Genomic DNA, 56,031 nt, shown 5'->3' with positions numbered 1-56,031 from the left:
AGAAGTGGATGGCGTTGGCGGCGTCGCCCAGCAGGAAGCCGTACGTTCCCGGGGTCGTCGCGGTGGCGCGGCTGAGCTGCGCCGTGAACCTGGGGCGCTGCACCATGTCCAGCCGGAACGAGGTGATGGCGGTGAGGTCGTCCTCGGCCACGCCGAAGAGCTTGAGGCCTTCCCGGATCCGCTTCCACAGGGCCGAGCCGCGCAGCAGGGCGGGCAGGAAGAGGGTGCCGTGGGTGGGACACACGAACTCGTTGTCCTCGTGGCGGCTCATCACGCAGGGCCGTGCGGCGATGCACTCCTCGAAGACCTGCCGGACGGGATCGATGCCGATCACCGCCTTGGCCTCGTCACGGGTGAGCCGCATGTTGAGGAAGCCCTCGCCGCGCAGCGAGTTGAGCAGGAACCTGTTCTGCGACACCGTCAGCAGGACGCTCATCTCGTCGGTCAGCGGCGACTTGACCCGCAGTCCCAGCACCACGTCCTGGATGTGCTCGCCGTCCAGGGAGTAGATGGAGGCGTCAGCCGCGCCGAAGCGGTCCCCGTAGTACTCGCGGGTGCGGGACCGGCCGCCCTCGCCGATCACCAGGACGTGCTCCTGCGCGAGCCGGCCCTCGTGCTCCGCGATGTCGAAGCGTTTCGGTACGAGCCGGATGGCCGCCTTGGTGTTGGCCAGCGCGAGCAACTGGTCCTCGACGTAGGCGATCCGGATGTTGCGGGGCGGTTTGCCGTCGACGGAGTCCGGTCCGACGGGCCACATCTCCGAGAAGTTGGCCGGGTCGGCGAACAGCGCGGACTGCATCTCCCCGGTCAGCGCGAGGTACTGCCGGCTCTGGAGGGTCACGACCTGCTGACGGCGTACGTTCCCGTGCGTCTCGTCCTTCCAGTTCACCGTGGAGCCGGACCTGACCCAGCGGCCCTCGTGGACGGTGACGGCCACGCGCCCGGGCAGCGCGTCCTCCAACATCAGGGCGAAGGCGAGACCGACCGGGCCCCCGCCGGCGACCGTGACGCGGAGTGTGCCGGGATCCGAGGCCGGGGCGCGCGGCAGGTCCATCTGGGAGAGGTCCATGACCGTCTCCAGGGCTTCCTGCGTCTCGAACGCGAACGTCTCGTCACCGATCCGTATGACGTCGCCGTGCTCCAGCACGTGCCGTGTGACGCGCCGCTCGTTGACGTGCGTCCCGTTCCTGCTGTTGCGGTCGTGCAGGACGAACGCGCCGTCCTCCACGACGATCTCGGCGTGCAGCCGGGAGGCGCTGGTGCTGACGATGATCACATCGTTGTCGCTCTTGCGCCCGAACCGTAGGGAGCCCTCGGTGCCCAGCACCGCGCTCTGACCGCTGAAGGGACCCGTGCGTCCCACGATGACCGACGACACTTCGAACTCCTTGATGACATGCCCGGTGCCGGGGCGGCCGCGTCGAGCGGACGTCCCGGCACGAAGGCGGACCGGACCGGCACGAACAGGGGACCCGGGCGGGACGGCGCGAGGAACCACCGGCCGCCGCCCGGGCCGTCATTGGCACGTCATTGGCACGTCACCGTGAACGGCACCGTGTCGGAGATCGTCTGCTGCGACGACTTGATCTCCACGCCCATCGCGCTCGCCAGCGTGCCCTCCTGGGCGTACGTCGTCACGCGGATCGTCTGCTGGTGGGTGGTGGGGCCGCCCTCCGAGAACGACAGCGCCCGCCAGGTCTTGTCGACGACCGACCCCTCCGCCGAGACCCAGCGGTAGGTGAAGCGCACGGGCAGCTCCGTCACCTTGAAGGTGGCCGTGAACGCGGGTGCCTGGTCCTGCGGCGGCGGGCAGCTGCCCGCGTACGTCGTGTTCGTCCCCGTGACCGTCACCGTGACCGGGGACCCGCCCTCCGCGTCGGAACCGTCGCCGCCCGCGGAAGGGGCGCCGTTCTGTGCCTGCTGTGACGAGGAGCCCGTGGCGGCCGTGTTCGCCGGGTCCTTGGCGTCCGCCCCGCCGTCGTCCCCGTCGTCGAGCAGGGTGTAGCCCAGTCCGCCCAGCAGCAGGGCGGACACCGTCGCCAGCGCCACGAGCAGGTACCCCTTGCGCCGGTCGCGCGGCGGCCGGGCGGCGCCGGGGGCCTCCGTGGTGACCGGAGCGGTCGCCGTCGGCAGGGAGTGCGCCTGCGGCACCTGCTGGTGCGTGGGGCCCGTGGGATGCGCGGCGGCTGCCGCCGGGTGCGCCGGGGCCGCGGGCGTACCGGTGACGGGCAGGGCGTCACCGGTGGGAGCGTCGGAGGCGCCGGGCGTCGTGCGCACCTGGACGGTGGGCGTGTCGGTGACGCCCGACGCCGGGACGTCGGCCGCCGCCGTGTCCGCCGCCGTCACGTCGGTCGCCGTGACGTCCTGCGAGGTGGGCGCGGGTGCGGGCCGTGCCTGTCCCGTGGGCCCGTCGACGGCGGTCACCGCCGCGGTGTCCGCGGAGGTGGCGTCCGGCACCGGGCGTACGTCGTCGGTCGGTTCGAAGACGGTCGCCGCGGCGGTGCCCGTCTGCGCGGTGCCGGCGGTCGCCACCGGCTGGGGGCCCGTCGACGTGGAGTCGGCGTCGGGCGTGGCGCCGGCGGCTATGAGCCGCAGGTGGCGCGCCGTCTGTTCGGCGGAGGCCCGCTCCGCGGGGTCCTTGCGCAGGAGACCCTCGATGACGGGGGTCAGCGGGCCGGCGCGGTCCGCGACGGGCGGTTCGTCGTCGACGACGGCGCGCAGCGTACCCAGGGCGCTGTCCTGCCGGAAGGGCGAGCGGCCCTGGACGGCGGTGTGCAGCAGGACGCCGAGCGACCACAGGTCCGTCGCGGGACCCAGGGAGCGGCCCAACGCCTGTTCCGGCGCCAGGTATTCGGGGGACCCCACGACCTCGCCGGTCATGGTGAGCGCGGTGTCGCCCAGCACCATGGCGATGCCGAAGTCGCTGAGGATCACCCGGTCGTCGTCGGCGAGCAGGACATTGGCCGGTTTGACGTCGCGGTGCAGCACATCGGCCTCGTGCGCGGCGCGCAGCGCGTTCAGGACCTCGGCGCCGATCCGCGCGGTCTCCTGCGGGCTCAGCGTCCCCTGTGCCTCAAGCAGATCGGCGAGGGAGCGGCCGCGCACGAGTTCCATGACGATCCAGGGACGGTCGCCGTCGGTGACCACGTCGTGCACGGTGATCACGTTGCGGGCGGTGATCCGGGCCGCGGCCCACGCCTCCCGTTCCAGCCGGGTGTACATGCGCTGGATCTTGTCGGCGGCGAGTCCGGAGGGAGCGCGCACCTCCTTGATGGCGACCTCGCGGCGCAGCACCTCGTCACGGGCGCGCCACACGGTGCCCATGCCGCCCTCCCCGAGGGGGGACAGCAGTCGGTAGCGGTTCGCGACCAGCCGCTCGGGGCTCACATCCGGGGACGCCGTGTCCTGGTGGTGCATCGGGGCGATTCTCCCTTGTCCTACGAGCATGACCATGAGCGCCCGGACGTCGCCCATGCGGTCGGGACCGCCCGGCACGCCGTTGATCCCGTCGCGTGCAGTGGCGTTCCGACAGCGGTGGACCCACCGTGCCGGAGCCCCATCGTTCTCCACCACCGAGGCGATCGCCCGTCGCTGTCAACTACACGTAGGACGAGGGCCGTTCGGTTGCCGAAGTCTATCCTCGCGGTCAGCCCCTTTCAGACAGCAGCAGTCGTTTCAGGTCGGCATCCGTCAGGTTGTGACAGTCGGTGCACATTCATTGACGGATGCGCGAGAGAGTTGCCGCGCTCCCCGGCATCCCGCGTACGGGGGCGCCCCATCCGGCACACGGGCCCCCGCGTCCGGACACCGCCGTCCTCCCGTTCGCCGGAATCTCCGTTCGCCACGGTTTCGGCCGACATCACGTGCGGCGGAGCGACCCGCGCCCCGGCGCGCAGACCGTGTCAGGCGCCCGTTCATGCTTCGCGTCCGCGGGGGTACTCGGTCGGCCCTCCGCCACAGGCCACCGGCGGAGCGGAGCAACTGCCTGGTTTCGTGGAAGGTCGGGGTTCGGCATGGGAGAACGACTGGTCGGCGCCGTCGAGGCGGGATTTCGCCGCCTGGCCCGTCTGCGGCACGCCCCGGCACTGCACCCGACGGGGCTGACCTGCACGGCCGAACTGGAGGTGGTGGACGACGGAGGCGGGCGCTGGGGCGTTCCGTGGCTCGACACGCCCGGCCGGTACGCCGCCACGGTCCGCCTCTCCCGGGCGGCCGGTCTGCCCGGCCGGCTGCCCGACGGGCTGGGACTGGCCGTACGCGTCGAGGACGCGGCGGGTCCGGGCCGGCCCCTCGACCTGCTCCTCACCAGCAGCGGACGGGGCCGGGCCGTCCGGCGCCTGCCCCTGCCGCGCGCCGACGCGCTGGGCGGCCCGTACTCCACCCTGCTGAAGTACCGCGTCGGCGGTCACCACCGCCTCCTGGCCGCCTTTCCCCGCCAGGACCGGGCACCCGTGCACGGCGACCCGGCGAGTCTGCGCGACGCCCTCGCCGCCGGGCCGCTCGTCCTCGACCTGTGCGCCGGGAGCGCCGGCCGGACGTGGCGGGCGTTCGCGGTGCTGACGGTGGGCGCTCCGCTGCCCGTACCGCGGGAGGAGAGCGTGGACTTCGACGTCTACGCGCACAGCGTTCCCGGCTTCGGTCCGGGCAGCGCCCTGGCAGCGGTGCGCCGCGCCGCCTACCGGGGCTCGCGGGCGGGCCGCCACCGGACCCGTGGCCGTAACCATGACCGTGTGTGACCCGTACACCGTTCAGACGAACGGCATATTGGTTCATTGGGGTCGGCGCGCCTCCGCCGTCGGCTCGGCTTCCGGCCTACAGGCATGGATTGGGCTCAACTGGTTACGCACTGCCCGACACCACGACCGGTGGGCGAGGTACCCGTTGCGCTGCCCGGATTCCACGGTCACGTGGTGCTGCCGATTGAGGGATCTGATGACTACTGAGACAACACCGGTGACATTGGTGCCGGTCGAGGGGCGGCGTAGCAAGGGCCGGATCGTCGTGTCGTGGCTGACGACGACCGACCACAAGAAGATCGGCCACCTGTACCTGATCACGTCCTTCGGGTTCTTCCTGATCGGCGGCCTGCTGGCGATGGCGATCAGGGTGGAACTGGCCCGGCCGGGAATGCAGTTCCTGTCCACCGAGCAGTACAACCAGTCGTTCACGATGCACGGCACGATCATGCTGCTGCTGTTCGCGACCCCCACCTTCGCCGGGTTCGCCAACGCGATCATGCCGCTGCAGATCGGCTCCCCGGACGTCGCCTTCCCGCGGCTGAACATGCTGTCGTACTGGTTCTTCCTCTTCGGCGGCCTGATCGTCCTGTCCAGCTTCCTCACCCCCCAGGGCGCCGCCGACTTCGGCTGGACCGCCTACACCCCCCTCAGCGGTGGTGAGCGCACCGCCTACGTGGGCGGTGACCTGTGGATCATGGGGCTGGCGCTGGCCGGGTTCGGTACGATCTTCGGCGCGGTCAACTTCGTCACCACGATCATCTGCATGCGCGCGCCCGGCATGACGATGTTCCGCATGCCGATCTTCGTGTGGAACGTGCTGCTCACCTCGGTCCTGGTGCTGCTGGCCTTCCCCGTGCTGGCCGCCGCGCTGTTCGCGCTGGAGGTGGACCGCAAGTTCGGCGCCCACATCTTCGACCCGGCGAACGGCGGCCCGATCCTGTGGCAGCACCTCTTCTGGTTCTTCGGCCACCCCGAGGTCTACATCCTGGCGCTCCCGTTCTTCGGCGTGATCACCGAGATCCTCCCGGTGTTCTCCCGCAAACCGGTCTTCGGCTACATGGGGCTGGTCGGCGCCACCATCGCCATCACCGGCCTGTCCGTGACGGTGTGGGCCCACCACATGTTCGCCACCGGAGCGGTGCTGCTGCCGTTCTTCGCCTTCATGAGCTACCTCATCGCCGTCCCCACCGGGGTGAAGTTCTTCAACTGGATCGGCACCATGTGGAAGGGTTCGATCTCCTTCGAACCCCCCATGCTGTGGGCCGCCGGCTTCCTGGTCACCTTCCTCTTCGGCGGCCTCACCGGTGTTCTGCTCGCCTCACCCCCGCTGGACTTCCACGTCACCGACAGCTACTTCGTCGTCGCCCACTTCCACTACGTCCTCTTCGGCACGATCGTCTTCGCCATGTTCGGCGGATTCAGTTTCTGGTGGCCGAAGATGACCGGCACGATGCTCGACACGCGCCTGGAGAAGATCCACTTCTGGACGCTGTTCGTCGGCTTCCACACCACGTTCCTCGTCCAGCACTGGCTGGGTGCCGAGGGCATGCCGCGCCGGTACGCCGACTACCTGGCCGCCGACGGCTTCACCGCACTGAACACCGTCTCCTCCATCGGCGCCTTCCTGCTGGGCCTCTCCACCCTCCCCTTCCTCTACAACGTGTGGAAGACCGCCAAGTACGGCAAGAAGATCGAGGTCGACGACCCCTGGGGCTACGGCCGCTCCCTCGAATGGGCCACCTCCTGCCCACCGCCCCGCCACAACTTCGTGACCCTGCCCAAGATCCGCTCCGAGTCCCCCGCCTTCGACCTGCACCACCCGGAACAGGCGAAGCTCGACCAGCGGGAGCACACCGGCAAGCGCGACGTCGTGGACGCCGCGGGTCACGAGAGCGACCGGACGTAGGCACCGGCAGTACGTACAGATGAGGAACCGCGCCGCCGGCCGGGACGCAGCCCCGTCCCGGCCGGCGGCGTACGGGTCACCGGCCGTAGGCGTCCCTGCGCGGCAGGGGGCCCACGCCGGCGTGACGGCCCGGCCGGAGGGCGGCGTGGCGCTGTCCGGGACCGGGGCCGCCGCGGGCCGCCAGGGCGTCGGCGACGACCCCGGTGGCGAAGGCGTACACGGCCTTGTGCAGGACGTCCACGACCAGCTCCCGGCGGGGCCAGGTGGCGGGCGGGGCACCCACGCCGGTCGCGTTCTCGAGGATCTGGTCGTTGGTGAGGCGCACGACGGCGAACTTGGCGGACGCGACCGGTCCGCGCAGCCCGCTGTGCGCCATGACGGAGCGCAGTACGCCCAGGAGGGCGGCCTGGCCGTGGTGCATGGCCCAGTTCAGCGGCAGCGGCTGGGTCCCGGGGCGTTCCGGGAGCCCGGTCAGCCGCTGGAGCACCCGGGCGGGCACATGGGAGTCGGGCCGGCCGGTGACGGCCTGCTCGATCTTCTCGCCGAGGGTCATGACGACCCCTCCGGCCGCTCCGGCGACCAGCCCCTGCCACAGTGCTCGCTTCATCATGCCGCCGCGGGTACCCTCTCCCACCGCACTCACCCGGTGGTCCTGTCCACCAGCGCCGCGTACGTCAGCTGCAGTGCGTCCGCACCGGCCAGCGCGGTGAGCGCGCCCATGGCGGTACGGGTGGCGCGGGGCCAGAGCAGCTGGCCGGCGGTCAAGGTCGAGACCATCCACACGCCCGTGCAGAACGGGCAGGTCATCAGCTCCCCGACGGTGTCCCCGCCGTTCCCGGTCCGCGCCTCCTCGTGCAGCTCGGCCGGGCCCTGCGGGCCGACGTACCGCGTGAAGGGGGCGCGCAGCGGACTGGTCACCGCGGCCTTGCTCAGCAGCCGGCTGAGCCGGAAGGCGGCCACCGCGGTCAGTGCCAGGTCCGCGGGCTCCGGGCGCTCGGGCAGACGGCGCCCGCTGAGCCGTACCGCCGTCGCCCAGGCGGCCGTGTAGGCGCCGAAGCCGGCCATGGCCGTCAGATAACCCCCGAGGGGCCGCTCGTGCCCCGCCGAATACGCGTGCTTCGTGCCTCGGAGGAAGCCGTGCAGACGTCCCGCGAGGCCGTTCTCAGCTGCTGTGCCCATGGGCGGTACCCACTCCTGTCCCGCTGGTGGTGCTCATCGTCAGCCGGGTCCCCACCGGGGCGTACGGCAAACGAAGTGCGGGGCGTCACCACGGGCGCACACGGTCCGCGCTCATTCCCTCACTCCTGCGGTGACTGTTTTCCGTATCGAGGGGGACTGCGTACTCACCATCGACCGCCCTGGAGGCAACGGATGACCTTCAACCCCCTGGAGCAACGCGGCATTCCGCTGGACCGCCAGCTCAGGAACTGGCGTGAGCTGAACGTCGCCCCCATCGATCCCGACCACTGCGACCCGTACACCCGTTGCCGCATCATCACGATGAACGGCATCGAGGTCGAGGCGATCATGTTCAGCCACATGCTGGCCCGCAACACCGTCGACCCCGAGGTGAAGCGCCAGCTGGCCCGTACGCGCTACATCGAGGCGCAGCAGCAGAAGGTGGTGAACTGGCTGCTGCCCGGGGTGTCGTCCGTGCTGGAGACGACGATCGCCTACGAGCAGGTGGCCGTGGACCTCACCGCCTGGGTCGCCCGTATGGAGCCGGACCCGTACCTCACACAGGCGTACCAGTTCGGTGTGCTGGAGGACTTCGACCACCTGTACCGGTACGCGAACCTGTACGAGATGATCGAGCACCGCAAGGCGGACGCGATCGTCGACGGCCTCACCGAGGTCATGCCGGGCCGGCCCACGAAATTCCATCACCGCAACCCGGTGGACAACGTCCGTGACCCGTACGACAAGACTCGGACGGACCCGCTGTCGAAGCTGCACGCGCTGACGATCATGTCGACGGAGCAGCAGACCATGAACTTCTACATGAACACCGGCCCCACCTACATGGAGCCGATCGCCCGCCAGCTCTACCAGGAGATCGGGCTCATCGAGGAGGAGCACGTCACCCACTACGAGTCCCTCGTGGACCCGGGCGAGACGTGGTGGGAGCAGCTCGTCAACCACGAGTACAACGAGTGCTACCTCTACTACTCCTTCATGGAGCAGGAGAGCGACCCCCGGATCAAGGCGATCTGGGAGCTGCACCTGAACATGGAGCTGGAACACCTGCACCTCGCCTGCGACCTGATGCGCAGGCACGACGGACGCGACCCGCAGTCGGTCCTGGCGCCCGAGCTGCCGAACGTGCTGACATTCGAGCCGAACAAGCAGTATCTGCGCGAGCTGCTGGACACGCAGATGGACCTGACCACGCTGGGTGCCGGCTATGTGCGCGAGCAGCACGAGCGGTTCGAGAAGATGCAGGAGGACATCCACGGCGGTGAGGCGGCGCCCAGCGAGCGGGTGATGACGCAGCACGACGAGATGTTCGGGCGCGAGTACCGCATCGAGACCGAGGGCGAGCACCCCGACCCCGCCCTGCGCGGCAAGTGAGGAGACCGGTCATGACCGAGCTGCAGACCCCGCAGGCCGGCGACGACGCCGCTCCGGACACCGATGTGGTGGCCCTGCTCATGCGCCAGCACGGTGACATCCGCAACCTCTTCGACGAGGTCGAGGCCGCCGGGGGCGACGCCCGGCAGGATGCCTTCCGCCGCCTGGTGCGGCTCCTCGCCGTCCACGAGACGGCGGAGGAGGAGGTGGTGCACCCGTTCGTGCGCCGGAACGTCACCGGCGGTGAGCAGGTCGTGGACGACCGTCTCGCCGAGGAGCGGTCGGCGAAGGAGACGCTGAGCGCGCTGGACGACATGGACACGAACGACCCGAAGTTCATGGCGCAACTGCTGGCGCTGCGGGCCGACGTCCAGGAGCACGCCCGGGCGGAGGAGCGCTACGAGTTCACCCACATCCGGCGCAGCACCGACACCGCGGGGCTCGCCTCGCTGGCCAAGGGCGTCAAGGCGGCCGAGGCCATGGCGCCCACCCGCCCTCACCCCGGTGTGGAGTCCGCGGCGGCGAACATGGCGCTCGGACCGGTCGCGGCCCTGATGGACCGCACCCGCGACGCGGTCCGCAAGGCCATGGGTAACGGCTGATCACGCCCGTGCGGCACATCGGCGTCCGCAGCCCGCGAAGGGCTGCGGACGCCGATGGTGCGACCGGCGCCGGAGCAGCGGCAGTGGCAGTGGCAGTGGCAGCACGACAGGAAGGCACACGTCCATGAAGCCGTCGGACAGGTCGGTGGTCACCCCGCCCGCGCACTGCGAACCCCGCAGGTCAATGGCCGTGTGTGCCATGATCGGGATCGCCGTGATGGCCGCGGTCGATGTGATCGTCTTCCACCAGGTCCTGCACTGGCACCACTTCTACGACCGCTCGACCACCGGCGTGGGCCTGCTCTCCGACGGCCTGCTGCACACCGCCGAGCTGCTGATGCTCGTCGCCGGCTTCTTCCTGTACGCCGATCTGCGCCGCCGCCACGCCCTCTCGCCGGCGCATGCCCGGGCGGGTCTTTTCCTGGGCCTGGGGGCCTTCCAGCTGTTCGACGGGATCGTGGACCACAAGCTGCTGCGTCTGCACCGGATCCGCTACGGCGTGGACGTCACCCCGTACGACTGGGCGTGGAACATCGCCGCCGTGCTCCTGCTGCTGATCGGGGCGGGCCTGGCGGTCCGCGCGGCCCGGACCACCGCTGCCGGCCCGGCGGCATGACGCTCGCGCACGTCCACCCGGGCGGCGCCCCGGGTCCCACCGCGGTCGAGTGGTTCTCCGTCGCGGCGGCGCTGTCGGCGGCCGTCGCCTACCTGGTGGCCGCCGGGCGTCTGCGGCGCCGCGGGGACGTCTGGCCCCGGTGGCGGGACGGGGCGTTCACCGCCGGTGGGGCCGCGGTGGCCTGGGCGGCGGTGGGAGGACCGCCCGCGGAGCCGTTCACCGCGCACATGGTCCAGCATCTCGCCGTGGGCATGGTGGCCCCGCTGCTCCTCGTCCTGGCCCGTCCGCTCACCCTCACCCTGCGGGCCCTCGCACCGGGTGCCGCGCGCCGGGGCCTGCTGGTCCTCGCGCACTCCCGCCCGGTCGGCCTGCTGCTCTGCCCACCGGTCGCGGCCCTGCTCGATGCGGGCGGCATGTGGCTGCTCTACCGCACCGGGCTCTTCGCGTCCGCACGGCGGCAACCCGTGACGCACGCCCTGGTGCACGTGCACCTGCTGACGGCCGGGCTGCTGTTCACCTTCGCCGTGTGCCAGCTGGATCCCGTACGCCGGCGGTGGGGCCTCGCCGTGCGCGGCGCCGTCCTGCTGGCCGTCGGCGCCGCGCACGGCGTACTGGCCAGGACCCTGTACGCCGTACCCCCGCCCGGTACCGCGTTCAGCGCGGCCGACCTGCACGCGGGGGCCCAGTGGATGTACTACGGCGGCGACGTCGTGGAGGCGGCCCTGGCCATGGTCCTGGGAGCCGGCTGGTACGCCTCGCGAGGACGCGCCCGCCCCCGCCGGCGCGGCGGGGGCGGGCGGCCGGCGCCCGGCGGGCGTGCGGCCCGGGAGCCCCGGGCCGCGGGGGTCAGCCGCCCGGCCGGATGACGGCGCGGACGCAGCCGTCGGTCTTGTGCTTGAACATGTCGTAGGCCCGCGGTGCCTCGTCCAGGGACACGGTGTGGGTCGCCAGGTGCGAGGTGCTCAGCTCCCCCGCCGCCATCCGCTCCAGGAGCATCGGTATGTACCGCTGGCCGTGCATCTGGGCGCCGCGCACCGTCAGACCCTTGTTGATCACCGCGCCCAGCGGGAACTTGTCGACGGCACCGGCGAAGACGCCCAGGATGAAGACCGTGCCGGCCTTGCGGCAGGCGTGGATGGCCTGCCGGACGGCGGTGGGCCGGTCCGTCTGGAGTCGCAGCTGCTGTTTCACCTGGTCATAGGCGTGAACGAGGCTGTTGTCGCTGTGCGCCTCCATGCCGACGGCCTCGATGCAGACGTCCGGGCCCCGGCCACCGGTGCGCTCCCGCAGTTCCGCGCCGACGTCGGTCGCCGTGTAGTCGATGACCTCGCTGCCGATGTGCCGCTCGGTCATCGCCAGCCGCTCCGGGATCCGGTCGATGGAGATCACCCGTTCCGCGCCCATCAGCATCGCGGCGCGGGCCGCCATCTGGCCGACGGCCCCACAGCCCCAGACCGCGACCACGTCGCCCGGTTTCACGCCCGCCAGGTCGGCGCCCATCCATCCCGTCGGCACCGAGTCCGACACGAACAGGGCGCTCGTGTCGTCGATGCCCTCCGGCACCGGGAAGGCGCCGTAGTCGGCGAAGGGCACCCGCACGTACTCGGCGTGGCTGCCCCGCAGTCCGCCCATGGCGTGCGAGTAGCCGAAGATCCCGCCGGTGTCGGCCCCGAAGAGGGCCTGTCCGATGCCGGGGTTGGTGTTGGTGTTGTCGCACAGCGACCACAGGTCGTTGGCGCAGTACCAGCACCGGCCGCATCCGACGAAGGAGCAGACCACCACCCGGTCGCCCACGGTGTGCCGGCGGACCCCGGTACCGACCTCCACGACCTCACCGATGAACTCGTGCCCGATGACGTCCCCGGCCCGCATGAAGGGGATGTAACCGCCGATGAGGTGGAGATCGGAACCGCACGTGGTGCCCGCGATCATCCGTACGATGACGTCCTGGTCGTTCTGCAGGATCGGATCCGACACCTGTTCGACCCCGAGCTTGTTCACGCCTTCCCAGCACAGTGCTTTCACAGCACTCCCTCCCCGCTCGCACGCCGGCTCAGCAGCCCGACGAGTTTTCCACCGGGGGTGGGACGCGTGGTCGGCTCGTCGGGGCGCATGACCTCACCGGCCTCCAGCAGGGCCTTCGCCTCGCGCAGGGCGACGCGCAGGTCCTGGCGCGGGTCGTTGCCGGTGACGCGCGCGGTCGCCGACTGCGCGGCGGCCGACGGCGCCTCCTTGAACCGTACGGCGAGTTCGGTGCCGCGGTCGCCCGGCGCGGCGCCGGTCCGTGTCTCGATGCGGTCGCCGTACTCCTGCAGCGGTGCGGGCAGCTTGTCGGCCTGCACCTCACCGGGCGGGCGGTTGACCGTCACCGTCAGCCACCTGTCGGTGGTGGCCGGTGGGGACTGGTCCGTTCGCGCCCGGCGCGCGACGACCGCGGCTGCGGCGAGCCCCGCAGCCGTCAGCCACAGCTTCCTGGAAGCCATCCGCGGTCACCTCCCGACGCCGGTGCGGGAGCGGGAGCGGGTGAGGAGCGCGCCCAGGGCGATCATGCCGATGCCCAGGACGAAGTGCAGCCAGTCGTCGGCGGTGTTGAGCGGCACGAAGTTGGCTCCGCTGTGGTGGCCGACGAACAGGCCGTACAGCCACAGCACCAGGTACACGGCACCGCCCGCGAGCAGGTACGTACGGGCTCCGGAGGCGGTACGGGCCAGCGCGACGCCCGCCACGCCGAACGCCAGGTGCACGAGGTTGTGCAGGACGGATATCTGGAAGATCCCGAGCAGTTCGGCGCCCGATTCGTGCGAGGCGAACTTCATCGTGTCGTAGTCCGTGGTGATCCCCGGGATGAATCCCAGGACCCCCACCAGCAGGAACACCACCCCTACCAGCAACGCCGCCTGCTGCACGGGGGTTCGCGTCGTGTTCGCGTTGCGTGTGTGTGTCGTCATGCCCGTTCGGCCCTCCGTCGGGGGCGCCAGGGTGAGCGCCCGTGCGCGGCGAGTACCCGTACCCCGCCGGGCAATCCTGTCGGAGCGGAGAACCTCGTACGGCGCGTCACGGGGCCGTTCGTGTCCGACGCGCGGGAGGCCGCGTTTCCCGCCGGAGGCAGGCGGGCACTCGGCGCGCATGACCGACAGCGCGCGCCCTCCGCTCCTCGACAGTTCTCCCGCTCTCCTCACCAAGGGGTACACCTGGCTGCCCGACCGGTGGAGCCGCACCGACGGCCCGGTCGTGCGCGCCCGGCTGATGGGACGGCACGCCGTGGCCCTGCGGGGTCCGGACGCCGTGCGGTTCTTCTACGACGAACGGCATGTGGAGCGCCGGGCCGCGCTGCCGGAACCGGTGCTGAGCACGCTGTTCGGCCACGGAGCCGTGCACACCCTGGACGGGCGGGGCCATCGCGTACGCAAGGAGATGTTCCTGTCCCTGCTCACCGGGCCGAAGGCCGTGGCCGGCCTGGTGGAGCGCGTCACCGCGGCGTGGGACGAGACCGTGGCCTCCTGGCCGGGCCGGCCGGCGGTCGTCCTCTTCGACGAGGCGAGCCGGGTCCTGACCCGCGGCGTCTGCCGGTGGGTGGGAATCCCCCTCCTCGACGCCGACGAGGTGGCCGGGGACCTGGTCGCCATGGTCGACGGGTTCGCCACGGCCGGGCCGCGCCACTGGCGTGCCCGTCGTGCGCGGGGCCGCTGCGAGGCGTGGCTGGGACAGCTGGTCGAGGACGTCCGCGCGGGGATCGCCACCGCGCCGGCCGGTTCGGCGCTGGACGCGATCGTGCGGCACCGGGACGCCGACGGCGAGTTCCTCGACCCGCACACGGCCGCCGTCGAAATCCTCAACGTCATCCGTCCGACCGTCGCGGTGTGCTGGTTCGTCGCGTACGCGGGTCACGCCCTGCACCACCGCCCGGAGGTCCGGGAACGGCTGCGCGAGGACGACCCCGCATACGCCGTGGCGTTCGCCCACGAGCTGCGGCGCTTCTACCCCTTCGCGCCCTTCGTCGGCGGGCTCGCCGTCGCCGACCTGCGGTGGCGGGGCGAGCTGGTCCCGGCCGGCTCCCTGGTCCTGCTCGACCTGTTCGGGCAGAACCACGACCCCGGGCTCTGGGACGAGCCGTACACCTTCGACCCCCGCCGCTTCCTCGGCCGGCCGCCGCGGCGCGACGAACTCGTCCCGCAGGGCGGCGGCGACCCGGCGGCCGGTCACCGCTGCCCCGGTGAGGACGTGACGGTCGCACTGCTGTCGGCCCTCGGCCCACGGCTGGCGCGCCTGGAGTACGACGTGCCGGCACAGGACCTGCGGATCCCGCTGAACCGCATGCCGGCCCGCGTGCGCAGCGGATTCGTCATGGGGAAGGTCCACGTACCGGCGCCGGAGCGCAGCCTCCAGACGGTTTCGTCCTGAACCCGCAGGACGCCCGGGCCGCTCCGTGACGCGCCGGAAGCCGGTGGCCCGGATGGCGCGCGTGAGGCTCTGCGCGGTGTGGCGGCCGATGAGTTCGCCGGCGAACGGCATGCCGGTCCCTTTGCCGCACGAGGCCGTGCAGCGCGGTGGTGGGCGGCAGGCCGCGACGACCACCCGCTGAACGGCTCGGCAGGAACAGTCGGTCGTTCATCCGAAAGGCTGGTTTCGCCGCGGACTGGCAGCCGCAAACGTCAACTCCCTAAGATGTAGTCCCTGTTAAGCCTGCAGTTGGCGCCTTTCGAACTGGGGGAACCATGAACACCGACAGGCCGCTGTCCAAGAACATCGACGCCACCGTGCCGACAGCAGCGCGCATGTACGACCACTACCTGGGCGGCAAGGACAACTACGCGGCGGACCGCGCGGCCTGCGAAGAACTCGACAAGGTCGTACCGAGCACCCGCCGGCTGGCGCTCAACAACAGGCGTTTCCTGCAGCGGGTCGTCAGGACACTGGCGACGGAGTACGGGATCCGGCAGTTCCTGGACCACGGATCCGGTCTCCCCACACAGGACAACGTGCACCAGGTCGCCCAGTCCATCGAGCCCGACAGCCGGGTGATCTACGCCGACAACGATCCGATGGTGCTCGTGCACGGCCGGGCACTGCTGGACCAGAACGACCGCACCGCGGTCATCCACGCGGACCTGCGGAGCACCGAGGAGATATTCTCCCATCCCGACACGCGGCGGCTGATCGACTTCTCCGAGCCGGTCGCCGTCCTGTTCAATTCGGTCTTCCACTGCATTCCCGACAGCGAGACCGACGGTCCGCAGGCCGTCGTCCGGCGCGTGGCCGAACGGCTCGCGCCTGGCAGCTTCATGGTGATCTGTCAGCTGGTCAGCGAGGACGCCGAGGTCCGCGAGTTCGTCACCAACTTCATGGACCAGGCGACACGGGGCCACTGGGGACGCGTACGGCAGGAGAAGGACGTCGCGGCGCTGTTCGAGGGAATGGAGATCATCGAGCCGGGGCTCGTGGAGGTCTCCACCTGGCGGCCCGACAGCGAGGTGCAGACCCGGCAGCTCTCGCAGGAGTGGATCGAGTTCGGCGGTCTGGGCCGGCTCCCCTAGGGCCTTCGCCCCGCTTCACCCTTCACTCCCCCCCCCCCGCCCCCACCCTGGAACGTGAGTGGCGCTACTCGGCCGGGTAGCGCTGCTCCATCGTGCTCCGCAGCAGGTCGAGGGTGTCGCGCGGTTCGAGGGCCTCGTCGGCCAGCCGGTCGAGCGTGAGCCGGTACTCCTCGGTCTCGTCGCGGTCCTCGAGGAAATGGGCACTTCTGATGTGCTCGAGGTAGACGACGTCGGGCAGGTCCAGGCCGCCGAAACGCAGGTACGTGATGGGGATGGCGGGCGCCGAGGCGTTCGTCACGTCGAGGGGCACGACCTGCAGGACCACATGGGGCCGCTGCGCCATGTCGATCAGGTGGGTGAGCTGCTCGCGCATGGCCTCCCGGCTGCCCAGCACGCGCAGCAGGACGGACTCGTCGACGACCGCCCACAGTTGCGGCGCGTCCGCACGGTCCAGCAACTGGGCCCGGCGCATACGCAGTTCGACCCGGCGGTGCACCTCGGCGGCCGGCGCGTTCGGCAGGCCCCGCTCCACCACGGCCCGGGTGTAGGCGGCCGTCTGCAGCAGACCGGGCACGTACTGGATCTCGAAGGTCCGGATGGCGGCGGCCGCCTCCTGGAGGCCCACCAGCCTCTCGAACCACTCGGGCATGAGCCGCTTGTCGTAACGCTGCCACCAGCCCGGCTCATTGGCCCGGTGCAGCAGCTTGAGCAGCACCGAGCCCTCATAGGCGTCGGTGCCGTACAACTGGAGCAGGGCGCGTACGTCGGCCTCGCTCGGAGGCTTGCGCCCCTTGCCCGACTCGATGCGCGAGAGCTTGGCGCCGCTGAATCCCAGCGAGCGCGCGGCCTGGTCCTGCGCGAGTCCGGCGTCCTCACGGAATCCCGCGAGCTGGACGCCGACCAGCATCTTCAGCAGAGTCGGCGCCGGCTCGGGACGGTCCAGATAGGATTCGAGTCGTGCGACGCGGGGTGACTCGGCGACCATCTTCGACTCCCCCGCGATGCGGCACAAGGACGTAAACAGTATCGCACTGGACGGTACGACCTCGCATCCCCGTTGAGTTACCGGGGAGTTGGGCGCGACATCCATGCCCCCGCCCTCAGAGCAGGTGGTCGAACTCTCCGTCCTTGGCGCCCGCGAGGAACGCCGCGAGCTCCGCGGACGTGTAGACGAGCGCGGGCCCTTCGGGGTCACGGGAGTTGCGCACGGCTATGCCCCCGTCGATCCGGGCGACCTCCACACAGTTCCCCTCGGCGGTGCTGTGCCGGCTCTTGATCCAGCTGGCGTCCAGCGCACTCGCCCGTATCCCGTTCTCCACCTGCGGCACTGAAATCTCCTTGCTGCTCGCGCACTTGTCACGTACCGGGCCGGGGGTTCGACGGCGCATCCTCGCGACGCCTCGGCCACCCCGCCTTCTTCGGCCAAACTTCACGCAATTTCCCGTGCAATTGCATGAGGACGGTCCCAGTGTGGATAATAACTGCAGCGCCGACAACCCCGGCCAGGGCATCACGTCCTGACCCCGCATCAGGGAGATGACGTGTCGCCACCTGCGCGTTCAGGGGTCCCGTCGCGGCGGACAGCCGCGTCGCGGACAGGTGGCCGAGGCAGATCCACCAGGTCACCGACGTGCACGCTCCTGGCGCCCCACCGGGCCGCCGTACCGGAGATAGGGCCCGCGCACGACGAACGGAAGGCGGACCGGCCCCACCGGAGGGGACGACCGCCCGGACGGCCAGGACGGGCCCGCCCTCACATCCACACGACCTGCCGGAAAGGCCTCACACCATGCATAGCGTTCCGCCGGACCAGTCGAGGACCGGGCAGCGGGGGTTTCAGCAGCCCGGGACGAAGATGGCGGCGAGCACGCCGCTCACCGGTATGGGCCGCATCTCCTGGAGCGAGATGCGGGACTCCACGGGCTCCGCGACGGCCATCCCCCTGCTCCTCAGCAGTGTCGCCTGGGGCAACGCGCAGACCGCGGCGGCCGCGCTCAAGGACCTGCGGGAACGCATCTGCCAGTACGGCTTCGTCGTGGAGCAGGCGACCGCGGCCACGGTTCCCTTCCTCTGGGAGCTCGCCCAGGCGCCCCAGGTGACCTGCCGGCCCCAGATCCTGCACCTGCTCAAGAACATCGCCGACACCCGGCAGTGGGAGAGCATCGCGGGCGCCTATCCGAAGCTGCTCAACCACCGGGAGAACCCGGCCGTGTGGGAGCGCGCCGCGCGGGAGGCGGTCCATGCCCATCAGGACGCGCTCGACGTGCTGATGTCGGAGGACGACACCGAGATCACGCACGCCACGACGGAACTCGCACGCACGCTCGGCAGGCAGACCTGCTGAACCGGTCCGTGCGTACCCGGGCCGGCCGGCACTCCCGTCAGACGTGCCTGCGGGCCGCCTCGCGCCGCTGCCGCTTGCCCGGCGGAGCCTGCGAGAGGTCCTCCGCGGTGGACCTGAGGTTCCGGTAGCCGTATCCGCGTTCCGTCAGCCAGAGCCTCGCCGCCGCCTCGGCACGCCCGGCCGCTTCGAGGATGTCCTCCTCCTCTTCGCCCGTGTCCAGGAAACGGAAGGTGAAGGCGGACCGTGCGGCGATGTCGTAGCTGAGGTGCCCCTCGGGCGTGAAGGCCGCGCGCAGTACGTCGTGCGCCGCGGCGTCGGCCGGCAGCGCCGCCCGCTGCCCGGCACCGAGCCCGTGAAAGACGCCACGGACGGTGACACGGAAGGTACGAGTGCTCATCGGGCGACCCCGGCGAGCGGGGTGGGCGGCCTTCCACGGGTTCTCGGGCACGGCCGGGCGCCCCTGCCCGCCTCCACCGGTTTCGCCGACTCCACCGGTATCACTCACTTCCCTGACGTCGCGCCGGACCGTCACGGCCGGATTGCCGGAACCGTACCGGAGGCGGCGTGCTCCCGGACCACCGCGGCGAAGGCGGCCACGAGGCGCCGGGCGGCGCCGGCCGATGCGGGCTCGGCGGCCAGGGCGCGGGCCCGCAGCCCGGCCAGGTCGATCCCCTCGTCGGCGAGCGCCGCCTCGTCCCAGCGGACCAGCCGGTCGGCGCCCGCTTCGGGATGGAACTGGACGCCCCAGGCGCATGCGCCCACCCGGAACGCCTGGACGGGGCACGCGTCGCTCGCCGCCAGGTGGACGGCGCCGGGTGGCAGCGCGGTGATCTGGTCCCGGTGGTTCTGGATGACGGGGAAACGGTGGGGCAGTTCCCGGAACAGGGGGTCGGTGGCGGCCTCGGCCCGCAGGACGACCGTGCAACTGCCCCGCTCGGGTTCACCGTGGCAGCCCCGGACCGTACCGCCGGCCGCCAGTGCGAGCAGCTGGGCGCCCAGACAGATGCCCAGCAGCGGCACACCGTCCGCCACGGCCCGCAGGGCGAGCGCCCGTTGGGCCGGCAGCCAGGGGGCGCGGGCGTCGTCGTCCGGCAGGAACCCGCCGCCCAGCAGGACGACCGCCCCGAATCCGTCGGCGCGGTCGGGCGCCTTCGCCCCTTCGACCTCCACCAGCGTGATTCCCTCGTCGGCGAGCCAGGACGGCAGCCGACCGGCCCCGCTGCGCGCCGCGTTGCGCACCGCGAGGACACGCACCTCCGTGCCGGACGCCACCGTCACACCTCCACCCTGGATTCCGTGCGTTCCGCCGGTTCCGTGCGTTCCACCGGTTCCGAAGACCGCGCAGGTCCCGCTCATCGTGTTCGTCACGCCCGTTCCATGATGAGGGGCGCGCTCATCTCACGACGCCTCACCTCACGACGCCTCGACGGCCGCCTTGATCCGCTGTCCGAACGCGGGAGCGTCCTTGCGCGCCGCGCCGCCCGCCAGGGGCAGCAGCAGTTTGCCGATGCCGTGGCCCTCCAGCCGGTTGTGGATGCGGACGCGGGTTCCGCCGCCCGGCGCCGGCTCCAGGTCGTAACCGCCGTCGGCCGCGGTGACCAGGTTCCGCGACCGCTCCGTCCAGCGGATCCGGCTCGGGGCGACGAGCTCGGTGATCTCGAACTCCCGCCGTGTCGTCATGCCCGCGTCCTTCACGGTGCTGCGGAAGACCGTGCCGACGGCTGTCGGCCCCTCCGGCTTCTTGTCGATGCGCTGCACCCGCGGACTGAACTTCGGATCGTTCGTGCCGTCCGCGAGGAAGGCGAAGACCTCGTCGACGGGGCGGTCGATGTCGACCGTGGCCTCGAACTGGGTACCCATGGGTTCTCCCGGGATGTCGGTGGCCGATGGCCGGTGGCACAGGTCCCGGCGCCGCCGGGACCGCAGGTCCACGCGTCGGAGCGGGCGGCCCCACCATACGGCGCCGGACCCGGACACCGCAGGGACAACAGGCATGTCCTTGTCAACTCGTTGAGTCGTTTCCCTGGACAGGTCCCGCAGGCCGTGCTGTGATGCCGCAAGCCGCCTTTCCAACGTTGTACAGCCTCTGTTCCGCCGCGCCACGGCCGACGTCGGACTTTCCTCCACGGCGGTCGCCGGTGGCCACTTCCTCCCCACGACAGGAAGCAGTGACATGCCGATCAACAGACGCAATCTGCTGCGCACCAGCGGCCTCGCACTCGGTGCGGGCGCCGGTGCCGGCACCTCCCTGATGAACGTACGACCGGCCGCCGCCGCGCCGCGGACCGCCGCGCCCCAGGTGGCGGACGACGCCTTCCGCCGGCTGAAGCCCGGCAGCATCGTCCCGCGCGGCTGGCTGGCCGGTCAGCTGCGTCTCCAGCTGGACGGCCTGTGCGGCCGCCTCACGGAGAAGTCCCACTTCCTGGACTTCGCCACCAGCGGATGGGTGCATCCCGAGAACAACGCCTGGGAGGAACTGCCGTACTGGCTGCGCGGTTACGTCCCGCTGGCCGCCGTCACCCGCGACACCGCCGCGCTCGACCGGGCGCGGCGCTGGATCGACGCGGTCCTCGCCACCCAGCAGGCCGACGGCTTCTTCGGGCCGCGCGCACTGCGCACCGCGCTGAACGGCGGCCCCGACTTCTGGCCCTTCCTCCCCCTCCTGCAGGCGCTGCGCAGTTTCGAGGAGTTCACCGGCGACACCCGCGTCGTCCCCTTCCTCACCCGCTTCCTGCGGTACATGAACACGCAGGGCAAGGGCGCCTTCGACACCAGCTGGGTGTCGCAGCGGTGGGGCGACTGCATGGACGTCGCCCTGTGGCTGTACCGGCGGTCACCGGAGCCCTTCCTCCTCGAACTGGTCGACAAGATGCACGCGTGGGGAGCCGACTGGACCGGCGCCCTGCCGAACGCGCACAACGTCAACATCGCGCAGGGCTTCCGCGAGCCGGCCCAGTACGCCCAGCGCTCCGGCTCGGCGGAGCACACCCGCGCCAGCTACCGCACGTACTCCGAACTGCTCGCCGCACACGGCCAGTTCGCCGGTGGCGGCTTCGCGGGCGACGAGAACGTCCGGCCCGGTTTCGGTGACCCGCGGCAGGGCTTCGAGACCTGCGGTGTCGTCGAGTTCATGGCCAGCCACGAGCTGCTCACCCGCGTCACCGGGGATGCGCTGTGGGCCGACCGGTGCGAGGAACTGGCCTTCAACATGCTGCCCGCCGCCCTCGACCCCGAGGGCAGGGCCGTGCACTACGTGACCAGCGCCAACAGCGTGGATCTGGACGACACCCCGAAGACACAGGGGCAGTTCCAGAACGGCTTCGCCATGCAGTCCTTCCAGCCGGGCATCGACCAGTACCGCTGCTGCCCGCACAACTACGGCATGGGATGGCCCTACTTCGCCGAGGAACTGTGGCTCGGCACACCGGACGGCGGACTCGTCGCGGCGATGTACGCGGCCTGCCGGGTCACCACCCAGGTGGCCGGGGACACCACGGTCACCGTCACCGAGGACACCGACTACCCGTTCGGCGAGACGGTCGACTTCGTCGTCGCCACGCCGCACCCCGTCCGCTTCCCGCTGCTGCTGCGGATACCCGGATGGTGCGCGGCCCCCCGGCTCCAGGTCAACGGGCGGAGCGTGGCGGCGCAGGGCGGCCCGGCGTTCGTACGCGTGGAACGGGTGTGGGCCGACGGCGACCGCGTCTCGTTGCGCCTGCCCCAGCGCACGGCCGTACGCACCTGGCCCGGGAACCGGGACTCGGTGGGTGTCAGCCACGGGCCGCTCAGCTACGCGCTGCGCATCGGCGAGAGGTACGTCCGGTACGCCGGCGACGCCACCTTCCCCGAGTACGAGGTGCACGCCACGAGTCCGTGGAACTACGGGCTCGTGCCCGGCGGCGCCCTGGAGGTGCACCGGGCCGCGGGGCCGGTCGCCGCCAACCCGTTCACCCACGCGGCGACGCCCGTCTCGATCACGGCGGAGGCGCGGCGCGTGCCGGAGTGGATCGCCGACGACGAGCATGTCGTCGCACCGCTGCAGCAGAGTCCGGCCCGGTCCACGGGCGCGGTGGAGCGGGTCACGCTCGTCCCCATGGGCGCGGCCCGGCTGCGGATCGCGTCCTTCCCGACGGCCTCCCCCGCCGGCACGCCCTGGGAACCCGAGCGGCCGTACCGGCGGATCCGGAACAAGCACAGCGGCAAGGTGCTGGCCGTGGACGGCATGTCCGCGCAGAACGGCGCCCATGCCGTCCAGTTCGACAACTCGGGCACGGGGGACCACGCCTGGCAGGTCCTGGACCGGGGCGAGGGATGGTCCCTGATCCGCAACGGCCACAGCGGGAAGGTCCTGGGGGTCGACGGGATGTCCACGCAGAACAGCGCGCACGTCGTGCAGTACGAGGACAACGGCACCGACGACCACCTGTGGCAGTTCGTCGAGAAGGAGGACGGCTGGTTCCTCATGCGCAACAAGCACAGCGGGAAGGTCCTGGGAGTGGACGGGATGTCCACGCAGAACAGCGCCCATGTCGTGCAGTTCGACGACAACGGCACCGACGACCACCTGTGGAGGTTCGTCTGAGCCGACGGGGCGTCCTCACAGCGGACGAACCAAGTCATCACCGTTTCTGCGAAAATGACGTCGGGCCCACCGCCGCACCTGTCGCATCGTCAGCCAGGGTTGAAGTTACTTGGCTGAAAATGAACCCTCCGGGTCCGAGGTGACGAAGTCTCGAACACGGCGAGGACGGCAAAGCGCATGAAAGCGCCGACCGCGGTACGCCGTGGATCAGCCGACTTCAACTCAGTTCACCTACCACACAGTGGCGGCGTGGAAGTCATTTCTCGACGAAGTGAAGTCGGCCGGGGGATGAGCCCTTCGGTGGGGCCCGTGCGCCTGATGGGGTGACTAGCATGAGCGGCGTGCTTGATCGGGAAGACGGCCTCCCGTCTTCCAGGTTCTCGGCGATGTTTCAGTCGTGGACGTACCCCCTGCTCACACGGACCGAGGGACCGCGGAATGTCAGTGCCTGCTCGCCCCCGCCAGCGCCGATCCGCGCAGAAGACGGGTTCCTCCCCAGCTGCGTTCCCCGCGCTCCTGGTCGTCACGGCCGCGGGGGCCGGAACGGCCGTCGGCCTCGCTCCCGACGGAGCCCGTCCGTGGGTGGCGGGCACGGCGATCGCCGCCTGGTGCTGCAACGCGGCCGTCGTCGCCTTCACCTCCGCCCGGTTGCGCCTGGCCCACCGCCAGACCCTGTCGCGTACCGGCGAACTGGAGATGACCAAGAACAACTGGGCCCAGCACGGCGCCGAGACGGACCAGCTGGTCAACGTGACCCTGCCGGCCATAGCCAAGCAGCTCAGCAAGGGCGCCGACGCCGAGAAGGTCCTCGCCGGGCTGCCCACCCCCTCCGACCCGTATCTGCGCCGGATGCTGCACGTCTTCACCACCGAGGTCGCCGCGTCCGCCCGGCGGACCGCCGACGCGCAGGCGGACCTCGACATGATGCGGCGCGAGCTGGACCGGGGCACGGCGGAGCTCGAACGCCTGACCAACGAGACCCTGCCGGCCGCGGTGACCCTGCTGCGCGAGGGCAGCTCCGCCGACACGGTCCTCGCCAAGCTCGACTGGCCGAGCGTCCCGCTGCTGCGCGCCCCCGCGGAATCGTTCATCCGTGAACTCGCGTACGCCGAGCGTCGTTCCGCGGCCGCCCAGGCCGCCTCCGCCAAGGCGCTCAGCCGGGTCCAGGCCAAGACGGTCGGCATGCTCGCCGACCTGAGGGACATGCAGGATCGTCACGCCGGGGAGATCTTCGGCGATCTGCTGCGCCTGGACCACAGCACCTCCCAGCTGGGCCTCATGACCGACCGGCTCGCCCTGCTGATGGGCGGCCGTTCCAGCCGCGTCTGGAACAAGCCGATCGTCATGGAGAGCATCCTGCGCGGCTCCGTCGGCCGGATCGCCGCCTACCGGCGCGTACGTCTGCACAACTCCAGCAAGGCCTCCATCGCCGGCTTCGCGGCCGAGGGCGTCATGCACCTGCTGGCCGAGCTCATGGACAACGCCGCCAACTTCTCGCCGCCGATCGACGAGGTCCACGTGTACGTGGAGGAGCGCAGCGCGGGACTCGTCGTCACCATCGAGGACAGCGGCCTGAAGATGTCCGACGCGTCCATGCGCCGGGCGGAGGAGGCCGTGTCGGGCAAGGTCACCGACCTCGCCTCGCTGCAGGGCACCCGGCTCGGGCTGAGCGTGGTGGGGCGACTGGCCGCCAAGCACGGCATCAGCGTCAACTACCGTCCCTCCTCGCGCGGCGGCACCGGCGTCGTCGTACTGCTGCCGCCGCAGGTCGTGGCGCAGCAGCGCGAGCCGGTCGCCGCCGAGCGTCCGCAGCGCGCCGTACCGGCCGCGGCCGCAGCTCCGGCTCCGGCTCCGGCTCCGGCTCCGGCTCCGGCTCCCACGGTCGAGGAGACACTTCCGCTGCGGCCCGAGACGATCGCGCCCCCGCAGGAGGCACCCATCGCCGACATCCCCCGCAGGCGTGGTCCGGCCACTTCGGGCGGGCTGCCGGTCCGGGCCCCCGGCCGCACCATGGCCGAGGCGGAACAGGGCCGGGCCGACCGGAAGGCCTCCGAGCCGCCCCGCACGCCGCTCGTGGACGGAGCCGGTCCGGCCCGGGACGCCGGAAGCCGGTTCGGTGCCTTCCACCGCGGCCGCCAGGCCGGCGGGACCCCCGGCCCCGCCGCTCCCGACGACGAGGCCGGATACGGGACCGGGTCCGGGGTGGACCACTAGGAACCGGCCCCTCCGCACAGCTCAGGGCGCCTGCGCCCACCCCCGCACTGTTTCGCCGTACCCCGTTGGATTGGAGGAACGGGCCGGGTGACCACCTGCTGGTCGTGACCCGTCCCGCCCGTCATGGAGACCACTGACAACAGCCTCACCTGGCTCTTGATGAACCTCTTGGAGCGCACGCCGGGCACCCGCCACGCACTCGTCCTGTCACGGGACGGGCTGAAGCTGTGCTGGACGGACCACCTGACGCTCGACCAGGCCGACCAGCTGGCGGCGATCTGCTCCGGCATCCAGGCCCTCGCGCAGGGCGCGTCCGTGGAGTTCGGTGACGGAACCGGCGGCGTCCGGCACTCCATGACCGAGTTCCACGGAGGCCTCCTGTTCATCGTGGAGGCCGGCCAGGGCGCGCACCTCGCGGTCGTCGCCGAGGAGGCCGCCGACCCCGGTGTCGTCGGCCACCAGATGACCGAGCTGGTGGAGCAGATCGGCGAGCATCTGCGGGCCGAGCCCCGCACGCCCGCGGCCAGGGGTGCCTCGGCGTGAGCCGCAAACCCGTGGACATCGGCGACCCCGACCGGCTCTACACGGTCACGGGGGGACGCAGCGAAGCCGACGACGCGTTCGACCTGGTCACGCTGATCGTCAGTGAGTGCGAGCCCGCCGCCGGGATGCAGTCCGAGCACACCCGGATCCTCGAGATGTGCCGGCACCCGACGGCGCTGGTCGAGATCTCGGCCGAGCTCAAGCTGCCCATCACCGTCGTACGGATCCTCCTCGGCGACCTCCATGCCATGGGCAAGGTGAGCGCCCGTCACCCCCGCGCGGCCGAGTCCGTCGCGTCCCTCCCTGAAACCGCCCTGCTCCAGGAGGTCCTCCATGGGCTCCGCAACCTCTGAGCTGCCCGCCCAGCGCACCCCGCTGGGCGACGCCGCCGAGACCGGCCTGAAAATCGTCGTCGTGGGCGGCTTCGGCGTCGGCAAGACCACCCTGGTCCGCTCGGTCAGCGAGATCCGGCCGCTCAACACCGAAGAGGTGATGACGCAGGCCGGACAGGGCGTCGACGAGACGGCGGGGGTCGAACGGAAGACCACGACGACCGTCGCGTTCGACTTCGGGCGCATCAGTCTCAACCAGCGGATGGTGCTCTACCTGTTCGGCGCACCGGGCCAGGAACGCTTCTGGTTCCTGTGGGACCGGCTGTTCTCCGGCACCCTGGGCGCCATCGTCCTCGTCGACACGCGTCGCATGGAGGACTCCTGGTACGCGATCGACCGGCTCGAGCACCACAAGACGCCGTTCGTGGTGGCGGTCAACCGCTTCGACGACGACGAGCGCCCGCACTCGCTCGACGAGATACGTCAGGCGCTCGCTCTCGGCGAGCACGTGCCGATGGTCGACTGCGACGCCCGGGTGCGGTCCTCGGGCAAAGAGGTCCTGATCACGCTCGTGGACCACCTCTACGCAATGGCGCTGGCCCAGGAGGGGACATCGTGAGCGATTCCACCGGCTCCCCGTCCGCGGGCACGCCTCCACCGGGCTGCCCCGCGCACGGCTCCGCCGTACAGCTGGGCGGTCTGGAGTACCAGCAGACGCCGTCGCAGCTGTACCGCACCATGCGCCGGGAGCACGGGGCGGTGGCGCCGGTCGTGCTCGACGGCGGCATCCCCGCCTGGCTCGTCCTCGGCTATCCCGAGGTCAGCTATGTGACCAGCCACGACGAGCTGTTCGCACGGGACTCCCGGCGCTGGAACCAGTGGCCGAACATCCCGGAGGACTGGCCCCTGCTGCCGTTCGTCGGCTACCAGCCGTCGGTGCTGTTCACCGAGGGCGCGGAGCACCAGCGCCGGGCCGGCGTCATCACGCAGGCGCTGGAGGGGGTCGACCAGTTCGAGCTGGCCCGCGAGTGCCAGTCGATCGCCGAGCAGCTGATCAACTCGTTCGCCGGCAGCGGTCAGGCCGAGCTGATGAACTCGTACGCGCACGCCCTGCCGGCCCGTGCGGTGCTGTGGATGTGCGGTATGCCGCAGGGCAGTGCGGACACCGAGCAGCTCGTCGACGACCTGCGGATCTCGCTCGACGCCGGTGAGGGCGACGACCCGGTGGCGGCGTACATGCGCGTCGGCGGGCGCATCATGCAGCTGGTGAAGGAGAAGCGGGACCGTCCGGGACCCGACGTCACCTCCCGGATGCTGCAGGACCCGGCGGGGCTCAGTGACGAGGAGATCGTGCAGGACCTGATCTCCGTCATCGCGGCGGCCCAGCAGCCGACCGCCAACTGGATCTGCAACACCCTGCGGCTGCTGCTGACCGACGAGCGTTTCGCGGTCAACGTCTCCGGCGGCCGGGTCAGTGTCGGCGACGCGCTCAACGAGGTGCTGTGGCTGGACACGCCGACGCAGAACTTCATCGGCCGCTGGGCGGTGCGCGACACCCAGCTCGGCGGACGGCTCATCCGTGAGGGTGACTGCCTCGTCCTCGGCCTGGCGGCGGCCAACACGGACCCGCAGATCTGGCCCGAGTCGCACGTAGGCGCCGAGAACTCCTCGCACCTGTCGTTCAGCAACGGTGAGCACCGCTGCCCGTATCCGGCTCCGCTGCTCGCCGACGTGATGGCGCGCACGGCGGTGGAGACACTCCTGGAGCGGCTGCCCGACCTGGTACTGGCCGTCGATCCGGAGGAGCTGACCTGGCGTCCGTCCATCTGGATGCGGGGACTCGCGTCCCTGCCGGTGCAGTTCACCCCGGCGGCGCACTGAGGGACTGCCGGCCGGTTGTGTCCCAGGGGGTTGTCGGCGACGCCGGCAGCCCCCTGTCCACGTCCCGTGCGGGCCGGCAAGATCGCTTCCCGGCCCGCACGGGGCGTCGGGGGCGGCGCCGGTCGTGCGCTCAGTCGGCGGCCGGGGTGAAACGCACCGGCAGGGACTGCGGGCCGCGCGTGAACACGCCCTGCTCGACAGGGTCGTAGCCGTCGGCGAGGCGCAGGTCGGGCATGGCGTCGAGCAGTTGGCCGAGGCCGATCTCGACCTCCGCCTTCGCGAGCAGCGCACCCACGCAGAAGTGCCGTCCCAGCGCGAAGGCGAGGTGGTCCGCGGCAGCGGAGAACGCGGACTTCGTGGTGAGGTCGGTCCGGAATATGTCGAAGCGGTCGGGGTCGGCGTAGCGGCGCTCGTCCCGGTTGGCGGCCCCGATGAGGCATGTCACCGTCGCGCCCTTCGGGATGGTGCCGCCGGAGACCTCGACGTCGGTGGCCGACTGCCGCATGATCATGTGGACCGGCGGGGTGTAGCGCAGCGTCTCGGCGAAGGCGGCGGGGATCAGGCTCCGGTCCTCGCGGACGGCCGCCAACTGCTCCGGGTGCAGGAGCAGATTGGCGAGGATGCTGGCGATCGCCTTGTCCGTGGTCTCCCCGCCGGCGGCGAGCAGCAGGCTGCAGAACGCCTTGATGTCCTCGTCGCTCATCCGGACACCGTCGACCTCGGCGGCGCAGAGCGTCGACAGCAGGTCGTCGCCCAGGTTGTCGCGCCGGTCACGGATGATCGGGATCATGTACTCGGCGAACTCCCGGCGGGTGCGCTCGCCCGCGGCGGTCACCTCGGCATCGCCGGAGAGGTTGCCCAGGAAGGCGATGACGGCCGTGTACCAGCCGTGGAAACGGGCGTGGTCGGCCTTGTCCAGGCCCAGCATGTCCGCGATGACGTTGACCGGGAACCGGGTCGCGTAGTCGCTGACTATGTCGGCGGAGCCGGTGCGCCGGAAGGAGTCGATGAGCGCGAGCGAGTTGCGCTCGATGACCGGCAGGAACTTCTCCTGCAGGTCGCTGCCGCGGAACGCGGGGGCGACGAGGGCGCGCCGCACCGCGTGCTCCCGGCCGCTGAGCTGGAGGATCGTCTTGCCGTGGACCGGCTCGAGCTGCCAGTCGTAGTTGTCCGTCGTGAACTCGGACTTCTTGTCCTTGAAGACGCGTTCGACGTCGTCGTAACGGGAAATGATGTAACTCTGGGTCGCCTCGTGCCAGATCAGGGGGTTTTTCTCTCGCATCGCCGCGTATGCGGGGTAGGGATCCGCAGCGAACTCGGGCGAGAGGATGTCGGGCACCTGCTGGGCAGTGGACACGGAACTCCTCTTGATAGACGCGTGTCGTCGAGGAACAGGTTAATGATCTTTCGATGGCTCAAACAGTCCAGTCCTGGCCGAAGTTGAACACCAGACCATCGTGTGACGAGCCTGCCCCCTGATCCCGCGATCCGCCACGGGTACCTCCTGAAATCCGATTGTTTTCGGCCGTTCCGTCGAAATCCGGCGTCCGTTTCCCCGCCGGGACGACGACGGTGCGTCCGGGGTCGCGTCGCCGCTGCGCGGAGCGGCGAACAGTTTTGGCCATGACGCATACGACACGTGTCAGGTCGGAATCTGCCCGGACGGGGCCCGCGGACCCCGTCCACCTCGACGGCGCGCAGGTACCGCGTAGGTACGTTGACAGCGCCGGGGCTCGAACGAGCGGGGCCGGGGATGCGCGACACGGTTCCGGACGGCCGGTACACCCTCACGGAACGGATCGGCGCGGGCGGCATGGAGGGATCTGGCGGGCCAGGGACGCTCGGCTCCAACGCACGGTCGCCGTCAAGCCGTTGAGCTGTCGGCGGAGGCCACCGGCGCCGGGCGGGAGCGGCTGCTCGCCCTGTTCGGGCGGGAGGCGCGGGCCGCCGCCGCGCTCGACAGCTCGTACGTCGTGCCGGTCTTCGACCACAGCGGCGAGGACGGGGTGGCCACGCACCACCTGACGCCGCCGGGCATCCCCGGTTCGCGCGACTTCGACCCGTACGGGACCGGGAAGCACGGCGCCCCCGACGCCGCCCGCGCCCTGCTCACCGAGCTTTACGAGAACGTGTCGCCGCTCAACGCGTATGTGAGCGGGTGACGGCCGGCGGCCTCCTCCACGAGACCGATGGGTTCCGGCGAGCGCCGGTGAGTACCGGCGCTTACCGGTACGCGCGGACTACGCGCCGGAGCCGACGCGGTAGGTCCCCGGTGTCTGTCCCATCGTGCGGCTGAACGTGTCGATGAAGGCGCTGGTCGTCGCCCACCCGCACCGCCGCCCCGTCTCACTGACGTTCGCTCCTTCCGCCAGCAGCACCATGGCGTGGAAGACCCGGACGTTGGTCCGCCACTGCGGGTAGGTCATGCCGAACTCGGTCCTGAACAGACGGGTCAGGGTGCGCTCGCTCACCCCGATGCGCCGGGCCAGCCAGGCGGCGGCGCGCGGCCGTTGCAGATCGCCGGTCACCAGCGCGCACGCCTGCCGCAGCAAAGGACTGGCGGGAGTGGGCAGCGTCAGCGGTTCGACGAGCGCGCGGCGCAGCCGGTCCCGCAGGACGGCCCGCAGGCGACGTGCCTCCGGTCCGGGGAGGGAGGGTTCGCTGCACGCGATGATCAGCTCACGCACCAGGGCGTCCACGGCCATGACGGCCGGCGTCCGGGACCTGAGCAGGGTGTCGTGGGCGGCGAACCCGAGGGTGTGCACGGAGCTGTGCCCGTGCACCCGGTGCTCGTGCCAGGTCTCCGCCGGGATCCACATGGCGCGGGCGCTGGACGCCACCCAGGACGCCTCGCCCGTCTGCACCGCCAGCACGCCGGCGCTGACGTAGAGAAGCTGGTGATACCCGTGCCGGTGACGTCCGATGACCTCACCTGCGAGATGGGCGTGGGTGGTGTCCCTGGGCTCCGCGGACACCTTCTCCGGCCGATCGCGCTCCGCCCGGCCGTTCCCCGTCTGGTCCTTCCCCGTCTGGCTGTTCTGCGACATATGACGGCAGAATAACGGAAGCGGCACACCGTGCGGTCCTGCCAGCGTGATGGCCATGTCCACGACGCCGCACGGCCAGCCACCCGATCACCCCTCCGCCTCCCCTCCCTCCCTTCCCTCCCTTCCCTCGCCTCTCCCGTCTCCTCCGCCGGAGTCCCGGACGGCCTCCGGTCTGCGCGGCGTCGCACTCGACACCCGCCCCCTGGCACACCCCGTCTTCCGGCGCCTGCTGATCGGGCAGAGCGCGGCGTACGTGGGGACCATGGTCACGGCGGTCACCATCCCGGTGCAGGTGTACGAGCTGTCGCACTCCTCCCTGTCGGTGGGGCTGACGGGACTGGCCGGCCTCGTACCGCTCGTGGTCCTCGGCCTGTACGGGGGCGCCGTCGCCGACCGGTGCGACCGGCGCGTGCTCTACCTGGCGTCGGCGTCCGTCACCTGGGCGATCACGCTGGCGCTGCTGCTCCAGGCGGTCGCCGAGCTGCGTTCGGTCCCGCTCGTCCTGGTCCTCGTGGCCGTCCAGGCCGGTGCGTTCGCCATGTCGTCCGCCGCCCGCGGCGCGATCATTCCCCGCGTCGTTCCCACCCACCTGGTGCCCGCCGCGAACACGCTGTACTTCACCGCCGGCAACGCCGGGCAGGTCGCCGGTCCCCTGGTGGCCGGCGCCCTGATCTCCCTGCCGAACGGCTACTGCTGGGCCTACGGCGCCGACGCCCTGCTGTTCTCCCTCCTGCTGTACTCGGCCCTGCGCCTGCCGTCGATCAGACCGGCCGGCGCGGGAGCCGGAACCGGCGGCCTGCGCCCGGTCCTGGACGGGCTGCGCTTCATCGCGGCCGCTCCCGTGCTCTGGATGTCCTTCGCGGTCGACATCGCGGCGATGACCCTGGCCATGCCCACCGCGCTGTTCCCGGAGGCCGCACATGCGCGCTTCGGCGGAGGAACGGGCCTGCTGTACTCGGCCATCGCCATCGGGTCCGTCGCCGCCGGACTGTTCAGCGGATGGATCGGCCGCGTACGCCGTCAGGGCCGGGCGCTGGCCCTCGCGGTCGTCGCGTGGGCGGCGGCCATCGCGCTCGCGGGCACCGTCCGCAGTCTCCCGGCCGCCGTGCTGCTGCTGGCCGCCGCCGGTGCGGCGGACCTGGTCAGCGCGGTCTACCGCGAGACCGTCCTGCAGACCTACGCGCCCGACGCCCTGCGCGGCCGTCTGCAGGGCGTCTTCACCGTCGTCGTCGCGGGCGGTCCCCGTCTCGGTGATCTGCGCGCCGGGGCGATGGCCTCCGCCACCGGTCTCGGCCTCGCGTGGACCGGCAGTGCGCTGCTCTGCATCGTCGTCGTCCTCGCCGGAGCGCTGCTGGTCCGGCCGTTCTGGCACTACGACGTCGCCGCGGCGCCCGGCACCGACGCGCACCGACAGCGCTAGGGCGTTGTCGGTGCGGCATGCGAGTGTTCAACGGTCGATGCGGGAAAGTCTTCTACCCAACTACCGTCCGGGATCGCCCTGTTGCTCCGTTCACGTGCCGCGGTTCGCCGATCCCCCCATCCGGTTCCGAACCCCGCTGCCCAAGGAGCACATGATGCAGGAACGGCCCGAAGACCTCCCGGCACAGCCCGAGCCGCAACCCGAACCGCAGGCCCCGGCCCCGTCCGGATCCACCACTCCGCCCGGTTCCGCCGCTCAGCCGACGCCCCGGTCCGCGCCGACGCCGGAGCCCGCGAGCCAGTCCCAGGCGCACCACCAGCCGTCCTCACCACCGAGACCCGAGAACGCGCCGGACTCCCCGTACGCGGCCCCGCAGCCGGGTGCGCAGCCGGGTCCGCAGCCCGCGAACCCCTACGGGCCGCCTCCCGCCCAGCCGCCGGCCCAGCACTACGCGTACGGGCCGCCGCCGGGCCTCCCCCCGCAGTCCGGCGGCAGGACCGGTGCGGGGCGCGCGGTGCTGTGGGCGGCGGTGGGAGCGGTGGTCGCCTCCGCGCTGTGGGCGGGCGGGATCCTCCTCTTCCTCGACCCGCTCGGCGACGACCCCGAACTGGCCGGGTACCGGGCCAGGACCAACCTCTGCTCCTCGGTGGACTACACCGCCCTGAGGACCGAGTACACCGAGGAGGACGACGCCCCCACGCACAACGCGCTGAAGCACAAGGCCCTCGACCAGAGCTACTGCAGCATCTCCCTGAAGAAAACGTCCAGTTCCTCGTACTCCGACGCGTATCTCTCCGTGCAGATGGACCTGCACAAGGAGACCGACCCCTCCGCCGAGTTCACGGCCCTGTGGTCCGAGTACCACCAGCGGTACGAGGACTACGAGGTGGAGGAGGTGTCCGGGTACGGCGACGAGGCCTACCTGGTGACCGAGGACACCACGTCCGGCTCGTCGACCGGCGGCAGCCGCGCGGTCATCCTCGCGGTGCGCGACGGCTGGATGACGTACCAGATGAGCTGGAGCGTCTACACGACCTCGTACGAGACGACCACTCCGCCGGCGATCGGCGAGGTCTCCCGCTGGGTCAAGAGCGACACCCGGTCGACGCTGGAGAACCTGCGCTCCGGATGACCGGCCGGGCGGCCGGCCAACTCAGGCGGTCCGCCGCGCGGCCTTCCACGCGCGGCGGTACAGCCCGGGCGCGTCGGCGAACGAGACGTGGCGGGGGCGCCGGCCGAGCAGCCGGTGGGCCCTGGCACTGCCGACGGGTTCGTCCTGGTCGGCCGGCCGTCTGCGGCATCCCGCCGGCCCCGGCGGGCTCCAGGGCGATCTCACCGGTGCACCCCGCGGCCCGGACGGCGGCGGACCACCGCCCGGCCACGGCGTGACGGACCGGGCTCACCCCGCGCGCCGCTCCTCCAGCAGGCGCACGTAGTCGGTCAGGATCGGCCGTTCCGGACTGATCAGGGTCGGCGGGAGCTCGTCCGGCGCGAAGAACCGCCACCGCGTGTTCTCCGCGGTGTCCAGCGACAGCACGGCACCTTCCGGGAACGCGACCAGGTAGGCGGCGGTGACGTTGTAGATCTCGTCGCCGTTGGGGTAGCGGTAGTAGCAGGACGCTCCGGAGTACACGCCGAGCAGCTCCAGCCGGCCGACGGTCAGTCCGGTCTCCTCCAGCACCTCACGCCGGCCCGTCTCCTCGAAGGACTCACCGGGCTCCATGATCCCGCCGGGCAGGCCCCAGCCGCCGGTGTCGGCCCGGGCCAGCAGCAGGATCCCGCCCTCGGGGTCGGTGACCAGCACCGAGGCTCCCGGCAGAATGAGCGGCTTCGTGCCGACGGCCCGACGGAGTGCCGTGACGTAGTCGTCCATGGTCCTTGCCCCCTCTGCCGTGGTGCGGGGACCGCGTCGCGGATGCACCGGTACAGCAGATCTACCCGTCCGACCGGTCGTACGCGCACGGCCGGGCCGGCGCGCGCCCGCGCCGCCCCCCGGTCCACGCCCACCGCACCCGGTCCTAGGACCCCTCACCGTCCGGGTCCGCGCCGGCCGGTCCCGGGCCGGCCCCGTCCGCAGGGGTGAGCGTGAGCACCGGCGGTTCCCCTCGCGGTGCCTCCAGCGCGGCGCGCAGGGAGTCGGTGGCCCGGCGGCCGATCCGCCGCGCGAGTTCCTCCTCCAGCGCCGCGAGGACCGAGACGACTTCGAGGTGCGCCGCCGCGCCCTCGGCGGTCCGGCGGATCAGTCGCCGGCGGGCGGAGGACGGGTCCGGGCCCTGTTCGAGGAGACCCATCCCGATGAGGCTGTGCACGGCCTGGTGGGCGGTCTGGCGGGTGACGCCCATGCGCCGGGCCAGTTCGGAGACCGTGGTGCCCGCCGCGTCCAGTGCGGCGAACAGCTGGGCCTGGGTCGGCGAGATGGGTGCCATGCCCGCCCGTACCAGCGTCGCCACGAGCGCCTCCTCGAACCAGCGGCGGGCGTCGAGGAGCAACTGCGGAAGGGGGGTGCCGGCGGCGTTCATCGGTTCCTCGGGACGGGTGAGCAGGGATTCCGAGCTTAGAGGCTGCGCACGGACCCCGGTCCGGGGATTGCCAGGCGGCCGATCCGTATGTCAGGCTGCCTGACATCAACGCACCGCCGTGTCCTCCATGAGCCACCACCGGGAGAGAACATGACCGCCGAATTCGTCACCCGCCACCGCTCCGCCTCCCGCATACCGTCGGAGCCGGGCAAGCCGTACTTCATCGAGAAGGGCATGGGCGACCGCGCCCACCTGTTCGGCGACCTCTTCACCGTCTACGCGGGCGGCGAGCAGACCGAGAACACCTTCAACTTCTTCACCGCCGAGGGCCCCAAGGGCGACACCATCCCGGCCCACTCGCACCCGGACACCTACGAGGTCTTCTACGTCACCGACGGCGCCGTGCGCCTGTTCGTCGAGGACACGGCGGGCGAGCAGTACGAGAGGCTGCTGACCGCGGGCGACTTCGGCTTCGTACCGAAGAACTGTCCGCACGCCTACCGCGTGGAGCGGCACCACAGCCGCATCGTCGGGGTGGCGGCCGGTCCCGGCGGCACCTTCGAGCGGTTCTTCGAGAACCTGGGCACGCCCACCGAGGAACTCGGTCTGCCGCAGCGTCCGTACGTGCCGGAGCCGCACAAGTTCGGCAGTGTCCCCCAGCGGTACGACGTGCGCTTCCTGCCCGACCACCAGTGGCGCACGGAGGGCTGAGCACCGTGCCGTACCTCAAGGCGCTCGCGGCCGGACTGCTGGTCGGGGCGCTCTATGCCGCGCTGCGGGTCAGGTCCCCCGCGCCACCGCCGATCGCCCTGTTCGGCCTGCTGGGCATGCTGCTCGGCCAGGCGGCCCTGGCGGCGCTGTGACCGCCCCGCGAGCGGCCCGCGCCGGCCGTTTCACGCGACACGCCGCACTCGCCTTCGCCGCGGGTGCCCTGATGGGTGGCGTCTACTGGGCCCTGTCCGTCCCCTCTCCCGCGCCACCCCTGCTCGGCCTGACCGGGCTGGCGGGCATCGTCGCGGGTGAGCGCGCCGTCACCGCGGTCCGCGACCGGCTCGCCCGGCGCCGTCCGGCACCCCCCGCGGCCGACGGTCCCGCCCCCGCCCCCTCGTCCCCTCCCGCCCCCTCTCCCTCCCGGTCCCGTCCCTCCCAGGAGCCCACCCATGACAGCCGCTGATGCTCCGCAACTCGTCGACGTGCACGCGCACTTCGTCACCGACTCCTACATCCGCCGGGCCAGGGCCGCCGGGCACGAACTGCCCGACGGCATGCCCGCGTGGCCCAGCTGGTCGCCTGCCGCCCACCTGGACCTGATGGACCGCTGCGGTATCGGCACCGCGTTGCTGTCGCTCTCCTCCCCCGGCGTGCACTTCGGTGACGACGCGGCGGCCCGGGACCTGGCACGCGAGGTCAACGAGGAGAGCGCCCAGGTGGTGCGCGAACACCCGGACAGGTTCGGCCTGTTGGCCTCGCTGCCCCTGCCCGACGTCGAGGGCGCCCTCATGGAGATCGCGTACGCCTTCGACCGTCTCGGGGCCGACGGGGTGGTCCTGGAGACCAACACCCACGGCGTCTACCTCGGCGACCCGCGGCTGGAGCCGGTCTTCGCGGAGCTCGGCCGGCGCGGCGCCGTGGTCTTCCTCCACCCCACCTCGCCCGTGTGCTGGCAGCAGTCCGCCCTCCGGCGGCCGCGCCCCATGGTGGAGTTCGTCTTCGACACCGCGCGGACCGTCACGGACCTGCTGTTCGCGGGAACCCTCGAACGCCACCCGGACCTGAAGGTCGTCGTTCCGCACTGCGGCGGCGCCCTGCCCGTGCTCGCCGACCGCATCGACGGTTTCATGAAGCTGTTCCTGCCCGGCGACGAGGGTGCCCCCGACGCCCTCGCGCAACTGCGCCGCCTGCACTACGACCTCGCCGGCACCCCTTTCCCCCGCCAGCTCCCCGCGCTGCTGGGCCTGGTCGGACCCGAACAGCTGCTGTACGGAAGCGACTACTGCTGGACCCCGCCCGCCGCGGCGCGGGCCCATGCCGCCTCGGTGGACGCGGCCCCGGTCCCCGCCGCACTCGCGGGTACCACCTGGCGCTCCCTGACCACCGCCAACGCACACCGCCTGCTGCCCCGCCTCGCCCACTGAGCCGCCCCTCCCGGCTCCGGACCCCGGAGGACCCATGTCCCTGCCGCCCGCCCTCGCCGCGCTGCTCGCCCCGCCCGACCCCACCCGGCTGCCCCTGCCTCCCGCGGCGCTTCCCGCCGCGGGTGTACGTCTGCTGCGCGGCGTCCCCTACCTGGTGCCCGACGGCCGACGGCCCCTCGAACTGGACCTGTGGCTCCCCGCCGAGCCCGCCGGACCGCTCCCGGTCGTCGTCTTCGTCCACGGAGGCGCCTGGCGCACGGGCCTGCGCGACGACCTGGGACCCGCGTTCCGCTCCTGGCGGCCCGGCCCCTTCGCCCGTCTCGCGCAGGCGGGGTTCGCCGTCGCCTGCGCCGACTACCGGCTCAGCGGCGAGGCCGTGCACCCCACTCAGGTGGACGACCTCACCGCCGCGTTGTCCTGGCTGCACGCACGGTCCGGTGAACTCGGCCTGGACACCGCCCGAACCGTCGTCTGGGGCGAGTCCGCGGGCGGGCACCTCGCCGCCCTGCTGGCACTGACCATGCCCGACCGCGATCCCGAGGTCCCACCGGTGACCGGCTGTGTCACCTGGTACGCCCCCACCGACCTGGTGGCACTCACCGAGGACCCCGCCGATCCGCGCACCTTCGAGGCGATGCTGGTCGGGGGCGCCCCCGCCGACCTCCCCGAGCGCGCCCGGGACGCCGGTCCCGTCCATCACGTCACCTCCGCAGCGCCGCCCTTCCTCGTGCTGCACGGCACGCAGGACAGCGTCGTCCCCAGCGACCAGGCCGTCCGCCTGGCCGCGGCGCTGCGGGGGGCGGGGGTGTCCGTGGACCTGCACCTGGTCCCCGGAGCCGACCACCTCTGGCACGGACTCACCCCCTCCGGGGCCGAGGACTGCTTCACCCGCTCGCTCGACTTCGTCCGGGCCCGGACCGCGGACTCCGCTTCCGGCTGAGCGGGGGCACGAGGCCGCCGACGCACCCACGAACGTTCACACCGGCGCCGTGGGTCCGTCGCCGGCGTCCGCCGTCCAGCCGGCCGCCTGCGGCATGAACCTGTGGCCGGCCGCGTACGCCGCCATGCGGGCGTCGCGGGCCTCGGCCGCCGGGCCGTCCGGCAGGTGGAAGTCCTCGCCCGCCCGGGCGGCACCCGCCTGTGAGCTCGTGGCCGTGGCCAGGCGGCGGTGCACGTAGCGGTCGAGCGCCGCGGGTACGTCGGCCGGTGCCGCGTCAGTAAGGACCTCGCCGAGCACCGCCGCGTCCATGATCGCCTGGGCCGCACCCTGGGCCAGGAACGGCACCGTCGCGTGCGCGCTGTCGCCCAGCAGAGTCACCCGCCCGACGTTCCACCGGGCGAGCGGGGCACGGGTGTGAATGCCGTAGCGGAGCACCTGGCCCGCGCGTTCCAGGACGCCGAGCACCCGGGGGTCCCAGCCCGCGAACTCGCACAGCTGCTCCCCCGGTTCGGCCCGGGCGGTCCACGACTCCTGTGCCGCTTCCGCGGTGAACACGGCCACCGTGTTGAGGAGTTCACCCCGGCGCACCCAGTAGTGCACGAAGTGCCGGCCCGGGCCCATCCAGACGCCGAGTTCCGGCAGGTCCAGGTCGGCCACCGCGGCCGCCGGGAGCAGCGCCCGGTAGGCGGCCGTGTGCGAGAAGAGGGCCTCGTCCGCACCGAAGAGCCACTGGCGGGCCGCGGACCGTATCCCGTCGGCGGCCACGACCACGTCCGCGCCCAGGCGCTCGCCGCTCGCCGTGGTCACGTACGCGGCCCCGTCGTCCTGGTCGACGCCCACCACCGTGGTGTCCAGGCGCACGGATCCGGACGGCACCGCGGCGGCCAGCACCTGGTGCAGGTCGGCCCGGTGCAGAAGCAGGTAGGGCGCACCGAACTCCTCCTCCACCTCGCGGCCCAGCAGATGGCTGCAGACGTCGGTCCCGTCGGACCAGGTGCGGAAACACACCCGCGCGGGGCGTACGGCCCATGCGGCGACCGCGTCCAGTACGCCCAGCCGGCGCAGCACCCGGGTGGCGTTGGGCGCGAGCTGGATGCCCGCGCCGACCTCGGCGAACCGCGGTGTCCGCTCGACCAGTGTCACCTCGTGGCCGGCCCGGCGCAGGCTGAGTGTCGCCGCCAGCCCACCGATGCCCGCCCCCACGACGATCGCCCTCACGTCTCAACCCCGTCCCGGTCCGGCCGTACGGGACGCCCGACAGCGTCGACGGCCCCAGCCGTTCTCCCGCAGCCGCCCTGCGGCCACATGCCGAGGATGGTGCACGGCGGCCTGTCCCGGAACACCCGCGCCTCGCACCGCGCGCTCGCATGCCGCACCATTTCCACTTCGCCGGGAGCGAGCGGGCGCAGCTGTTCCGCAGTCCGCACCGGTACATCTGGCCGGCCGAGCTGGACCTCATGGCCCAGCCGGCAGGCTTCGAGCTGGAGACCAGGTACGCGGACCGGGACGGTGCCGCGTTCACCGCCGAGTCGCGTTCGCACGTCTCCGTCCACCGCCTCCCGGTGGCGCCGTAGGCGGTCCCTCCCCTTGGTCGCCTCTCGCATGACCGGTCCGGATCCTGCAACAACCTTTCAAAAATGAACCGTTGGGACGTCCGCCCCGTCTTGATGGGTGAAGCGGAGCCGCGACCAGAGTGACTCGTGGTGCCGCTGAGGCACATGAACGTTCCTAGGAAGGCTGTCAGAGTGGTGTTAGTGGATCAGAGGGCGAGACGGGTCGGCTCGATCGCGGGGGTCGCCGTGGCGGCGGTCATGGGGCTCGCGGGGTGCTCGGACGACGCGGACTCCGCCGCGGACGAGAAGTCGTCCTCGAGCAGCTCGCCCGCGGCCGACGCGGAGAAGGCGGACGACGACGCCTCCGCGTCGGCCCAGACCTCGGCCGTGGACCGGTCCACGGCCGAGAAGGCCGTCGCCGGGTGGGTCGCGGCGGTCATCAAGGGTGAGCCGGAGGAGGCGTGCCTGCTGATGGCGGAACCGGCGGCCGGTTCCGAGCCCGCGAAGGTCGGCGACGGGACGACGTGCGGCGACGACGCTCCCGAGCGCAAGCAGATGGACAAGACCCTCGGGCAGTTCAAGGAGTCCTTCACTCCCGAGCCGCCTTCGGACGACCCGAAGGTCGAGGTCACCCAGGCCCCGGCCACCGGTGACAAGGTGGTGGTCCCCGCGGACAGGATCACGGTCGACGGGCAGGCACTGGACAAGATCGTCCTGTCCCACTCCACCGGGGTGACGCAGGACCAGCTGGACATCAAGGTCGAGTCCAGCAAGATCGAGGGTTCCTGGTACGTGACGAACCTCGACTTCAACATCGGCTAGCGCCTGTCGCGCGTACGACTTGGTCGTGGGTGGGCGCGTCCTGTTGGGGCGGGGCGCGCTGACGAACGGCCGGGGGCCCGACCGGATCCGTGACCACATCGCCGTGAGGCCGTCTGGCACGACAGACATCCGGCCGGCGCCCCGGCCCCCGGCCCCGACCCGTCGGCGACCGCCCCGCCCGTGAGCGGAGCCGGTGTGCGGAGCCGGTGTGCGCCTGCCGTAGCGCTTACGTTCGAGCGGGCCGGGCACTCGGTGCTCGTACGGACCCGACCGGTGCCCCGTACGCACCCGAACCGAGGACGGCGCCGCGATGACCGAGCACGAATCTTCACCCAGCACGTCCGTACGGCCCGAGCCTCCCTCCGGTCCGCTTTCCGGTCCGCTCTCCGGTACCGGCCGGCCGACGGTCTGAGCACGTCATGGCACGCGTCAGGCAGTACGCCGTGGCCGCGTCCGGGCAGTGGACGGTGGAGGACGACGGCCGGCGGCGGCTGCCCTCCGGAGAGGTCCACGCCTGGGAACCCGGCATGAACCAGACCGTCTGCGGCCTGTCCCTCTCCCGCTCCCAGCTGATCCGGTTCTCGCACGTCACCTGGCTGGACACCTTCCCCGAGTCCGGCGGCGCGGCCGACCGGGTGCGGCGACAGTGCCCGCGGTGCGCCTCCGTCGCCGGGCGCCGGGGCAGTGACGCGCGTCCCCGATGGCACCGCACCAATCCCCGCCCCTGAACGACAACGACAACGACGCAGCGTCCGCTCCGGCCGGTGCCAGAAGGCCGGTTCCAGAAGGCCCGTTCCAGAAGGCCGGGGCCGGAAAGACAGTTCCAGAAAGAGATGTGCACATGCCGCAGGACAGCGACCTCGACACCGCGGACCGGTTGAGGCGTAAGGCCGCCGACGTGTTCGGCTGGGAAGAACTCCGACCGGGCCAGCTGACCGCGATGGAGTCGGTCATGGCGGGGCGCGACACCCTGGCGGTCATGCCGACCGGTGCGGGGAAGTCCGCGGTGTACCAGGTGACCGGTTCGCTGCTCCCCGGGCCCACCGTCGTGGTGTCGCCGCTGATCGCCCTCCAGCGGGACCAGATGGCGGGGCTGCTGCGGCGCGACGCTCCGGACGCCGTCGCGGTCAACTCCGCCCAGTCGGCCAAGGAGACGGAGGCCGCCTGGACGGCGGTGCGCGGCGGGGAGGCCGAGTTCCTGTTCCTCTCCCCCGAGCAGCTGGCGAAGGACGAGGTGGTCGAGCGCCTGGCCGAGGTGAACCCCTCGTTGTTCGTCGTCGACGAGGCGCAGTGCGTGACCGGCTGGGGCCACGACTTCCGTCCTGACTACCTGCGCCTGCCCCACGCCGTACGGAGGCTGGGCCGGCCCACCGTCCTCGCCCTGACGGCGACGGCCGCTCCCCCCGTGCGCGAGGAGATCGTGCACCGGCTGGCCATGGCGGACCCCGCGCTGGTCGTGGCCGGTTTCGACCGGCCGAACATCACGCTGGAGGTCCGCCGCTTCCTGGACGACGCGAACAAGCGCCGTACGGTGGTGGAGCGCGCCGCCGGGGAGCCGAAGCCGGGCATCGTCTACACCGCCACCCGCAAGGACGCCGAGGAGTACGCGGCCGAGCTCAGCGGTCTCGGCCTGCACGCCGACGCCTACCACGCCGGGCTGACGGCCGACGAACGCTCCCGCGCGCACGACGCCTTCCTGTCCGGCGGGACCGACGTGGTCGTCGCCACCTCCGCCTTCGGCATGGGCATCGACAAGGAGGACGTACGGTTCGTGCTGCACGCCTCCGTGCCCGGCTCCCTCGACGCCTACTACCAGGAGATAGGCCGTGCGGGCCGCGACGGCGCGCCCGCGGTCGCCGTCCTGCACTACCGGTCGCAGGACAGCGGGCTGCAACGCCTCTTCGCCACCCAGACACCCGACGAGGAGACCCTCGGCAAGGTCGCGGAACTGATCCACGGGCACGACGGTCCCCTCACGCTGGACGAGGTGGGCGAGCGGACGGACCTCTCGCGCCGACGCGTGACGGCGGCGTGCAACTTCCTGGAACAGGCGGGTGCCGTGAGCACCGACGAGGACGGCCGGGTGCGCCCCGTTCCCGGTGTCACGGCGCAGGACGCCACCGCGCTCGCCACGAAGGAGGCGCAGGCCCGCAGGATGATGGAGCAGTCGAGGCTGGAGATGATGCTGGGGTTCGCCGAGACCACCGGCTGCCGCCGTCGCTTCCTGCTCGGCTACTTCGGTGAGCCGTACGAGGCTCCGTGCGGCGCCTGTGACGTGTGCGCCTCCCTCGCGGCCGACGGCACGGCCGGCGAGGGGGCGGCGGGGAACGCGGGTGACGACCGGCCGGTCCATCCGGCGGCCGCCTCCTATCCGGCGGGCACCGTGGTGCGGCACAACGCGTGGGGCGACGGCACGGTGATGAGCGAGGACGGCGACCGGATCACCGTGCTGTTCGAGAGCATGGGCTACCGGACGCTGTCCCTGGCCTCGGCCACGGAGAACGACCTGCTCTCGGCGCCCACCGATCCGGTCGGTTGACCCCGCCGCCCCGATCGGTCGACTCCGACGGTCCGGTCGTTCGACTCCGCCGGTCCGGTCGGCCGCCCCCGGGGACTCGCCCCGCCCGACTGTAGTGATCATGCGCGTCAGGGGTACTCCGGGCAGCCGGAGGACATCGGACGCGCCAGGGGCAGGCGGGGCGCCCTCCGGCCCCGCCGGACAGGACGGTCATGCCGCAGCGGACGGACGACGCCTCGTACGACGAGGTGGAGCTCCACTTCATCGGGAACGCGACCGTTCTGCTGCGGTACGGCGGACTCACCCTGCTCACCGATCCCAACTTCCTGCACCGGGGCGAGTACGCCTACCTCGGGTACGGACTGCTGAGCCGCCGTCTGACGGAACCGGCGGTCGCCGTCCGCGGCCTCCCCCGCCTCGACGCGGTCGTCCTGTCGCACCTGCACGGTGACCACTGGGACCGCCGCGCCCGCAAGCACCTGGACCACGACGTGCCGGTGCTGACCACACCGCACGCGGCCCGCCGCCTCAAAGCCGTGCACGGCTTCCGCCGCGCGGCGGGGCTCGGCACCTGGCGGGGCCACACCCTCCAGCACGGCGGCGCCCAGGTCCGGGTCACGGCCCTGCCCGGCCGGCACGCGGGCCACCGCCTGCTGCGCGGCCTGCTGCCGCCGGTGATGGGCAGCATGCTGGAGTTCGGTCCCGTGGGCGGCCCGGTCCGGCTGCGCCTGTACGTCTCCGGCGACACCCTCCTGTACGACGGCCTCGACGAGATCGCCCGGCGCTTCCCCCGGGCGGACCTGGCCGTTCTGCACCTGGGCGGGACGCGCCTTCCCGGCGGCTTCGTGGTGACCATGGACGGCGTACAGGGCGCGGAACTGGCCCGGCGCCTCGACCCTCGTCTGGTCCTGCCCGTCCACTACGGCGACTACACGGTGATGCGCTCGCCCCTCGAGGCGTTCCTCGCCGAGGCGCGGGCCGTCGGACTCGCCGACCGCCTGGTGCACTGCGGCCACGGGGAGCACGCGCGTATCACCACCGTGCCGGGCGCGACGCCTACGGTCTCCTGACCGATGGCTGGTGACCGGTGACCGGTGACCCCGGCATCAGTCGTCCCGCCCCGCACCGCACCACGACCGCCCGGGACCATTACCGGAACCGGTCCCTGACCCGGCCGTTACGAGCCTGTGAGCCGCGTGCCGCAGACTTGCGCCATGCACCGTCGTCCCCGGCGCCACCCCGTGGCCCTACTGGCCTGTCTCTGCGTGACCGCCCTGCTCCTCGCAGGTTGCTCCGGCGACGGCGGCGCAGACGGGAAAGGGGACGGAGACAGGGACAGGGGCAACGGGGAATCCTTGCCCGTCTTCTCCCCCGTCCCCCGCAGCCAGGGCGTGGTCGGCCACAACGACGTGAACGGCGACGGGCACGCCGACGTCCTCGTCAACGCCTGGTACAAGGAGCCGAAGGCGGGGAGCAAGTGGCACAACAACCGCTTCGTGGCCCTCGCCGCGCCCGGCGGCCCGGAACCGGGCGCGGCGTTCCGCCTCGCGGAGCGCTACGTCCCGCCGGACCCGCGCCTGACGAGCGCGCCGACCTACCACGACCTGTCGACCCAGTTCACCGGGGACCTGGACGACGACGGTTACGCCGATGTCGTCGTACGCAACCTGCTGAGCGGGTCCGGCGGGCGGCCCACGCCCGTGCAGCGCGTCGTCTGGGGTGGTCCGGACGGCCCCGCGGGCGTCACCGAGCTGCCCGGTGACGTCCTCGCGGCCGTCGCCGCCGGGGACTTCGACGGCGACGGCGCGCTCGACCTGCTGACCCTCGCGGGGTCCGGCGGCGAGACGGACCTCAGGCCGCAGCCCGCCACGATCCTGCACGGTCCCCTCGGTCGCGACGGAAAAACCCCCCGCACCACTAGCGTGGACGTCGGGTACGGGGGCTGGGCGTCCGTGGCCCGCGCGGTCGTCGGCGACTTCGACGGCGACGGTCTGGACGACCTGCTGACCAAGGCCGAGTACGACGAGGAGGACTCCCGCTTCGAGGGGGACATGCCGCGGGACGTCGTCGACAGCACGTTCTACCGCGGCACGGCCGAAGGGCTCGAGCCCGCCGGGCCCGTACCCGGCGTCACCAGCGGGGAGGCCGCCCTCGAGTACGGTGCCGACCCCGTCGCCGTCGGGGACTTCGACGGCGACGGCCACGACGACGTCCTCGCCCAGCTGGGCTTCTCGGAGGCCGTCTCCGTCTACGGCAGCGACAAGGGCCTCGGGCGGGGCAGGCCCCTCGGCAAGCTCGGCAGGCTCCAGCTCGGCAACGCCGTCGCGGTGGGCGACATCGACGGCGACGGCCACGACGACATCGCCACCACGTCCCTGCGCAGTGATCGCCGCGTCGGCCGGGTGGTGGTCATGCTGGGCGGCGAGGACGGCCTCGGCAAGGCCCGTTCCGTCGAACTCGACCGGTACGCGATCGGTCTGAAGGGTTCCCCGCAGCACGCGGGGGACCGGGACCGCTTCGGCTGGGACCTGCACCTCGCCGACCTCGACGCCGACGGCCGCGACGAGCTGCTCATCGGCACGTTCGGCTTCAACAAGCCGCGCAAGGACGCCGGTTACTGGATCCTGCGCGGAACGCAGGACGGCCCGTCGAAGACGGACCGCCGCTTCGTCAGGACCAAGGACTTCGGCAGGGATTAGGCCCGGCACCGCGCGCCTGACCGGGTGGATGATCGTCCGCGAGCGCGTGGCAACCCTCGTCGAGGGGTCCCGTTCCCGCGTCGCGTTCTTGTGCGGGTCGGCGGAGAACGGGGCGGACGTCCGTGAGCTCTTCGATCTCGTCGTGTGCCTGGTGATCGACGACGACACCCTCCGCCACCGCCTGGCCACCCGCACCACGCACCCACCGGGAGGCGATCCAGCGGGCGAAGCGGGTCGTCGAGGAGTGCCAGGACCTATCGACGGTTCTACCGGCCGCTGACGGCCGGTGGGGCCCGTTGCACGCCCGACCGGGGTGACGGCATCCAAGATCACTCGTTTGACCGTACTGACGGATCTCACTCGTACTCCGAAAGAGCGAAGCGATCATGTTCATACGGCGCCCGACCATCCCGGACAGTGAGCCGCGCGTGCTCGATGTGGAGCGCGCGGAGGCCGCGCTCATGGAGCACTACGCGCGGTTGGTGCGGCTGGTGTACGTGACCCTTCCCCGCTCCCTGGGCCGCCACCGGCGCGTGCTCGCCGCGCACGGCCTCGTACAGCGGGCGCTGCCCCGCCGCCGGATGGTGGTGCCGGGCCGGCGGGCGGTGGACCCGTCCGGCGCGGCTCCGGACGGGTACGGGGCCCTGCGGACCCGTGTACTGCGGGCGGCCGGGGACCAGGAGGCGCGACCCGGGCGGTCTCCCCGTCCGTGGGGCCGGTGGCCGGGGCGTCCGGCCCTGCCGGCGGTCTGGGGGCTGCGCGTCTTCCCGCAGTCCGGAGGCGCCGAGGAGCTGGTGCTGGACCGCGCCCTCGCGGAGGCCGGCTGGCCGGTGCGGGCGGCCGTCGCGCTGCTCGTGCTCGACGGGCTGTCCGCCGAGGAGGCGGCCCGCGTCCTGCGCGACACCGGTGTGACCGAGCCCGAGGAGGCCGTCCTGGCCGGACGCCGGCTCGTCACCGCGGACGGACTCCGCACGCCGGCGACCGGCGGCGGCCCGGCCGGCGCGGACACCACGGGGGCCGGGCCCCTGCCGCCCGCCACCGCCCCCGACGCAGCCGGCGGCGGGTCGGCTGCCGTCCTGCTCGCCCCGGAGTTCGACCCGTGTCTGCTGCGCGCCCGGCCGACCGACCTGCTCCGGCGCCGGCACCGCGTACGCTCCGCCGCGACCGCGGTGCTGCTGGCCCTCTGCGTGGGAGGCGTCGCCGTCTCCCTGCCGGACGACGCAGGCGAACGCGCCGGGAGCGGGCGACAGCAGCAGACGTCACGGGCGACGGCCGCCGAACTGCTGCGGCGTACTCCCCCCGGCGTCTGGGCGGACACGGCCCGGGTGGACTTCACGGCCTGGCCCGCCCGCGGCGGCCGGACCGCGGACCGCCCGCTGCTGGAGCGCGCGCTGCGGGCCTGGTCCGACCCGGCGTGGCGGGGGCGGCGGTCGACGGAAGCGGGTGCCGCGTACACCGGTACCGGCAGGGCGCCGCGCCTGCTGTTCGCCGACGACGTCGACGGACGCGCGGTCGTCGTCCTGCACGACGACCTGACCACCGTGCGCTACAGCGAGCCGTTGCGCGGCGACGGCGCGTCCGAGCTGGTGTCCGCCCTGACCGACGGGGCCGACGTGACGACCGCCGCCGCGGTCGTCGTCTCCCGCACCCCGACGTCCGTACGGCTGCTGCTGGCGCCGTGGATCGCGGAGGCGGGCACCCGCGATCTGCTCGCGCCCGACACCCCGTCCCGCGACGTGCCCCGCTCCCGGAACGGCCTCACCGCGCCCGTCCCGGTGCCGTCGGGGGGCGGTGACTGCCGTACCTGGCCCGTCGTGCAGCTGCGGTCCTCGCCGCGCATCGTCGAGAAGCACGCCTTCCTGCTCACCGACCTCGGCGGCCTGTCGCCCGTCCACCTGACCTACATGCCGCCGCCGACGCCCGGGGTACGCCCGCGGCCGCCCCGGGAGGCCACCGGTCCGGACGCGCTGCGGGGCTGGGCGCGCACCGCCTGCCGGCTGGAGGGGCTGCGTGGTCAGGGCGTCCGCGCGGTCAACCACTGGGTGTTCGCCCGGCAGGACCTGCCCGAGCGGGCCGGGCAGGCCACGTGGGTGTGTGCCCGCGCCGACACCTGGCGCGGTCCGGGGCGCGTGGAGTACCTCTTCCTCGGCCCGGGCACCGGGCCCGCCGACCCGGCCGGTGTCCGCAGGAACACCGCCGAGTGCAGCCGCTTCGGCCAGGACGTGCTGGCGGACGTCGGCTGGCGGGCCCCCTCCGGGACCCCGTACCTGCTGGCCGCCGGCAGCCGGTCCGTGACCCGCGTCAAGGCGTCCGGACCGGTGCGCGCGGCGGCCGACGGGCGTTTCCTCGCCGTCCGCGCCGCCGCCTTGCGGGACACCGGCACGAAGGTCACCGGCGCGAAGGTCACCGGGCAGCTGGCGGAAGGCGCTCCGGTCCGGGCTCCGCGCTGAGGCGCGGGGCGGTCCTGCCCGGTGCATCCGGGAGGGCCCCGGCGGCCGAAAGTGACGTAACGGCCCATAGGGGACCCCTCCCCGACCGGCCGGCCCTCCCGCCCCGAGAGAGGAACGCCCGCCATGAAGCTCCGCGACGAACTCCCCGTCGACCACAGACTCACCACGGTCTACCGGTACGGGGCCGCACTCTGCGGTGCGGCCCTCCTGGTCTTCGGTGTCCTCGGTTTCGCCGACCGGCTCAGCCCGTTCGACACGGACGGCGAGACCATCGCCGGAATGACGACCAACGGCGCCCTCAGCCTCATCTCCGTCCTCGTCGGTCTCACGCTGATCGCCGGCGCGGCGGTCGGCGGGAACTTCGCCTCGACGCTCAACATGACCGTCGGGACGCTGTTCCTGATCAGCGGCTTCGCACACATCTTCGTACTGGACAGGGCTGCGAACTTTCTCGACTTCGGCATGCCCAACGTGCTGTTCAGCTTCGCCATGGGGCTGGTGATCCTGACCTTCGGCATGTACGGCCGGGTCACCGGCAGACTGCCCCACGACAACCCGTACTGGCGTCGCCGTCACCCGCGGGCGGCGGCCCACGAGTCCCTGGCCCGGCGGCGCGCCGCGAGCGCGCCGGGCACGCTCGACGCAGCCCCCGCGGCCGCCCTCGCACAGGGTGCCGCGCCTCGCTCCGAGGGCTGAACGGGCCCCGCGTCAGCGCCCGTTGTACAGCTCGTCGGCCAGCTCCCGGTTCAGGGCGCGCAGGAAGTCCGCGATCGTCTCGCGCTGCTCGGGGGTGAACTTCTGCCGCGCCGCCTCCGTGCTCCGCGCCAGCGGGCTGAAGTACTCGCGGGCGAGCACGCGGGCACCGGCGTTGTAGGAGAGGTGGACGACCCTGCGGTCGGCGCTCTCGCGGGTGCGGCTGATGTGCCCGGCGCGCTCCAGCCTGTCCAGACAGGCGGTGACGGCGCCCGAGGTGAGGTTCAGCCGCTCCCGCAGCCGGGAGGGGGTCATCGGCTCGCCGTCGGTCGCCGACGCGTCCAGGATCGCGGCCAGGGCGTGGACGTCGGTGGAGTGCAGTGCGTGGGCCTGGGCAAACGAGTGGGCGATGCGGTTGAACTCACTGTTCAGCGTGCGCAGCAGGACGGCGTAGGCCTGGAGGTCGCTGTCGGGGCCGTCGAGGCTCTCCGAACTCTTTGGCTGCATGACACAAGGATAGTATCTCTCGATGATTGAGATACTTTCTCTTTGAGATACCTTTGTCGGTGTCCGCCTACGTCCGTTGGGAAGTCAATGAACACCGTGCGCCGACCGGCCCGATGGCTGGTCCCCCTCGTCCTCGTCGTCGTCTGGCTCGGTCTCGGCGGAGCGTTCGGCTCCTACGCCGGGAAGCTCGGCGAGGTGTCCACCAACGACCAGGCCGCGTTCCTGCCGCGGAATGCGGAGTCCACCGAGGTCATCGAGGAGCAGAAGGCGTTCGACCAGCAGGAGACGCTGCCCGCGATCCTCGTCTGGACCGCCGACGGCGGCGGGAAGGTCTCCACGGCCCAGCAGGACGACGCCACCCGGGTCCTGAAGTCGCTCGCCGACGTCGAAGGTGTGGACGGCACGCCCTCACCGGCCCTGCGCTCGAAGGACGGGGCCGCCCTGGAGGGCGTGGTCCCCCTGAGCCCGGAACTGGGCGAGCGGCTCACCGAGGTGCTCGACGAACTGCGGCAGGCCGCCGGTGACGTGTCCGGCACCCGCGTCCAGATCGCCGGCCCCGCGGCCACCCAGGGCGACCTCGGCGAGGCCTTCGCGGGCATCGACGGAATCCTGCTGGGCGTGGCCCTGGCGGCGGTCCTGGTCATCCTGCTGCTGGTCTACCGCAGTGTCCTGCTCCCGTTCACGATCATCATCAGTGCGGTGTTCGCGCTGGGCGTCGCCTGTGCCCTCGTCTACGTGCTGGCCGACCACGACATCGTGCGCGTGGACGGCCAGGTGCAGGGCATCCTGTCGATCCTCGTGATCGGCGCCGCCACCGACTACGCCCTGCTGCTGACCGCCCGCTTCCGCGAGGAACTGGCCCGCAGCGGCGACCGGGTCCAGGCGGCCGGGGCGGCGCTGCGCGAGTCCTTCGGCGCGATCACCGCCAGTGCCGCGACCGTGGCCCTGGGACTCCTCGCCCTGCTGCTCAGCGATCTGACCAACAACAGGGCGCTGGGCCCCGTTGGAGCGATCGGCATCGTGTGCGCGGTGCTGACGACCCTGACGTTCCTGCCGGCGGTGCTCGCCCTCCTGGGCAAGGCGGCCTTCTGGCCCGCGAAGCCCCGGTCGGCCGACGCCGAGACGGGCGGGCACGGCATCTGGCGGCGCGTCGCCCACTGGGTCGACACGCGCCCCCGGCAGCTGTGGATGATCACCGTCGCCGTACTCGTGGCGGGAGCCGCGTTCTTCCCCGCGCTGCAGTCGAAGGGGGTGCCGCTCGACGAGCTCTTCGTCAACGACGCGCCGTCCGTCGCGGCCCAGGAGACCCTGGGCAAGCACTTTCCCGGCGGCTCCGGCCAGCCGGTCGTGATCATCGCCGACGCGGACCGGCGTGCCGAGGTCACCCGGGTCGCGGCGGCGACGGACGGGGTGTCCGGGGCACAGGCGGTGACGGAGTCCGGCCGGCCGGGCGGGGAGCCGCTGGTGGTGGACGGCCGGGTGCGCGTCGACGCCGTCCTCACCGCCGCGCCGGACACCGACTCGGCCAGGAGCACGGTGCGGGAACTGCGCGACCGGCTGCACGCCACCGGCGCGAACGCGCTGGTCGGCGGCTACTCCGCCCAGCAGTACGACACCCAGCGCACCGCGGAGCACGACCGGACCCTGATCATCCCGGTCGTCCTCGCGATCATCCTGGTCATCCTCGTCGCCCTGCTCCGCTGCCTCCTGCTGCCCGTGCTCCTGGTCGCCACCGTGGCACTGAACTACCTGGCGACACTCGGTGTCGCGGGCCTGGTGTTCCAGCACGGCTTCGGCTTCTCGGGCACGGACGCCTCGGTGCCGCTGTACGGCTTCGTGTTCCTCGTCGCCCTCGGCGTCGACTACAACATCTTCCTCATGTCACGTGTACGCGAGGAGACGCTGCGCCTGGGCACACGGCAGGGGATGCTGCACGGTCTGATCGCGACCGGCGGCGTGATCACGTCGGCCGGTGTGGTGCTGGCCGCCACCTTCGCGGCGCTGATCGTCATCCCGCTCGCGTTCCTCGCGCAGATCGCCTTCATCGTCGCCTTCGGCGTCCTGCTCGACACCGTCGTCGTACGCTCGCTGCTGGTGCCGGCGCTGGTGCGGGACATCGGCCCGGCCGTCTGGTGGCCGGGCCGCCTCGCACGTCGCGAGGACTAGCGCATTGCGACCAGGACGACACTGGTGAGCACGCTGGTGAGCACGAAGTACGGCGCGTTGAGGAGTCCGTAGTAGAGCGGGCGCGGGAAGTTCGGGTTGATGGCGATCTGGAAGGTCATCGCGCCGAGGTACCCGATGCCGACGAGGAGCCCGAAGACGACCGCGTCACCGGTGCCCGTGATGTCCAGCGCCTCGACGAGAACGGCGCTGGTCAGGACGGTGACGAGGGTGCACACCAGCGGGCCCGCCACGGTGACCGGCGTCGGGGAGGGCGCCGGTGTGCCCGCCCGGCCGAGCGCGGCGGCGTACGGCTTGGCGATCACGGCCGCGAACCACACTCCGGCGATCAGGAACGACGCGACCGCCGCGATCGCGAGAGCCGGCCAGTTGATGTCGTCGAGGACGGAGAACACGTGAGACTCCTTGCATCGGGCGGTCCCGGTGACCGCCGACGGGAGGAGTCTCGACGACGTACAGGACAGGAAGTGTCCTCCACCGCCTGGTTCCCGTCCGGCTGCGAGCCGGCCCCGCAGCCGCCGCGGTCAGGCCGTCCGGGTACGGGAGGCGAGCATTCGCCGTACCGTGTCCGAGTGTTCCAGGAGGGTGGTGCGGACCACCGGGGCCGCCTCGCGGGCGGCCTCCTGGACCTCGTCGAGGTAGGCCGGGCCGATGGCGTACAGCGGGAAGAGCCGGCCGCCGAAGACCATCGCCGGGATCATTCCGCCCCGGTGCAGCCCCGGGACCAGCTCCAGGTACCGCTCGGCGTACGGCGCGAGGAGGGCTTCCTGGCCGGGGCGCCAGAACGCCGCCGCCACCTGGCCGACCGAGCTGACGGGGACCTCGCGGTCCACCGCCAGCCGCTGCCAGACCTCCGCCTTCGCGGCGGGGTCCGGCAGCGCGGCCCGTACCGTGAGGGCCCGCACCCGGGCGTCGGGGTCCGGGTCGCGTGCCAGGAGTGCGGCGGTCTCCGCCCCGGTGTCCTCGCCCAGTTCCGCCGCGCGGACCAGCGCGCGCCAGCGCAGGTCCACGTCGTCGCCCGCCTGCTCGCGCAGCCAGGTCAGGTCGTCCGGGCCGGTGGCGGTGCGGGCCAGGCCGCGCAGGGCGACCCGGCGGCGGCCCGGGTCGGCGGCCAGGTGCCGGCAGGCCGCCGCCACCGCAGCCGTCAGTGCGGCGCGCTCGGCGTCCGGCGCCCACTGTTCGGCGATGTCCGAGGCGAGGGTCAGACAGGGCTCGATGACGGCGTCGGACGTCTCGGCGGCGAGCACGGCGGTGAGGGACCGCCCGGCCTCCGCCGCCGTCGCCTCACCGGTGGTCAGCATGTCCCACACGGTCGCCATGGCCACACCGCGGGAGATCGCCGTGGGCAGCTGCGCCGCCGACCGGAAGAAGGCGTCCCTGGCCGCGGGGTCGGGCCGGGTCGTCGCGAAGGTCAGGTCCTCGTCGTTGATCAGCAGGACGGCGGTGTCGGCCTCGGGCGGCAGGCCGGTGACCGGGGTGCGGGGCCCCGTCACCTCGACGCGTACCAGCGCCGTACGTTCCAGGGCCGCGCCCTTCCTGCCGTACGCGCCCACCGCCAGCACCTGCGGCCGGGCGGTGCCGGCGGCCACCAGGGTGACGGTGTCCCCGTCGCGCTCCAGGGAGAAACGGTCCGTTCCCGCCGTCGCGAGCCAGGCCGTGCGCCAGGCATCCAGATCCCGTCCGCTCGCCTCGGAGAGCGCGTCGATCAGGTCCTGGAGCGTGGCGCTGCCCCACGCGTGCCGGGCGAAGTAGGCGGTCATGCCGGCCCTGAAGCACTCCTCGCCGACGTACGTCATGAGCTGCTGGAGGACGGAGGCGCCCTTGGGGTAGGTGATGTTGTCGAAGATCGACGCGGCCTGGGCGACATCGTGAATGGGCTGGTGGATCGGGTGCGACGCGGGCCCCTGGTCGGAGAGGTAGGCCTTGAGCTTGTCGCTCGCCAGGTGGGCGGCCCACGCGTCGGTGTACCGGGTGGCCCGCTCGGCGGCCCAGTGGCAGGCGAACTCGGCGAAGGCCTCGTTCAGCCAGAGGTCGTCCCACCAGCGCATGGTGACGATGTTGCCGAACCACATGTGCGCCATCTCGTGCAGGAGCACCCTGGCGAACACCTCGCGCTCGGCGGGCGTCGGCTCGGCCCGCCGCAGGAACACGTCCGACCAGGTCACGCAGCCGTAGTTCTCCATCGCACCGCCGAACTCCGGGACGAACACCTGGTCGTACCCGGTCTGCGGGAACGGCATCGCGAAGGCCTCGCCGAAGAAGGCGAGGCCCTGGCGGGTGAGGGTGAAGATCTCGTCGGCGTCCCGTTCGAGGACCGCGGCAAGGGAGCGCCGGGCGAACAGGCCCAGGTCGTGGCCGTCGCTCTCGCGGCGGATCTCGTGGAAGGGGCCCGCGTTGACGACGGTGTTGTACACGGACAGCCGCGGGGTGTCGGGGAAGGTCCAGCGGCGGGCCGCGTCCAGCTCCTCGACGACCGGGTCGCCGGAATTGCCGGTGACGGTCCAGCCGGCCGGGGCGGTGACCGTGAAGGCGTGCGGGGCCTTGAGGTCGGGCTGGTCGAAGCACGCCCAGACGAACCGGGCCTCGTCGGGTTCGAAGCTCATCCAGACGTAGACCTCGCCGTCCGCGGGATCGGTCGCCTTGTGCACACCCCCGCCCGTGGCCGTCTGCGCCTGGACGCTCTCCACGCGCAGCACGTTGTGGGCGGCGAGCGCGGGCAGCGGTATGCGGCCGTCCGCGCCGGGGGTCAGGGGCGTGCCGTTCAGGGTCGCGGCCACGACCTGTGCCGCGCAGTCCACGAAGGTCTCCGCGCCGGGTTCGCGGCAGCTGAACGTCACGGTGGAGACGCACCGCACCTCCGGCCCGCCGGGCAGGCCGGTGAGGTCGATGTCCACGTCGTACCGCTCGACCGTGAGCAGTGCGGCGCGGCGCTCGGCCTCGGTACGGGTCAGGCTCCGGATCTCCATGCGTTCTCCCTCGTCGGACGGCTGGGACGGCTGGGACGGCTCGGACGGCTCGGTCGGCCAGGGCGGCGAGCGTCAGCGTAGGGCGTACGGGGCCGCCCGGGGCAGGGGTTTTCGACCCGCCGGACGGGCGCCCGGTGCCGGACCGCACCGCCGCTCGGTCCGGTTGGGCGGCGATCGGTCTGCGACGATGATTCACATGGACGTGCGACGCAGGAACCATGTGACGGTGACCGGGCGGTCCGCGGGACCCGTCGTGGTGCTGGCGCACGGGTTCGGGTGCGACCAGAACCTGTGGCGTCTGGTGGCACCGGCGCTGGAGCGCGACTTCACCGTCGTGCTCTTCGACCACGTGGGCGCGGGGAACTCGGACCTCTCCGCGTGGCATCCGGGCCGGTACTCGACGCTGGAGGGCTACACCGAGGACGTGCTGGAGCTGTGCCGGGACCTGGCGCTGGGCCCCGTGACGTTCGTGGGGCACTCCGTGAGCGCGATGATGGGTGTGGTGGCCGCCGTCCGGGAGCCCGCGCTGTTCGCCGGGCTGGTGCTGCTGGCGCCCTCGCCCTGTTTCGTCGACGACCCGGAGACCGGTTACCGCGGCGGGTTCGACGCCGAGGACATCGATGAGCTGCTCGGATCGCTGGACGCGAACTATCTGGGCTGGTCGGGCGCCATGGCGCCGGTGATCATGGGCAATCCGGAGCGGCCGGAACTGGGCATGGAGCTGACCAACAGCTTCTGCCGCACCGATCCCGACATCGCCCGGGTCTTCGCCCGGGTGACGTTCCTGTCCGACAACCGCGAGGATCTCGCTCAGGTCCGGGTGCCCACCTTGGTGGCGCAGTGCTCCAGTGACGCGATCGCTCCCCGCGAAGTCGGGGAGTTCGTGCACGCGCGGATCCCGGGGAGCCGTCTGGTCACCCTGAACGCCACCGGCCACTGCCCGCAGCTCGCCGCTCCCGAGGAGACCACGGCGGCGATCGCCTCGTTCGTGAAAGCGCTCGGCTGATGCGCGGGACCGGCGCGGGGGAGACGGACGGGCCGAGGGGTGACGACGACGGACTGAGCGACGACGAGCGGATCCAGTTCTCCGCACTGCTGGAGGACAGCGCCGAGGACCTGTACGAACACGCGCCCTGCGGATACCTGTCCACCCTGCTGGACGGCCGGATCGCCAAGGTCAACACGACCCTGCTGGACTGGCTCGGCTACGGACGCGACGACCTTCTGGGCCGCAGGTACTTCTCCGACCTGCTGACCGCCGGGGGACGGCTCTACCACGAGACCCACTTCGCCCCGCTGCTGAGGATGCAGGGCGAGGTCAGTGGCATCGCCCTGGAGCTCAGGGCCGCCGACGGCTCCCGCCTGCCGGTCCTGGTCACCTCGGCGGTACGGACGGGCGCCGACGGACGGCCCCTGCTGATCCGCACCACCCTCTTCGACGCCCGCGACCGCCGCGCCTACGAGACCGAACTGCTGCGCGCCCGCAAGGCGGCCGAGCAGGAGCGCGAGCGCCTGCGGCGCCTGGCCACCACCCTGCAGCGAACGCTGCTGCCGCCGGCCCTGGCCAACGTGCCCGGCCTGGATGTCTCCGCGTACTACCACATCGCGTCCGTCGACGAGGTCGGCGGCGACTTCTACGACCTCTTCCCCCTGGCCGGCGGCGCCTGGGGGCTCTTCCTGGGCGATGTGTGCGGCAAGGGCGCCGCCGCCGCTG

General features: G+C 72.1%; 54 protein-coding genes and 1 pseudogene (2 of these 55 running past the window's edge). 34 read left to right on the top strand and 21 right to left on the bottom strand.

What is annotated here, in order from left to right; all coding sequences use genetic code 11:
* Both QFZ75_RS37775 and QFZ75_RS37770 read right to left on the bottom strand, forming a co-directional pair.
* On the bottom strand, positions 1-1,378 hold the 5' portion of the coding sequence (locus QFZ75_RS37775; protein WP_307543942.1) for an FHA domain-containing protein. The gene continues 575 nt to the left of window position 1, outside the view; the window shows 1,378 of its 1,953 coding nt (coding positions 1-1,378); it begins with the start codon at positions 1,376-1,378; its stop codon lies off the left edge, out of view.
* Between the two features lie 149 nt (positions 1,379-1,527).
* The gene (locus QFZ75_RS37770; protein ID WP_307543941.1) at positions 1,528-3,417 is read right to left on the bottom strand and encodes a serine/threonine-protein kinase; all 1,890 of its coding nucleotides are present in this window, start codon (positions 3,415-3,417) and stop codon (positions 1,528-1,530) included.
* Positions 3,418-4,013: 596 nt separating this feature from the next.
* Here QFZ75_RS37770 and QFZ75_RS37765 point away from each other — a divergent pair.
* Complete coding sequence (locus tag QFZ75_RS37765; protein ID WP_307543940.1) at positions 4,014-4,736, top strand: phosphodiesterase; 723 nt, start codon at positions 4,014-4,016, stop codon at positions 4,734-4,736.
* A gap of 196 nt (positions 4,737-4,932) precedes the next feature.
* The gene (ctaD, locus tag QFZ75_RS37760) at positions 4,933-6,645 is read left to right on the top strand and encodes a cytochrome c oxidase subunit I (RefSeq protein ID WP_307543939.1); all 1,713 of its coding nucleotides are present in this window, start codon (positions 4,933-4,935) and stop codon (positions 6,643-6,645) included.
* A gap of 76 nt (positions 6,646-6,721) precedes the next feature.
* Here ctaD and QFZ75_RS37755 read toward each other — a convergent pair whose 3' ends face one another.
* Positions 6,722-7,255 (bottom strand): hypothetical protein, encoded by a 534-nt coding sequence (locus QFZ75_RS37755; RefSeq protein ID WP_307543938.1) that lies wholly within the window; start codon positions 7,253-7,255, stop codon positions 6,722-6,724.
* 29 nt (positions 7,256-7,284) lie between these two features.
* Positions 7,285-7,824: a DUF1360 domain-containing protein gene (locus QFZ75_RS37750; RefSeq protein WP_307543937.1), complete on the bottom strand. Its 540-nt coding sequence runs from the start codon at positions 7,822-7,824 to the stop codon at positions 7,285-7,287.
* A gap of 192 nt (positions 7,825-8,016) precedes the next feature.
* Between QFZ75_RS37750 and QFZ75_RS37745 the strand changes: the two genes are divergently transcribed.
* The 4 genes from QFZ75_RS37745 (at position 8,017) to QFZ75_RS37730 (ending at position 11,300) form a co-directional block, all read left to right on the top strand.
* Positions 8,017-9,216, top strand: coding sequence for a hypothetical protein (locus QFZ75_RS37745; protein WP_307543936.1), 1,200 nt, complete (start codon positions 8,017-8,019; stop codon positions 9,214-9,216).
* Between the two features lie 11 nt (positions 9,217-9,227).
* Positions 9,228-9,818 carry a hemerythrin domain-containing protein gene (locus QFZ75_RS37740; RefSeq protein ID WP_307543935.1) on the top strand — a complete coding sequence of 197 codons (591 nt, stop codon included), beginning with the start codon at positions 9,228-9,230 and terminating at the stop codon, positions 9,816-9,818.
* A gap of 199 nt (positions 9,819-10,017) precedes the next feature.
* On the top strand, positions 10,018-10,434 hold the full coding sequence (locus tag QFZ75_RS37735) for a DUF2243 domain-containing protein (protein WP_307543934.1): 417 nt from the start codon (positions 10,018-10,020) through the stop codon (positions 10,432-10,434).
* Positions 10,431-11,300 carry a cytochrome c oxidase assembly protein gene (locus tag QFZ75_RS37730; protein WP_307543933.1) on the top strand — a complete coding sequence of 290 codons (870 nt, stop codon included), beginning with the start codon at positions 10,431-10,433 and terminating at the stop codon, positions 11,298-11,300. The genes QFZ75_RS37735 and QFZ75_RS37730 overlap by 4 nt, the downstream gene beginning before the upstream one ends.
* Here QFZ75_RS37730 and QFZ75_RS37725 read toward each other — a convergent pair.
* From QFZ75_RS37725 to QFZ75_RS37715, 3 genes are read right to left on the bottom strand one after another with little or no spacing between them, the layout of a single operon-like run.
* A complete protein-coding gene (locus QFZ75_RS37725; RefSeq protein WP_307543932.1) occupies positions 11,281-12,435 on the bottom strand; it encodes a zinc-dependent alcohol dehydrogenase in 1,155 nt (384 codons plus the stop codon). The genes QFZ75_RS37730 and QFZ75_RS37725 overlap by 20 nt on opposite strands.
* 20 nt (positions 12,436-12,455) lie before the next feature.
* Positions 12,456-12,917, bottom strand: coding sequence for a hypothetical protein (locus tag QFZ75_RS37720; protein WP_307543931.1), 462 nt, complete (start codon positions 12,915-12,917; stop codon positions 12,456-12,458).
* A 6-nt stretch (positions 12,918-12,923) separates the two neighbouring features.
* Positions 12,924-13,382, bottom strand: coding sequence for a DUF4383 domain-containing protein (locus QFZ75_RS37715; RefSeq protein WP_307543930.1), 459 nt, complete (start codon positions 13,380-13,382; stop codon positions 12,924-12,926).
* A gap of 178 nt (positions 13,383-13,560) precedes the next feature.
* Between QFZ75_RS37715 and QFZ75_RS37710 the strand changes: the two genes are divergently transcribed.
* Together QFZ75_RS37710 and QFZ75_RS37705 are read left to right on the top strand one after the other, a co-directional pair.
* Positions 13,561-14,835 (top strand): cytochrome P450, encoded by a 1,275-nt coding sequence (locus tag QFZ75_RS37710; RefSeq protein ID WP_307543929.1) that lies wholly within the window; start codon positions 13,561-13,563, stop codon positions 14,833-14,835.
* Positions 14,836-15,149: 314 nt separating this feature from the next.
* On the top strand, positions 15,150-15,968 hold the full coding sequence (locus QFZ75_RS37705) for an SAM-dependent methyltransferase (RefSeq protein ID WP_307543928.1): 819 nt from the start codon (positions 15,150-15,152) through the stop codon (positions 15,966-15,968).
* Between the two features lie 64 nt (positions 15,969-16,032).
* Here QFZ75_RS37705 and QFZ75_RS37700 read toward each other — a convergent pair whose 3' ends face one another.
* A complete protein-coding gene (locus tag QFZ75_RS37700; RefSeq protein WP_307545064.1) occupies positions 16,033-16,953 on the bottom strand; it encodes a helix-turn-helix transcriptional regulator in 921 nt (306 codons plus the stop codon).
* A gap of 115 nt (positions 16,954-17,068) precedes the next feature.
* Positions 17,069-17,296: a DUF397 domain-containing protein gene (locus QFZ75_RS37695; protein WP_307543927.1), complete on the bottom strand. Its 228-nt coding sequence runs from the start codon at positions 17,294-17,296 to the stop codon at positions 17,069-17,071.
* Between the two features lie 461 nt (positions 17,297-17,757).
* On the opposite strand from QFZ75_RS37695, the gene QFZ75_RS37690 reads away from it, so the two are divergent.
* On the top strand, positions 17,758-18,312 hold the full coding sequence (locus QFZ75_RS37690) for a hypothetical protein (protein ID WP_307543926.1): 555 nt from the start codon (positions 17,758-17,760) through the stop codon (positions 18,310-18,312).
* 37 nt (positions 18,313-18,349) lie between these two features.
* Here the strand turns inward: QFZ75_RS37690 and QFZ75_RS37685 are convergent, their stop codons facing one another.
* The 3 genes from QFZ75_RS37685 to QFZ75_RS37675 all read right to left on the bottom strand — a co-directional run bounded on the left by QFZ75_RS37685 (position 18,350) and on the right by QFZ75_RS37675 (position 20,172).
* Entirely contained in the window at positions 18,350-18,709 is a 360-nt protein-coding gene (locus tag QFZ75_RS37685; protein WP_307543925.1) for a DUF6204 family protein, read from the bottom strand.
* Between the two features lie 131 nt (positions 18,710-18,840).
* Positions 18,841-19,590, bottom strand: coding sequence for a type 1 glutamine amidotransferase (locus QFZ75_RS37680; RefSeq protein WP_307543924.1), 750 nt, complete (start codon positions 19,588-19,590; stop codon positions 18,841-18,843).
* A 135-nt stretch (positions 19,591-19,725) separates the two neighbouring features.
* Positions 19,726-20,172, bottom strand: coding sequence for an SRPBCC family protein (locus tag QFZ75_RS37675; RefSeq protein ID WP_307543923.1), 447 nt, complete (start codon positions 20,170-20,172; stop codon positions 19,726-19,728).
* 313 nt (positions 20,173-20,485) lie between these two features.
* Here QFZ75_RS37675 and QFZ75_RS37670 point away from each other — a divergent pair, with 313 nt between their 5' ends.
* From QFZ75_RS37670 to QFZ75_RS37645, 6 genes are all read left to right on the top strand, one after another.
* Positions 20,486-22,894, top strand: coding sequence for an RICIN domain-containing protein (locus QFZ75_RS37670; RefSeq protein ID WP_307543922.1), 2,409 nt, complete (start codon positions 20,486-20,488; stop codon positions 22,892-22,894).
* A gap of 438 nt (positions 22,895-23,332) precedes the next feature.
* Entirely contained in the window at positions 23,333-25,108 is a 1,776-nt protein-coding gene (locus tag QFZ75_RS37665; protein ID WP_307543921.1) for an ATP-binding protein, read from the top strand.
* Positions 25,109-25,231: 123 nt separating this feature from the next.
* Positions 25,232-25,651, top strand: coding sequence for a roadblock/LC7 domain-containing protein (locus QFZ75_RS37660; protein ID WP_307543920.1), 420 nt, complete (start codon positions 25,232-25,234; stop codon positions 25,649-25,651).
* A complete protein-coding gene (locus QFZ75_RS37655; RefSeq protein ID WP_307543919.1) occupies positions 25,648-26,004 on the top strand; it encodes a DUF742 domain-containing protein in 357 nt (118 codons plus the stop codon). Before QFZ75_RS37660 ends, QFZ75_RS37655 begins: the two co-directional genes overlap by 4 nt.
* Entirely contained in the window at positions 25,985-26,602 is a 618-nt protein-coding gene (locus QFZ75_RS37650) for an ATP/GTP-binding protein (protein ID WP_307543918.1), read from the top strand. The genes QFZ75_RS37655 and QFZ75_RS37650 overlap by 20 nt, the downstream gene beginning before the upstream one ends.
* On the top strand, positions 26,599-27,864 hold the full coding sequence (locus QFZ75_RS37645) for a cytochrome P450 (RefSeq protein WP_307543917.1): 1,266 nt from the start codon (positions 26,599-26,601) through the stop codon (positions 27,862-27,864). The genes QFZ75_RS37650 and QFZ75_RS37645 overlap by 4 nt, the downstream gene beginning before the upstream one ends.
* Positions 27,865-27,994: 130 nt before the next feature.
* Here QFZ75_RS37645 and QFZ75_RS37640 read toward each other — a convergent pair whose 3' ends face one another.
* Positions 27,995-29,221 (bottom strand): cytochrome P450, encoded by a 1,227-nt coding sequence (locus QFZ75_RS37640; protein WP_307543916.1) that lies wholly within the window; start codon positions 29,219-29,221, stop codon positions 27,995-27,997.
* Positions 29,222-29,837: 616 nt separating this feature from the next.
* Here QFZ75_RS37640 and QFZ75_RS37635 point away from each other — a divergent pair.
* The gene (locus tag QFZ75_RS37635; protein WP_307543915.1) at positions 29,838-30,026 is read left to right on the top strand and encodes a hypothetical protein; all 189 of its coding nucleotides are present in this window, start codon (positions 29,838-29,840) and stop codon (positions 30,024-30,026) included.
* Between the two features lie 78 nt (positions 30,027-30,104).
* On the opposite strand, the gene QFZ75_RS37630 is transcribed toward QFZ75_RS37635, so the two are convergent.
* Positions 30,105-30,911 carry a helix-turn-helix domain-containing protein gene (locus QFZ75_RS37630; RefSeq protein WP_307543914.1) on the bottom strand — a complete coding sequence of 269 codons (807 nt, stop codon included), beginning with the start codon at positions 30,909-30,911 and terminating at the stop codon, positions 30,105-30,107.
* A gap of 55 nt (positions 30,912-30,966) precedes the next feature.
* Between QFZ75_RS37630 and QFZ75_RS37625 the strand changes: the two genes are divergently transcribed.
* Entirely contained in the window at positions 30,967-32,331 is a 1,365-nt protein-coding gene (locus tag QFZ75_RS37625) for an MFS transporter (protein ID WP_307543913.1), read from the top strand.
* A gap of 151 nt (positions 32,332-32,482) precedes the next feature.
* Complete coding sequence (locus QFZ75_RS37620) at positions 32,483-33,463, top strand: hypothetical protein (RefSeq protein WP_307543912.1); 981 nt, start codon at positions 32,483-32,485, stop codon at positions 33,461-33,463.
* A 21-nt stretch (positions 33,464-33,484) separates the two neighbouring features.
* On the opposite strand, the gene QFZ75_RS37615 is transcribed toward QFZ75_RS37620, so the two are convergent.
* The 3 genes from QFZ75_RS37615 to QFZ75_RS37605 form a co-directional block, all read right to left on the bottom strand.
* Entirely contained in the window at positions 33,485-33,667 is a 183-nt protein-coding gene (locus QFZ75_RS37615) for a hypothetical protein (protein WP_307543911.1), read from the bottom strand.
* Positions 33,668-33,730: 63 nt separating this feature from the next.
* Positions 33,731-34,204: an NUDIX hydrolase gene (locus QFZ75_RS37610; protein WP_307543910.1), complete on the bottom strand. Its 474-nt coding sequence runs from the start codon at positions 34,202-34,204 to the stop codon at positions 33,731-33,733.
* 145 nt (positions 34,205-34,349) lie between these two features.
* Positions 34,350-34,850 (bottom strand): MarR family winged helix-turn-helix transcriptional regulator, encoded by a 501-nt coding sequence (locus tag QFZ75_RS37605; protein WP_307543909.1) that lies wholly within the window; start codon positions 34,848-34,850, stop codon positions 34,350-34,352.
* 150 nt (positions 34,851-35,000) lie between these two features.
* Between QFZ75_RS37605 and QFZ75_RS37600 the strand changes: the two genes are divergently transcribed.
* From QFZ75_RS37600 to QFZ75_RS37580, 5 genes are read left to right on the top strand one after another with little or no spacing between them, the layout of a single operon-like run.
* Complete coding sequence (locus QFZ75_RS37600; RefSeq protein ID WP_307543908.1) at positions 35,001-35,561, top strand: quercetin 2,3-dioxygenase; 561 nt, start codon at positions 35,001-35,003, stop codon at positions 35,559-35,561.
* A 5-nt stretch (positions 35,562-35,566) separates the two neighbouring features.
* On the top strand, positions 35,567-35,713 hold the full coding sequence (locus tag QFZ75_RS37595) for a DUF1427 family protein (protein ID WP_307543907.1): 147 nt from the start codon (positions 35,567-35,569) through the stop codon (positions 35,711-35,713).
* Positions 35,710-36,024: a XapX domain-containing protein gene (locus tag QFZ75_RS37590; protein ID WP_307543906.1), complete on the top strand. Its 315-nt coding sequence runs from the start codon at positions 35,710-35,712 to the stop codon at positions 36,022-36,024. Before QFZ75_RS37595 ends, QFZ75_RS37590 begins: the two co-directional genes overlap by 4 nt.
* The gene (locus QFZ75_RS37585) at positions 36,011-36,985 is read left to right on the top strand and encodes an amidohydrolase family protein (RefSeq protein WP_307543905.1); all 975 of its coding nucleotides are present in this window, start codon (positions 36,011-36,013) and stop codon (positions 36,983-36,985) included. The genes QFZ75_RS37590 and QFZ75_RS37585 overlap by 14 nt, the downstream gene beginning before the upstream one ends.
* 34 nt (positions 36,986-37,019) lie before the next feature.
* Positions 37,020-37,925, top strand: a complete 906-nt coding sequence (locus tag QFZ75_RS37580; protein ID WP_307543904.1) for an alpha/beta hydrolase — start codon at positions 37,020-37,022, stop codon at positions 37,923-37,925.
* Positions 37,926-37,961: 36 nt separating this feature from the next.
* Here QFZ75_RS37580 and QFZ75_RS37575 read toward each other — a convergent pair whose 3' ends face one another.
* Positions 37,962-39,143 (bottom strand): FAD-dependent monooxygenase, encoded by a 1,182-nt coding sequence (locus QFZ75_RS37575; protein ID WP_307543903.1) that lies wholly within the window; start codon positions 39,141-39,143, stop codon positions 37,962-37,964.
* Between the two features lie 155 nt (positions 39,144-39,298).
* On the opposite strand from QFZ75_RS37575, the pseudogene QFZ75_RS37570 reads away from it, so the two are divergent.
* The 8 genes and pseudogenes from QFZ75_RS37570 to QFZ75_RS37535 all read left to right on the top strand — a co-directional run.
* Positions 39,299-39,499: pseudogene (locus QFZ75_RS37570) on the top strand (SAM-dependent methyltransferase); the annotation flags it as partial.
* Positions 39,500-39,679: 180 nt separating this feature from the next.
* Positions 39,680-40,300 (top strand): hypothetical protein, encoded by a 621-nt coding sequence (locus QFZ75_RS37565; RefSeq protein ID WP_307543902.1) that lies wholly within the window; start codon positions 39,680-39,682, stop codon positions 40,298-40,300.
* Between the two features lie 419 nt (positions 40,301-40,719).
* On the top strand, positions 40,720-41,028 hold the full coding sequence (locus QFZ75_RS37560; RefSeq protein WP_307543901.1) for a hypothetical protein: 309 nt from the start codon (positions 40,720-40,722) through the stop codon (positions 41,026-41,028).
* 113 nt (positions 41,029-41,141) lie between these two features.
* Positions 41,142-42,839, top strand: coding sequence for a RecQ family ATP-dependent DNA helicase (locus tag QFZ75_RS37555; protein ID WP_307543900.1), 1,698 nt, complete (start codon positions 41,142-41,144; stop codon positions 42,837-42,839).
* 191 nt (positions 42,840-43,030) lie between these two features.
* Positions 43,031-43,888, top strand: a complete 858-nt coding sequence (locus QFZ75_RS37550) for an MBL fold metallo-hydrolase (RefSeq protein ID WP_307543899.1) — start codon at positions 43,031-43,033, stop codon at positions 43,886-43,888.
* Positions 43,889-44,173: 285 nt separating this feature from the next.
* Complete coding sequence (locus QFZ75_RS37545; protein ID WP_307543898.1) at positions 44,174-45,517, top strand: VCBS repeat-containing protein; 1,344 nt, start codon at positions 44,174-44,176, stop codon at positions 45,515-45,517.
* Positions 45,518-45,903: 386 nt separating this feature from the next.
* The gene (locus tag QFZ75_RS37540; RefSeq protein WP_307543897.1) at positions 45,904-47,967 is read left to right on the top strand and encodes a hypothetical protein; all 2,064 of its coding nucleotides are present in this window, start codon (positions 45,904-45,906) and stop codon (positions 47,965-47,967) included.
* 123 nt (positions 47,968-48,090) lie between these two features.
* Positions 48,091-48,663, top strand: a complete 573-nt coding sequence (locus QFZ75_RS37535) for a DUF4383 domain-containing protein (RefSeq protein WP_307543896.1) — start codon at positions 48,091-48,093, stop codon at positions 48,661-48,663.
* A gap of 12 nt (positions 48,664-48,675) precedes the next feature.
* On the opposite strand, the gene QFZ75_RS37530 is transcribed toward QFZ75_RS37535, so the two are convergent.
* Positions 48,676-49,167 (bottom strand): MarR family winged helix-turn-helix transcriptional regulator, encoded by a 492-nt coding sequence (locus QFZ75_RS37530; RefSeq protein ID WP_307543895.1) that lies wholly within the window; start codon positions 49,165-49,167, stop codon positions 48,676-48,678.
* Between the two features lie 87 nt (positions 49,168-49,254).
* Here QFZ75_RS37530 and QFZ75_RS37525 point away from each other — a divergent pair, with 87 nt between their 5' ends.
* On the top strand, positions 49,255-51,333 hold the full coding sequence (locus tag QFZ75_RS37525) for an MMPL family transporter (protein ID WP_307543894.1): 2,079 nt from the start codon (positions 49,255-49,257) through the stop codon (positions 51,331-51,333).
* Here the strand turns inward: QFZ75_RS37525 and QFZ75_RS37520 are convergent.
* Positions 51,330-51,746, bottom strand: a complete 417-nt coding sequence (locus QFZ75_RS37520) for a DUF1761 domain-containing protein (RefSeq protein ID WP_307543893.1) — start codon at positions 51,744-51,746, stop codon at positions 51,330-51,332. The two genes, QFZ75_RS37525 and QFZ75_RS37520, sit on opposite strands and share 4 nt — an antisense overlap.
* A 129-nt stretch (positions 51,747-51,875) precedes the next feature.
* Positions 51,876-54,317 carry an aminopeptidase N gene (pepN, locus tag QFZ75_RS37515; RefSeq protein ID WP_307543892.1) on the bottom strand — a complete coding sequence of 814 codons (2,442 nt, stop codon included), beginning with the start codon at positions 54,315-54,317 and terminating at the stop codon, positions 51,876-51,878.
* Between the two features lie 196 nt (positions 54,318-54,513).
* On the opposite strand from pepN, the gene QFZ75_RS37510 reads away from it, so the two are divergent.
* On the top strand, positions 54,514-55,323 hold the full coding sequence (locus QFZ75_RS37510; RefSeq protein ID WP_307543891.1) for an alpha/beta fold hydrolase: 810 nt from the start codon (positions 54,514-54,516) through the stop codon (positions 55,321-55,323).
* On the top strand, positions 55,323-56,031 hold the 5' portion of the coding sequence (locus QFZ75_RS37505) for a PP2C family protein-serine/threonine phosphatase (protein WP_307543890.1). The gene runs 569 nt beyond the window's last position; 709 of the gene's 1,278 nt are visible here — the first part of the coding sequence; its start codon is at positions 55,323-55,325; its stop codon lies beyond the right edge, outside the window. The genes QFZ75_RS37510 and QFZ75_RS37505 overlap by 1 nt, the downstream gene beginning before the upstream one ends.

The sequence above is a fragment of the Streptomyces sp. V3I8 genome, from assembly GCF_030817535.1.
Lineage (GTDB): Bacteria > Actinomycetota > Actinomycetes > Streptomycetales > Streptomycetaceae > Streptomyces.
Note: the sequence above shows the minus strand (reverse complement) of the source record. Positions and strands in the feature narration are given on the sequence as shown.

Excerpts from the sequence above, each read along its gene's own strand:
- QFZ75_RS37550 (WP_307543899.1), top strand. The coding sequence starts at position 43,031 with ATGCCGCAGCGGACGGACGACGCCTCGTACGACGAGGTGGAGCTCCAC.
- QFZ75_RS37670 (WP_307543922.1), top strand. The coding sequence starts at position 20,486 with ATGCCGATCAACAGACGCAATCTGCTGCGCACCAGCGGCCTCGCACTC.
- QFZ75_RS37685 (WP_307543925.1), bottom strand. The coding sequence starts at position 18,709 with ATGAGCACTCGTACCTTCCGTGTCACCGTCCGTGGCGTCTTTCACGGG.
- QFZ75_RS37740 (WP_307543935.1), top strand. The coding sequence starts at position 9,228 with ATGACCGAGCTGCAGACCCCGCAGGCCGGCGACGACGCCGCTCCGGAC.
- QFZ75_RS37745 (WP_307543936.1), top strand. The coding sequence starts at position 8,017 with ATGACCTTCAACCCCCTGGAGCAACGCGGCATTCCGCTGGACCGCCAG.
- QFZ75_RS37715 (WP_307543930.1), bottom strand. The coding sequence starts at position 13,382 with ATGACGACACACACACGCAACGCGAACACGACGCGAACCCCCGTGCAG.
- pepN (WP_307543892.1), bottom strand. The coding sequence starts at position 54,317 with ATGGAGATCCGGAGCCTGACCCGTACCGAGGCCGAGCGCCGCGCCGCA.
- QFZ75_RS37675 (WP_307543923.1), bottom strand. The coding sequence starts at position 20,172 with ATGGGTACCCAGTTCGAGGCCACGGTCGACATCGACCGCCCCGTCGAC.
- QFZ75_RS37730 (WP_307543933.1), top strand. The coding sequence starts at position 10,431 with ATGACGCTCGCGCACGTCCACCCGGGCGGCGCCCCGGGTCCCACCGCG.
- QFZ75_RS37510 (WP_307543891.1), top strand. The coding sequence starts at position 54,514 with ATGGACGTGCGACGCAGGAACCATGTGACGGTGACCGGGCGGTCCGCG.
- QFZ75_RS37525 (WP_307543894.1), top strand. The coding sequence starts at position 49,255 with ATGAACACCGTGCGCCGACCGGCCCGATGGCTGGTCCCCCTCGTCCTC.
- QFZ75_RS37665 (WP_307543921.1), top strand. The coding sequence starts at position 23,333 with ATGTCAGTGCCTGCTCGCCCCCGCCAGCGCCGATCCGCGCAGAAGACG.
- QFZ75_RS37765 (WP_307543940.1), top strand. The coding sequence starts at position 4,014 with ATGGGAGAACGACTGGTCGGCGCCGTCGAGGCGGGATTTCGCCGCCTG.
- QFZ75_RS37580 (WP_307543904.1), top strand. The coding sequence starts at position 37,020 with ATGTCCCTGCCGCCCGCCCTCGCCGCGCTGCTCGCCCCGCCCGACCCC.
- QFZ75_RS37735 (WP_307543934.1), top strand. The coding sequence starts at position 10,018 with ATGATCGGGATCGCCGTGATGGCCGCGGTCGATGTGATCGTCTTCCAC.
- QFZ75_RS37700 (WP_307545064.1), bottom strand. The coding sequence starts at position 16,953 with ATGGTCGCCGAGTCACCCCGCGTCGCACGACTCGAATCCTATCTGGAC.
- QFZ75_RS37540 (WP_307543897.1), top strand. The coding sequence starts at position 45,904 with ATGTTCATACGGCGCCCGACCATCCCGGACAGTGAGCCGCGCGTGCTC.
- QFZ75_RS37600 (WP_307543908.1), top strand. The coding sequence starts at position 35,001 with ATGACCGCCGAATTCGTCACCCGCCACCGCTCCGCCTCCCGCATACCG.
- QFZ75_RS37705 (WP_307543928.1), top strand. The coding sequence starts at position 15,150 with ATGAACACCGACAGGCCGCTGTCCAAGAACATCGACGCCACCGTGCCG.
- QFZ75_RS37755 (WP_307543938.1), bottom strand. The coding sequence starts at position 7,255 with ATGATGAAGCGAGCACTGTGGCAGGGGCTGGTCGCCGGAGCGGCCGGA.
- QFZ75_RS37770 (WP_307543941.1), bottom strand. The coding sequence starts at position 3,417 with ATGCACCACCAGGACACGGCGTCCCCGGATGTGAGCCCCGAGCGGCTG.
- QFZ75_RS37610 (WP_307543910.1), bottom strand. The coding sequence starts at position 34,204 with ATGGACGACTACGTCACGGCACTCCGTCGGGCCGTCGGCACGAAGCCG.
- QFZ75_RS37650 (WP_307543918.1), top strand. The coding sequence starts at position 25,985 with ATGGGCTCCGCAACCTCTGAGCTGCCCGCCCAGCGCACCCCGCTGGGC.
- QFZ75_RS37720 (WP_307543931.1), bottom strand. The coding sequence starts at position 12,917 with ATGGCTTCCAGGAAGCTGTGGCTGACGGCTGCGGGGCTCGCCGCAGCC.
- QFZ75_RS37530 (WP_307543895.1), bottom strand. The coding sequence starts at position 49,167 with ATGCAGCCAAAGAGTTCGGAGAGCCTCGACGGCCCCGACAGCGACCTC.
- QFZ75_RS37630 (WP_307543914.1), bottom strand. The coding sequence starts at position 30,911 with ATGTCGCAGAACAGCCAGACGGGGAAGGACCAGACGGGGAACGGCCGG.
- QFZ75_RS37620 (WP_307543912.1), top strand. The coding sequence starts at position 32,483 with ATGATGCAGGAACGGCCCGAAGACCTCCCGGCACAGCCCGAGCCGCAA.
- QFZ75_RS37660 (WP_307543920.1), top strand. The coding sequence starts at position 25,232 with ATGGAGACCACTGACAACAGCCTCACCTGGCTCTTGATGAACCTCTTG.
- QFZ75_RS37690 (WP_307543926.1), top strand. The coding sequence starts at position 17,758 with ATGCATAGCGTTCCGCCGGACCAGTCGAGGACCGGGCAGCGGGGGTTT.
- QFZ75_RS37555 (WP_307543900.1), top strand. The coding sequence starts at position 41,142 with ATGCCGCAGGACAGCGACCTCGACACCGCGGACCGGTTGAGGCGTAAG.
- QFZ75_RS37605 (WP_307543909.1), bottom strand. The coding sequence starts at position 34,850 with ATGAACGCCGCCGGCACCCCCCTTCCGCAGTTGCTCCTCGACGCCCGC.
- QFZ75_RS37750 (WP_307543937.1), bottom strand. The coding sequence starts at position 7,824 with ATGGGCACAGCAGCTGAGAACGGCCTCGCGGGACGTCTGCACGGCTTC.
- QFZ75_RS37560 (WP_307543901.1), top strand. The coding sequence starts at position 40,720 with ATGGCACGCGTCAGGCAGTACGCCGTGGCCGCGTCCGGGCAGTGGACG.
- QFZ75_RS37585 (WP_307543905.1), top strand. The coding sequence starts at position 36,011 with ATGACAGCCGCTGATGCTCCGCAACTCGTCGACGTGCACGCGCACTTC.
- QFZ75_RS37535 (WP_307543896.1), top strand. The coding sequence starts at position 48,091 with ATGAAGCTCCGCGACGAACTCCCCGTCGACCACAGACTCACCACGGTC.
- QFZ75_RS37710 (WP_307543929.1), top strand. The coding sequence starts at position 13,561 with ATGACCGACAGCGCGCGCCCTCCGCTCCTCGACAGTTCTCCCGCTCTC.
- ctaD (WP_307543939.1), top strand. The coding sequence starts at position 4,933 with ATGACTACTGAGACAACACCGGTGACATTGGTGCCGGTCGAGGGGCGG.
- QFZ75_RS37625 (WP_307543913.1), top strand. The coding sequence starts at position 30,967 with ATGTCCACGACGCCGCACGGCCAGCCACCCGATCACCCCTCCGCCTCC.